Raw genomic sequence first — 56425 nt, forward strand, 5'->3', positions numbered from 1 at the left:
CGACGATCAGGCGCAGCCGTCCGTCCCGGAGCCACCGGGCCAGGTCGGCGAGCCGGGCGCGATCGGGTTCGACGACGAAGAAGATCGCCCGGCCGTTCCGGGGCAGGACCGTCGGCGGCGCGGCGATGGTGACGAGTGTGCCGCCGGAGCGCACCAGCGCGGCCGAACGGTCCAGGATGTCGCCGCCGATCACATCGAGCACCAGATCGACCTGACCGACGTCCTCCAGGCGATCGGCCTCCAGATCAAGGAAGACATCCGCGCCCAGACCGAGTGCCGTGTCCCTGGCGGCGGCCCTGCCGGTGCCGATCACCCGGGCTCCCGCCTCTCGCGCGAGCTGCACCGCGACGGAGCCGACGCCGCCCGCCGCACCGTGGATCAGTACGGTCTGGCCGGCGGCGAGACGGCCGTGGTCGAACAGGGCCTGCCATGCGGTCAGCCCCGAGATCGGCAGGGCGGCGGCCATGGTGTGGCTGATGCCGGCCGGCAGGGGCGCGAGGTTGCGCGCCTCCACCGCCACGTACTCGGCCAGCGAGCCGTTGCGGGTCCAGTCGGTCAGCCCGAACACCCGCTGCCCCACGCTCAGACCGGTGGTTCCGTAGCCCAGCTCCACCACGATCCCGGACACCTCGTGCCCGGGCACACTCGGCGTCCGGTCGTGGCCCGCGCGATCCGACCACGTTCCCGGCCAGTCGAGCTCTCCCCGGGTGAACCCCGCGGCATGCACCCGTACGACGACGTCGTTCTCGGCGGCGTGCGGGTACGGCTCCTCGGTCAGGGAGAGGCCGGCCAGACCGGCGGCGCGGTCTCGGACGGTGATGGCTTGCATGACAGGTCCCCCGCCAACGATGTGAGATGTCGAGCAGGACGAACGTACCCTGCTGAGCGGGGATTCGATCGCCCTGCGCGCACGGCTCGGCGATGCCCTCCTCCCGGACATCCCGGGAGATGTCAGCGACCGGGAGCGCGCTGCTTGACCGCCTGGAGCACCCAGCCGTTGCCGTCCGGGTCGCTGAAGGTGGCGTAGGAGCCGTAGTCGGCACGCGCGGGGTGCGGCCCGGCCACCCGCCCCTGGCCGCCGGCCTGGTGGGTGACCTCTCCGGCATCGTGACCGTGGTAGAAGAGCCCTCCGGCATCGTGGAAGACCTCGCTCACCTCGATGCCGCGGCCGACGAGCTCGGCGCGGGCCGCCTCGACGTCGGAGACGATGAGGTAGAGGCCCTGGACGGAGCCGGGCGCGGCGGAGGTGATCCCCGTGCCGAAAATGATCGAGCACTCGGAGCCGGGCGGCGTGAGGTGCACCGCGCGCCAGTCCTCGTTGACGGCTTTGTCGACGTCCAGCCGGAATCCGGCCGCCTCGTAGAAGGCCTTGGCCCGGTCGACGTCGGATACGGGCAGCACGATGAGTTCGAGTTTCAGATCCATCTTGGTTCATCTTTCCTGACGTCGGTGAAGCACACGTCGTGCGACACCGGTTCGCTCTTGGTCCGCAGCGGGCAACGGTCCCGCCCGGGTCGATCAGAAAAATCTGGATATGTTTTATCCAGGTTCACCTCCGAAAAAATCGCGCGGCCATGCCGCGCGAGAAGGAGAATCAGCGCCCGAGCGCCTGGCGAACCTGTGCCGCCACGGTGGGAGCGTGCGCGTCGGCCGCGGCCTGCACGTCAGCCAGGCTCTGCTCGGCCAGCGCCTGCCGCCAGGCCGCTTCGGCTCGCCCCATGGCGGTCTTGACCGCACACGGCTGAGCGAAGGCGGCGTCGGGGCAGCGCTCCCCGATGGTGCCGCACCGACGGATCTCGGCGCAGCGGAACAGGGGCGCGTCTCCCTCGATGGCCAGGACCACGTCCAGCAGCGACACGGTCGCCGGCGGGCGGGCCAGCCGGAAGCCGCCGCGCGCACCCGGGACGGACTCGAGCAGGCCGGCCCTGACCAGTTGCTGCAGCAGCTTGTTCAGGTAGGACACCGAGAGGTTGTGACCGGCGGCCAGCTGCGCGGTGGCCACCGGCTCGCCGTCCCCCGACCACGCCAGATTGAGCAGCGTGTGCACCGCCCACTCGACGCCCTTGCCCGTTCGCACAACCTGGATATTAGATATCCAGATTCGGTCTGTCAAAAAATGCCAGCTCATCGGCCACCGAACGCCGCCCGGGCGGCGTGGATGGCCTCCAGATGCCGGCCGGCCCAGTTGGCGACCTGGCTGATGATGCCGAGCAGCTCCCGCCCGGCATCGGTGAGATCGTACGTGACCTGGGGCGGGACGGTGGGATGCACGGTTCGCGTGATCAGCCCGTCGCGTTCCAGCCCGCGCAATGTGGCCGTCAGCATGCGCTGGGTGATGGGCGATAGCGACCGCCGCAACTCGTTGAAGCGCCGCGGCCCGGAGCCGAGCTCCCCCATCACCAGAGGTGCCCATTTCTCGCCCACACGCGAAAGAATGCTCTGGAGCTCGTCGCAGGAAGCCGCCGATTCCGCGGCCTGTTCGGCGATTTCCGCCATGTCAGTTCCCTCCCTGGTACTACGGCACACACAACTGCCTTCTTGTGGGTGTCTCAGAGGACCGGCAGCCTGTTCCCGAAAACTTACCTTGCGAATTACAGGAGCTTGGCGTGAGCCTTTCCTTCCAGCCGGCCGACGATCCCCGATACACCACTCGCGGCGCTCTCTACGTACCTTCCGGGCAGGGCCCGACCGTGTGGGCCGCCGGCGACGTTTACACGGTCAAGGCGACGGGAGCACAGACGAACGGCGGTTTCGGCCTCATCGAGGCCACCGTCCCGGCAGGCGGCGGGCCGGTACCGCACATCCATCCCGAACAGGAGGAGACCTTCTACATCCTTGACGGCGAACTGGAGTTCCTGGACGGCGACCACCGGTTCACCGCCGTCGCGGGCGACTTCGTCCACGTTCCCCGGGGCATCCGCCACTGTTTCCAGAACAAGCGCATGCACGCCGCGCGAATGCTCTTCATGTTCACCCCGCCCGGGATCGAGCAGATCATCGCCGACCACGCGACGCCCGCCAGGAGCGGCGAGACGCCGCCGCCCCTGGACGACGAGCAGATCGCCCGGCTCGAGACGATGGGCAGGCTGGCCGGGTCGATCATCCTTCCCGACCCCGCCTGACGCGAGCCGGGCGCCCGCAGCCGTGTTCACCCAGGTCGTGAGGCCAGAACGGGGTATGACCGCTACCGGGGGGAGATGAGCGATGGTTGCCAGCGACCTTGTCCTCGTCGCCGGCGCCGGTGGCGTGGGCCGCGCGGTCCTCGACCGGCTGCGGGCGCAGGACGTGCCGGTGCGCGCGATGGTCCGCCGCGACGATGATCGTGCCGCCGAGCTGCGTGCGCGCGGCGCGGAGGTGGTCCTCGGCGACCTGACCCGGCCCGAGAGCGTCGCGGCCGCGCTGGAGGGGGCCGGAGCGATGTACTTCGCGATGCCCGTGTCGCCCGACCATCTGCTGGCGGCGACCGTGGTGGCCACCGTGGCGAAGGAGCACGGGGAGCTGGCCGGCCTGGTGGACATGTCGCAGATGACGGTGTCGCAGATGACCGCCACCAGCACCGCGGAGTCTCGTCAGCAGCGGCTGCACTGGCTGGCGGAGCAGGTGTTCGACTGGTCGGGCCTGCCGGTGGTGCACATCCGGCCGACGTCGTTCCTGGACAATCCGCTGTTCACCACGCTGGCGGCGCGCTCGATCCGGGCAAGTGGCACGATCGCGCTGCCGTTCGGCACCGGGCGGACGTCGCCGATCGCCGCCGACGACGTCGCCCGGGTGGTCGCCACCGTGCTGCGCGACCCCGCCCCGCACGTCGGGCACGTCTACGAGCTGACCGGGCCGCGCACGGTCGACATGACGGAGCTGGCCGAGGAGTTCTCCCGGGCGCTGGGGCGTCCGGTGTCCTATCTGGACGTACCGCTGGACTGGTGGCGGGCCGAGGTGCTCGCGAAGGCGGGCCTGCCGCCGCACACCGAGGAGCACATCGCCACCATGGCCCGCTTGCACCGCGAGAACCGCTACGACCGCGCGTCCGACGACGTCGAACGGGTGACGGGCGCGCCTGCCCGGACGATCGAGGCGTTCGTGGCCGCTCGCAGGGATTTCTACCTGGGCTGAGCCCCTCACCCGCAGAACCGCCGGAGTGCCCCGCACCGGCCGGGATGCCGTCTTCCGCCTGAGCCGGCCGTCGGCCTGGGCCGTCGCGGCTGCATTCACTCACTTGATCGAGTCAATTCCACCCCACTATGTCCAATCTTGACCTAGTCTTTTGCAACCTATGAACTATGTTGCTAACAGCAGACGCGCGGCGCTGGCGGCCGCGGGCGTGGCGCTCACGGTGGCCACGGCCTCCCAGGTGTTCGTCCTCACCGACGCGGCCACGGCGGCGACGACCCCCCTCAGCCAGGCCCAGCAGGTCGTCCCCGCGCAGGCCGCGGCAGGCGTCCAGAGCCGGGTGGCCGCCGCGAACAAGGCGCTGGCCACCGCGAACCGCATCTACAAGACCGGCCGCCTCGCGAACGTGGCCTGCTCGCCCGGCACGCTGCCGTCCGGGAGCACCAACGCCTACCGTCGCTTTCTGACGCGCGTGACCGACTGCCTGAACAGGGCGTGGGGCGCGCAGTTCCGCAAGGCGAAGATGCCGTTCGCCAAGCCGCGGCTGCGCATCATCACCAGCAAGGTGAACACGCCCTGCGGCAAGTGGAACGTCGGCGCCCAGGGCGTCTACTGCTCCTCCAACCGCACGATGTACATGCTGATCAGCAAGGAGCAGCTCCGCCAGCCGTTCCCGCTGGCGATCACGCGGCTCGTGGCCCACGAGTACGGCCACCACGTGCAGCAGATCTCGAAGATCTGGACCTACTACTGGCAGGCCCGGTCCACCGCCGGCAGGTCCCAGAGCCTGCAGCTCTCCCGCAACTCCGAACTCCAGGCCGAATGCTTCTCCGCCGTCTTCATGTCGACGCTGCGCGGCGGGTCGCTGTTCACCGAGGAGGAGTGGGACTACACGGTCGACTGGTTCCGGAAGAACGGCGCCAAGGCCTGGCCGCAGAACGACCACGGCAAGGGCCCCACGCAGGCGGCCTGGATGACGCGCGGCTACAACAGCGGCGCTCCGGGATCGTGCAACACCTGGGCCGCGTCCCCTCGGACCACCACGTGACCCGCCGCGTGCCCCGGTAGTCCCGCCACACGGAACGAGGGCCGGGCCCTCGTTCCGTGTCGGCCCGCTCGCCACCCCGGCGCCGGGTACGAGTGCTGTCACGATGCACGTCCGGGAACTCACCGACCTGCCGGCCGGGGTCATGGTCCTGACCGCCGCCACCCGTGTCCGTCGTCGACACCGCGTCCACGAGCGGCCCAATTACTGCCCCGAGCCCGCCTGTGGCCGGGCCGCCGGAGCTGGACGTGCCGGAACGCGGGACGTCACTAGGGATATCCCTGGGGCGGCCCCTGATCCCCGGATGCCGGCGTGCACCTAGGCTCTGGTGAGATCGCGCGGTCAGGCCCGAATTTCTCGTGCCGTCAATTCCGCCGGTCATGGAGGGTCCGATGGCAATCGACGCCGCGCTCTATTCGCGTTCCAAGACCTACTTCTTCGACGGGACCCACTACATTCGGGTGACCCGCGGGAACACCGGCGCGGGAAAGGTCGATCCCGGTTACCCGGCACCCATCTCCAACTGGGGCTGGCCCGCCGGATTCGGCGCCAACGGCATCGACGCGGCACTCTACTCCGGAACCAAGTGCTACTTCTTCAAGGGCAACCGGTACGTACGCGTCACCCGCGGCGACACCGGCGCCGGAACCGTCGACCCCGGCTACCCCGCACCCATCTCCAACTGGGGATGGCCCGCCGGCTTCGGCGCCAACGGCATCGACGCGGCACTCTACTCCGGAACCAAGTGCTACTTCTTCAAGGATGACCGGTACGTACGCGTCACCCGCGGCGACACCGGCGCCGGAACCGTCGACCCCGGCTACCCCGCACCCATCTCCAACTGGGGATGGCCCGCCGGCTTCGGCGCGAGCGGCATCGACGCGGCACTCTACTCCGCGACCAAGTGCTACTTCTTCGACGGGAACCTGTACGTCCGGGTGACCCGTGGCGACGCCGGTGCCGGAACGGTCGATCCCGGCTACCCCGCGTCCATCTCCAACTGGGGATGGCCCTCCGGGTTCGGCATCAACTGAGTCCTTCCCGTCGGCCGGTCGCACCCGCGACCGGCCGACCGCCGGGGCGGGCCCGGCGATCAGTCCGTGACGGCCACCATGGCGATCGACACGAGAATTCCCGGCCGGTCGACGCCCAGCTTGCTCACGCAGCGCGGCGGCCGCACGTCCGGGAAGAACTCGTCGAAGACCTCGTTGACGCCGTCGGCGTCCTCCGGCCGCAGGAGCAGGGTGTGGACCATGACGGCGTCGGCCAGCCGCGCACCGCCGGCGCGCAGGATCGCCTGGCAGTTGCGTAACGACTGGCGGGTCTGCTCCTGGATCGTGTTCCCGGCCAGCTCGCCGGTCGCCACGTCGACGCCGATCGTCCCGGCGACGTAGATCGTGTTGCCCGCCTTCACCGCCTGGCTGTATGTGGGGTATTCGGGCGCCTCTGGCGTGGAGATGACTTCTCGGGGCATCGAATGCGCTCCTGTCTGCAAGATGTCGGCTCGACTGTGCTGAAGCGCTCCCCTGGTCCGGCCCGAAGCGCGCGCTCGTGGCCGGTCAGTCGACGTCTCGGAGGTCCAGCCGGGCCGTGACCGCGTCGCCGTCCCGGGTGAGGTCGGCCCCCAGCGTGGTGAGCAGCCGCTGGGCAGCCGTGTTGCCGGCGGTGGTGCTCGCCACCAGGCGCTGGGCGCCGCCGGCTCGGGCGAGGTCGAGGAGTTGCCTGAGAACGGCGCCACCGACTCCGCTGCCACGATGGGTGCGTCCGATCCAGACCCCGGCCTCGACCGCTCGTCCGGCGTCCGCGAGGGGTAACAGCCGGGCGGCCCCGACCACTTCCTCCTTGACGAGGATGGCGTAGGTGGTCCCCACGGGCTCGGCCGCCAGCGATCTCGACCGGTGGAACCGTACGAATGTCTCCCGCCGCTCGGCCGTCCACCCCGCGGGTCCCTCTACCGGGGGCATCACCTCGAGCGGGTCCGCGTCGGCGACCGCGGCGTCAAGCAGCCCACGCAGCAGGCTCTCGTCGAGTGGCCGCAACGTGACGTCGGAACGCATACGAGCCCTCCCCTCTTTCGGGACTCTCGATTGAGACGGGCGAGCGCCCGCCGGATCACCGGCGGGGCGCCGCATGTCGGAACACTTGCTGGGATGATTTACCCCGGAGTGGTTAGAACACGTCCTTGTAGCTGCCGCATCCGCTGTTCCGGGTGTTCCCCTCGCACACGCGAATCTTGAGATCACGCTTGAAGCGGATCTCCCCGAAGTGACGACGGCGGTCGTCGGACCGGTAAACGTCCCTGTGGAAGCCACTGCTGTCGTAGTACTTGAACCAGACGTAGCTGTAGTCGCCGTCGCCGTTGTGCCGGTCGCCCAGGTCCCCGGAGAAGTAGTAGTTGCCGCCGCGCTTCTGCAGGTACCCCCTGAAGTACGACTCCTTGGGAAGGCTCTCGGTGCCGTTGGAGTAAATGGGGCCGAAATTGTGCTTCGGACCGGCCTGAACGGCCTTCGCCTGGGTGGTGGTCGCGGTGTCGGCCTGGGCCGCGGGCGCCGCCCCGGCACCTGCGAGCAGCGCCCCGGCCACTGCGGTGCCGGCGAGAAGGTTGCGAATACGAATGGTGTCCTCGTTCCCCTTACCAGACTGAGGGCTGCTCGGATGAGGCCCCTTTGTCGTCCGGTATCGCTGACATTAGGGAAATTTCCCCCAGCCTTCTGCGCACTAATTCACAAAGCAGACAATTATCCAAAATCATCCCCCAGTGCACGGTCCCGGGCGGGCCGCCGCGTACGACAGGAGGCCGGCTTCCGTCGTAGGCTGCATCTCGCACGTCATGGACAGGAGGCTGAGGTGGCCGAGACCACGTTGACCGAGACGACGGTGGCCGAGGTGATGGCCGAGCTGGCCGGACTCGAGGACCCGAAGATGCGCGAGGTGAACGAGAGACACGGTGACGATCACGGTGTGAACCTCGGCAAGCTGCGCGCGCTCGCCAAGCGGCTGAAGACGCAGCAGGAGCTCGCGTACCGGCTCTGGGAGACCGATGACACCGCGGCGAGACTGCTGGCGCTCCTGATCTGCCGCCCGAAGGCGTTCGCGCGTGACGAGCTGGACGCCATGGTGCGCGCGGCGCGCGCGCCCAAGGTGCACGACTGGCTCGTGAACTACGTGGTGAAGAAGAGCCCGCACGCCGAAGAGCTGCGCCTGGCCTGGTTCGCCGATCCGGATCCGGTGGTCGCGAGTGCCGGCTGGGCGCTGACCACCGAACGCGTGGCGAAGAAGCCCGAGGGTCTCGACCTCGAAGGGCTGCTCGACGTCATCGAGGCGGAGATGAAGGGCGCCCCGGATCGCCTGCAGTGGGCGATGAACCACTGCCTGGCCCAGATCGGGATCGAGCACGCCGAGCACCGCGCCCGCGCCCTCGCCATCGGCGAGCGCCTGGAGGTGCTCAAGGACTACCCGACGTCCCCGGGCTGCACCTCCCCGTTCGCGCCCATCTGGATCAACGAGATGGTGGGCCGGAAACAGGCTTAGAGGTCTTATCGGGGTGTGCCGGGTGAAATGGCGGGCGCCCCGAGATCCCCGCCTCCCCGGTCCCCGGGGCGGGAGGAGCCGCAGCAGGGCGGTTCCGATCAGCAACGTCCCCGTGCGATCAGCGCGGTGACGCGTACGGCGAGGGCGATGGCGGCCTGTCGGCGCTGCCGCTCGTCGACGACCTCCGCGGTGAGCGCCTGGAACGCGGGACGGCACGGGCCCCGTCCGTCGCCGCCGACGGCATGGCGCGGAGGAAGCGGGCGGCCCTGGCGGTCAGGCCGCGAACCCTTCCGGGCAACCGGCGGCGCCCGGACCGACCGCCGGCAGGGCCGGCACCCGGTCACAAAGCCCTCCATCGCGCATGCGGGCGATTCGCGCAGATGTCATGAGATAACCGGCTAGTCTGCTGCCGGCGGCGGACGGGGAGGGCGATGACACAGCCGAGCACCACGGACCGGCCGGGTCCTGGGGACCGCGTTGCGCCGGATCGCGCGGGCAGCCACCCGTTCCGGCTGCCGTGGGCGTTCATGGTGCTGGTGGCGCTGCTGGTGGCGGGGCGGTTCCTGCTGGCTCCGCATCTGACGGGCCCGGGGCTGCGGACCTGGGCGACCGTGTTCGTGGCGGTGTGCGTTCAGGCGCTGCCGTTCCTGGTGTTCGGGGTCGCGCTGTCGGCGGCCATCACCGCCTTCGTGCCCGCGTCGTTCTGGACGCGGGCACTGCCCAGGCGCACCTGGGCGGCGGTGCCGGTGGCCGGGATGGCCGGGGCGATCTTGCCCGGCTGCGAGTGCGCGTCCGTGCCGGTGGCCTCCGGGCTGATGGCGCGCGGCGTGGCGGCGCCGGCGGCGCTGGCGTTCCTGCTGGCCTCTCCGGCGATCAACCCCGTGGTGCTGGTCGCCACCGCCGTGGCCTTCCCGGACGACCCGGAGATGGTGGTCGCCAGGTTCGCCGCCTCGCTGGCGGTGGCCGTGCTGGCCGGCTGGATCTGGGCGCGGTTCGGGCGCGCCGCGTGGCTGCCGGCGCCGCGCCGTCCGGCCGAGGCGGGCCAGGGCAGGGTAGCCGCCTTCCTGGACACGATGCGCCATGACCTGCTGCACGCCGGCGGGTTCCTGGTCGTCGGCGCGCTGGCCGCGGCGACCCTCAACGTGCTGATCCCCCGCGACTGGCTGACCGCGGTGGCCGGGGTGCCGGTGGTGTCCGTGCTGGTCCTGGCCCTGCTGGCGGTGCTGCTGTCGATCTGCTCGGAGGCCGACGCGTTCGTGGCGGCCTCGCTCACGGCGTTCTCCCCGACGGCCAAGCTGGCGTTCCTGGTGGTCGGCCCGATGGTGGACCTGAAGCTCATCGCCCTGCAGGCCGGCACCTTCGGCCGGGCCTTCACGTGGCGTTTCGCACCGCTCACGCTGGCTCTCGCGATCGGGGTCAGCTTCGTCGCGGGCTGGATGTTCCTGTGAGCCGCCAGGCGCAAGGGGCCGTCCTGCTGATCCTCGGCGCGGCGCTGCTGAGCATCTCCGCGTTCTCCACGACGTACGTCAATTACGTCAAACCCGGTTTCCGGCCGCTGCTCATCGGAGCCGGTGCGGTGCTGGCGGTTCTCGGCCTGCTCTCCGTCGTCGCGGACGTGCTGGGCCGGCCCGCTGCCCATGACCATGACCATGACCACGGCCACGGCCACGGCCACGGCCACGGCCACGGCCCGAGGGTGGCGTGGTTGCTGGCCGCGCCCGTGTTCGCCCTCGTGCTCGTCGCCCCGCCCGCGCTCGGCGCCTTCGCGGCCCGGCGCACCGACGGCCCGCCGGCACCGCCCCGGACCGCGGCCTATCACGCGCTGGCCGGGAGCGAGGTGACGGAGCTGACGCTGGGCGAGTTCATCGGGCGCGCCTACGCGCCGTCGGGCCCGTCGCTCGCGGGCAGGCAGGTCAGGCTGATCGGCTTCGCCGTCCCGGCCGAGGACGGCAGGGGCTGGTATCTGGCCCGGATGCAGCTCCGCTGCTGCGCCGCCGACGCGCTCGCGCTGGAGGTCGCCGTCCACGGGGCGCCCGCACCGGCCGAGGACTCGTGGGTGGCGGTCACGGGCACGTGGATCCCGTGGCAGCACGGGGTGCCCGATGACTATGCGGTCCCGGCCGTGACCGCCACCAGCGTGACCGGCATCGAGCAACCAGCAGAGCCGTACGAGTAACGACGGGCGGCCACCGCGAGAGCGGCCGCGGCGTGAATACGGTTATCGTTTGCTTGCCAGGTCACCACCTCTGCGGGAGATCACAGTGCGAAGACGAGCCACGATCATGTTGATGGCGCTCCTGGGAATGACCCTCGCCGGGTGCGGCGGTCAGGCGCCCGGCGCCGGCGAGGACGGGACGCAGCTCACCTTGGCGGCCCCGCGCGACCTCGTCGCCGGTCCCGCGGATCCCTACTACACCCACCAGACGTTACGGGTGTGGGAGCCGCTGGTGACGGTGGACGACCGGCTGCGGCCCGTCCCGGCGCTGGCGGCCTCGTGGGCGGTCGCGGACGGCGGGCGGCGCTGGACGTTCACGCTGCGCGAGGGCGTGCGGTTCAGCGACGGCACACCGCTGACCGCCGAGGCGGCGGTGGCCAACGTCGAGCGGTTCCTGCGGATCGCGCCCCGCCAGTCGGCCTTCTTCAGCCTCGACGCCGGGATGGAGGCGGCGTACGGCAAGGTGGCGGACGTCCGCGCCGAGGGCGGCAAGGTGGTGTTCGACCTGAAGGAGGCCGTGGCCGACCTGCCGGGCAGGCTGGCGGGCTTCTACAGCATGATCCAGTCGCCGAAGGCGTTCGCCGCCTCGGGCGACTTCGCCGGCAAGCCCGTGGGCACGGGGCCGTACACGCTGGTGGAGTGGGCCAAGGGGCAGCGGGCCGTGCTCGCCGCCAACCCGCACTACTACGGCGCCGCCCCCGCCTACGACAAGATCGTGGTCAGGGTGATCCCCGACGCCAACGCCCGGGTCGCCGCGTTACGGGCCGGAGAGGTCGACGGGCTGATCGACAAGGGCGCGCTGCTGCCGGGCCAGGTCGCCGCGGTCGCCGGTGACGGCGGCTTCCGAGTCGTCCGCAGCCCCTCGGTGCTGACGCACTACCTGACGTTCAACGCCTCGCGGAAGCCGTTCTCCGACGCCCGCCTGCGCGAGGCGGCCGACCTGGCCGTCGACCGGCGGGCCATCGCCGCCAAGCTGCTGGCGGGCACCGCCGAGGCGGGTGCCGGGTTCCTGTCGCCGGCCTTCGGCGACCTCGCCGACCCCGGCATCACGGCGGCTCATGATCCCGGCAGGGCGCGCGAGCTGGTGGCCGCGGCGGGGCCGCCGGCCGGGCCCGTGACCATCCTGATCTCGTCGGCCGAGACCGGCCAGTTCCCCTACACCGACATCGCCGAGGTGCTGCGCGTCTCCCTGGAGCAGGTGGGCCTGCCCGCGAAGGTGACCGTGGCGGAGGCCACCAAGTCCGTGATGGAGGCCGGGGACTACGACCTCTTCCTCAGCGCGTACAGCGTGCCCAACGGCGACGCCGACTACCTGTTCCGCCGGTTCCTGCGCTCGGACGCGTCCTGGAACGTCGAACGCCGGCTCGGCTACCGCAACGCCCGGTTCGACGAGCTGGTCGACCAGGCCGCGGCACTGACGGACCCGGCCGCGCGTCGCGAGCTGTACCACCGGATCCAGCGGCTGCTGGCCACCGACCGCCCGATGATCGCGCTGGCCTACCAGGACAATCCCATCGTGACGACCACCGAGGTCAGCGGGGTGACGCAGAACGTCGCCTACATCGTCGACCTGGGCAAACTGGCGCCCCGGAAGTGACGGCCATCCTCCTGCGGCGCGGCGCGGAGCTGCTGCTCGTGCTCCTGGCGCTGTCGGTGCTGGTCTTCCTGCTGACCTCGCTCGCGCCGGGCGACCCGGCCGAGGAGATCCTGCGCCGCGGCGGTATCCAGCCGACGGCGGCCGGCGTCGCGGCGCTGCGCGCCGAACTCGGCCTCGACCAGCCGCTGTTCAGCCAGTACCTGCGGTGGTTGCGCGACGTGCTGCGCGGCGACCTCGGCCGCTCCTACGCCGACCGGTCGCCGGTGGCGGCCGAGATCCTCTCGCGGATCCCGGCGACACTCCGGCTGGCGGCCGCCGCGGCGGCGGTCGCGGTCGGGCTCGCGGTGCTCGCCGCGCTCAGGGGCGCGTTCCGGCCGCGGGCGCTCGACGGCCGCGCCCTCGCGCTCGTGACTGTGGCGATCGCCGGCATCCCTCCCTACATCGTGGGGATCCTGCTGATCAGCGTGGTGGCGGTGGGTTTGCGCGCCCTTCCCACGGGCGGCGACGGAGGTCCCGGCGCGGTGGTGCTGCCCGCGCTCACCCTCGGCCTGGCCGGGGCCGCGACCCTGCTGCGACTGCTCCGGGCCGACCTGGCGCGGGCCCTGCGGCTGCCGTTCGTCAAGCTCGCCGCCGTCAAGGGGCTGCCGCGCCGGCGTACGGTCGCCGTCCATGCCCTGCGCGTGGCCGCGCCGAACGCGATCACGGCCGGGAGCCTGGTGCTGGCGGAGCTGCTGGCCGGGGCGGTGGTGGTGGAGACGCTGTTCGCCTGGCCCGGCGTGGGGCAGCTCGCCGTGACGGCGATCCGGCAGCGGGACCTGCCCGTCGTGCAGGCGTACGTGCTGGTCATCGGGGTGGCGACGGTCCTGCTCCTGGCGCTGACCGAGCTGTGCCTGGCGGCCCTCGACCCGCGGCTGCGCCGCCGATGAGGGGCCGCGCCGGGGCTGCCCTGTTCGTGCTGGTCGTGCTGTTCTGCCTGCTCACGCCGATGCTGACCGGGTACGACCCGAGCCGGCCCGATCTGGGGCGGGCCCTGCTGCCGCCCGGTCCCGGGCACTGGCTCGGCACCGACCAGCTCGGCCGGGACCTCCTCACCAGAACGGCCACGGCCGGCCGCACCTCCCTGCTGGTGGCGTTCGCCATCACCGCGGTCACCACGGCGCTGGGCACGATCGCCGGCACCGCGGCCGGGCTGGCCGGCGGGCTGTCCGACCGGCTGCTGCGCTTCGCCGCGACCGTCGCGCTCGCCCTGCCCGGGCTCACGCTCGCGCTCGCGCTGGCGGGCGTCCTGCGGCCCGGGTACCTGACCGTCCTGATCGCCCTCGTGCCGCTCGGCTGGGTGAGCTGCGGCCTGGTCGCCCATACGGCGACCCGGCAAGTGGCCTCCGCCGACCACGTCGTGGCCGTACGAGCCATCGGCGCGTCCCCGTTCTACCTGCTGCGGCGCACCATCGGACCGTACGTCGCCGGCCCCGTGCTGACTGTCGCCACCGCGGACCTCGCGCGCACGCTGATCGCCGTCACCTCGCTCAGCTTCCTCGGCATCGGGCTGCCCCCTCCCGACACCGACTGGGGCGGCATGGTGAGCGAGGCCACCCCGCTGCTGGTCGCCGCGCCGCGTCTCGCGGTCGTGCCCGCCGTCGCCCTCGCCGTCACGGGACTGGCCGTCGCCCTCGTGGCGGACGCCCGCCGCGAATTGTCGGCGTTGTAATGGGTTACGCAATCCGTTGATAATGATTATCATTTGCCGGGCCTGACGAAATCTGGAAGCTTCGCTGCGAAGGGTGACGCATGTCCGCTCCTACGGTCCCATCGGCGCGCGAGGCGCCTTCGGTGCTGGCTCCGGCCCGCGCCACCCTGATCGGCTGTGGTGTCCTGACCGGGATCAGCGCGCTCGCCGGGATGGCGCCGCTGATCGCCGTCGTCGAGATCAGCCGGCGGCTGCTGCACGGGGACACGGACGTGTGGCCGATCATCGTCGTGGCGCTCGTGGCCCTGGCCGTCAAGCAGTTCGGCACCTTCGGCGCGGGGGTGCTGACGCATCTGGCCGACATCCGGGTGTCGTTCAGGATCCGCCGGGAGCTCCTCGGCAAGCTGCGCCGGCTGCCCCTCGGCTGGTTCACCGACCGCAACTCGGGGATCGTGAAGAAGACGGTCGAGGACGACGTCGCCGCGCTGCACCAGCTCATCGCCCACTCCGTGGTGGAGGTCACGGCCGCCGCCGTCCCCGTGGCGGTCTCGATCGTCTATCTGCTCGCCGTGGACTGGCGGATGGCGCTGGTCAGCCTGCTTCCGCTGGTCGTCGGGCTGATCGTGTACCAGCGGGCGATGGCCGGCGCGGGCACGAAATATCCGGAGTTCATGGCGTGGCTGACCCGGCTGAGCGGTGCCGCCGTCGAGTTCGTCAACGGCATCGGGGTGGTCAAGGCGTTCGGCACGCCGGGGGTGGCCGGCCGCCGGTTCCAGGAGGTGTCCCGGAGTTTCGCCCGCTTCTTCCTGGACTGGGCGAGATCGACCACCAGGGCCTCGGTCCTCGCCGAGATCCTGCTGTCGCCGCCGAGCGTGCTCGTCGTCATGGCCGCGGTGGGAGGCGTGCTCACCGCGTCGGGGCAGCTGCCACTGACCAGCCTGATCGCGTTCCTGGTGTTCGGGACGGTCACCACCGCGGGGCTGATGACGGTCATGATGTCGATCCATCCGCTGGTCACGGCGCTCAGCGTGGCGCGCGGCATCCGCGAGGTGCTCGCCACCCCGGAGTTGCCGGTCCCGGCGAACCCGGTCGTGCCCGACCCCCGCACTCCCGGTCCGGTGGTCCGCCTGCGCGGGGTGCGGTTCGCCTATGGCGACACGGTCGCGCTCGACGGCGTCGATCTCGAGCTGGCGCGGGGCACGGTCACCGCGCTGGTCGGCCCGTCCGGGTCCGGCAAGTCCACGCTGGCCAAGCTGCTGCCCCGCTTCGACGACCCGCAGCAGGGCTCCGTGCGGCTGTACGGCGTCGACCTGCGTAACATCGACCCCGCCGAGCTGTACCGGCACGTGGCCTTCGTCTTCCAGGATCCGGCCCTGCTGCGCATGAGCATCCGCGACAACATCCGCCTGGCCCGCCCCGACGCCGATGACGAGGCCGTGCGCGCCGCGGCGGCCAAGGCGCAGATCCTGGACCGCCTCGACGAGTTGCCGCGCGGGCTGGACTCGGTGGCGGGCGAGGACGCGGAGCTGTCCGGAGGTGAGCGGCAGCGGGTGTGCGTCGCGCGCGGGCGATCCTGGCCGACCGGCCGGTGCTGGTGCTCGACGAGGCGACCGCGAGCGCCGATCCGGAGAACGAGGCCCGCATCCAGGACGCGCTCAGCGAGGTCGCGCGCGGCCGTACCGTGCTGGTCATCGCGCACCGGCTGAGCACCGTCCGCGGCGCGGACCGGATCGTCGTCCTCGACGCGGGCCGCCTGGTCGAGCAGGGCCGCCACGAGGAGCTGCTCGCCCGCCAAGGCCTGTACGCGCGGCTGTGGCAGCACGACCAGCGCGCCCGCGAGGACACCACGCAGAGGCTGGAGGCCCGCTGATGATCGCGATGATCCGCTACCTGTCCGAGCTGCTCGACGAGCGCCGTCGCCGGCACCTGCGCGTCATGCTCGCGGCCCAGGCGGCGCAGGGCGTCCTGCAGGGGCTGGGCTACCTGTTCGTGGCCCCGCTCGTGGCGGCCCTCACCAGCCCGCCGGTCGACTGGGGCCGCTTCTGGACGTGGGCGGGGGCCATCGCCGTCGCGGTCGCCGCCCACCACGCGCTGCTCGCGTGGAGCACGTCCCTGGGGTACGTCGTCGGCACCGACGTGCTGACCGGCTTCCAAGAGCGCATCGGCAACCACCTCGCCGCGCTGCCGATCGGCTGGTTCCGCGGCGACCGTACCGGGCCGATCGGGCGCATGCTCGGCAAGGGCACGATGGACGTCGCCAACATCCCCGCCCACCTGCTGCGCCACGTCGTCGTCGGCGTCACCGCACCCGCAACCATGATCGCCGGCAGCTTCCTGCTCGACTGGCGGATCGGCCTGGCCTTCGCCGCCGGCGCGGCGCTGTGCGCGCTCGCCCTGCGGCTGCTCATGGTGATCGTGCGGCGCAACGACGACGACTACGAGCACGACATCGGCGTCAGCGCCTCGCGCATCGTCGAGTACGCCCGCCGGCAGCCGACCCTGCGCGCCTACGGCGTGCTGGACCGGCCGGAGCTCGGCACGCTGGAGGAGGCCCTGGTCCGCCAGCAGGGCTCGCAGTCGCGGCTGACGATCCGCGGGGCGTGGGGGCTCATCGCGTTCTTCGGCACCCTGCAACTGGTGGTCACGGCCGTCATCGCGCTCACGGTCGTCCTCACCCTCCAGGGCACCATGACCGTCGCGGTCATGATCGGCCTGATGATCCTGACGCTGCGCATGCTCGACCCGATCTCGCAACTCGGCGAGCTCGCCGGCACCGTGCAGGTCAACGCCGACGCCATCGGCAGGGTACGGGCGCTGCTGGCGGTGCCGCCGCTGCCCGAACCGGCCGAGCCCGCCGAACCCGCCGGCATCGACATCGAGCTGTCCGGGGTGCGCTTCGGCTACGACGACGGCCCCGCCGTCCTCCACGGGATCGACGTCACGATCCCCGCCGGCAGCTTCACGGCCGTCGTGGGCCCGTCCGGCTCCGGCAAGAGCACGCTGCTCAAACTCATCGGCCGCTTCTTCGACGTCGGCGAGGGCTCGATCCGCATCGGCGGCCGCGACGTGCGCGAGCTCGGCAGCGCCGGCGTCTCCCGGCTGACCGCCCAGGTCTTCCAGGACGTCTACCTGTTCGAGGGCACCATCGCCGACAACCTGCGCATGGCCGCCCCCGACGCGAGCGACGCCGACCTGGACCGGGTGGCCCGCGTCGCCCGCCTCGACGAGGTCGTCGAACGCCTCCCGGACGGCTGGCACACCCGCGTCGGCGAGGCCGGCTCCACCCTGTCCGGCGGGGAGAAACAGCGCGTCTCGATCGCCCGCGCCCTGCTCAAGGACGCCCCCATCGTGCTGCTCGACGAGGCCACCGCCGCGCTCGACCCGGCCAACGAGGCCGCCGTCGCCGACGCCATCGCCGAGCTGGCCCGCGACCGCACCGTCATCGTCGTCGCCCACCGCCTGTCCACCGTGGTCGCCGCCGACCGCATCCTCGTCCTCGACCGGGGCCGGATCACCGAACACGGCGACCACGACGCCCTGCTCGCCGCCGCCGGCACGTACGCACGCTTCTGGACCGAGCGCGTCCGCGCCAGCGGCTGGCAACTCCGCCGAAAGGGAACCCCATGACCACCGCCGCCCCCGCCGAGCGCCGCCTCGACCTGCGCATGAGCCCGAAAGACCTCATCAACATCGGCGTCTTCGGCGCCCTCTACCTCGTCATCGTGTACGCGCTCAGCATGCTCGGCTTCATCAACCCGCCCGTCATGCTCGTGGCCCTGGCCGCGAGCATCGTGGCCGGCGGCATCCCCTTCACCCTGTTCCTCACCCGTGTTCCCACAGCTCTGTGGTGACCCGCTCCTCGTCCGGGCAGGTCACCGGGCCCTGGAGGCAGGAGGGGCAGGCGGTGTGGTCCGCGGACGGCGGGCACGGCATGGTCGCGCGGCTCGGCGACGGGACGCTCGCGTCGGACTGACCTCCGATTACGCGCGTTAGCGAACAGGTCCTACCATGGGTCTGAGTTCGGCACCCGTGCGATCGATGAGAGGACCGCATGCCCGTCAAGCGGATCACCAGTTCCGACGTCGCCCGGGCCGCCGGCGTCTCCCGCGCGACCGTGAGCTTCGTGCTCAACGACAAGCCCGGGATGCGCATCACCGAGGAGACCCGGCGCCGTGTCCTGGAGGCCGCCCGCGACCTGGACTACCGCCCGCACGCCTCCGCCCGCTCCCTGGCCGCCGGGCGCAGCGACGTCGTCCTCCTGGCCATCCCCGACCTGCCCATCGGCGCGGGCATCAGCCGCTTCGTCGAAGAGCTCGCCACCGCGCTGGCTGCGTACGGCCTGACGCTCGTCACCCACCTCGCCGCAGCGCACGGCCGGCCGCTGCCCGACGTGTGCGCGGCCGTCGACGCCTCCGTGGTCGTCGGCTTCTCGTCCTTCGACCAGGACACCGTCCAGGTCCTGCGCCGCGCCGGCGCCGATCTCGTGCTGCCCACCGACACCGAGGGTGCCGCCCCGATGTGGCACGTCGGCCGCCTGCAGGCCGAACACCTCATCAGCCGCGGCCACCGGCGCCTGGGCTACGCCCTGCCCGGCCATCCCGCCTTCCGGCACATGGCCGGCGAACGCCTGCAAGGCGCCACCGACGCTTGCGCGAAGGCCGGGCTCGAGCCTCCCGTGACGCTGACCGTGCATCTGGAGGTCGCCAGCGCCGCGCAGGCCATCACCGCCTGGCGTGAACAGGCGGTGACCGGCGTGTGCGCCTTCAACGACGAGACCGCGCTGGCCGTGCTCGCGGGCCTGCACGAACACGGGCTCACCATCCCCGGCGACATGGCCGTCGTGGGAGCCGACGACATCCCCACCGCTCGCCTGGCGGCTCCGCCGCTCACCACCGTCTGCTGGGACCTGCACGACGTGGCCCGGCACCGGGCCGAGACGATCGTCACCAGCCTGGCCGGCGGCGGCCAGGCCGCCCAGCACCCCGGCGTCTCGGCTGACGCCTCGACCAATCCCCACGTCCTCCAGCGCTCATCCACCTGAGCACCGAGACACCCGCGACGGACACGCGCCGGAGAACCGCAGGGGCCGCCCGGTCAGGACGGCGCATCCCAGACGGGGCGGATCTCGATGCCCGCGCCCAAGGGGCAGTGACGGGCGATCTCCTCGGCCTCGTCCAGGTCCGCGCATTCCATGAGGTAGAAACCGGCCAGGTCCTGCCTCAGCGTCACGAAGGGTCCGTCGGCCGAGACCGGGCCCTGCTCGGACGGGCGCAGCGATCTGGCCTCCTTCGCCGGCTTCAGGGCCTCCCCCGAGAACGCGATGCCCTGTTTCTGCAGGTACTGAGCGAAAGCCGCGTGCTCGGCCAGCGCCGCTCCCATCTCTTCCTCCGAGACGGAGTCCCAGTAGTCCTCGGGGTCGAAGAGCAGTAGTGCGAATTTCATCGGCAACCTCCTTCTTCTCTCAACGACGAATGAGCGTGACGCAAATGGACACTCGGCGGGCACTTTCCGTGGAAGTGGTCGGTCAGCCGGCGGCCGCCGCGTGGGTGGCGGTGCGCCAGGCGAGGGCCATGATGGTCAGAACGGGGTTGGCGCCGCCGTTGGTGACGTGGAGGCTGGCGTCGGCGACGTGGACGCGGTCGGTTCCCCAGAGCTTGCCGTCGGGGTCGGTGGCGCCGTATCGGGGCGAGTCGGACATGCGTGCGGTGCCGGCCTGGTGCTGGCCGCCGGACAGCCCGCGGTGCGGCGCGCCCGTCCGCCAGGTGCGGATGGCGCCGGACGCGCGCAGCCACTCCTCGGCGCGGTCGGACAGGAAGGCGCAGGTGCGCAGGTCCTCGGCGTGCTGGAGGCCCTCGAGGCGGGCGACGGGGAGCCCGAGGTGGTCGGTGACGGTGGTGGCGAGCCGGACGCGCGCCTCGCGGGTCGGTATCTCCTGGACCGGGCCCTGGATGGTGACGGTGCGCCGGTAGCCGTCGGCCAGGGCGCGGCGCGCGTCGGGCCCGGCGCGGTCGGCGTCCGGGGGCAGGCCCAGGGCGTAGTGCATGGTGGGGATCTTGATGAAGTCGTGGCCGAGCAGGCCGCCGCCGACGATGCCGTCGTTGCCGTGGGAGAAGTGCCGGGTCGCGACGGAGGGCCCGGGACCGAGGTCGTCGTGGACGTCCTGGTCGAACAGGCCGAACACGTTGGCGTACAGGTGGCCTTGGAGGCAGTCGCCGACCCAGTCGTTGCCCAGGCCGCTGAGCCGGAGCAGCCGGGGTGTCTCGACCGCGCCGCCGGCCAGGACGATCCGTCCGGCGTGGATGGTCCGCGCGGTGCCGCCGGCGGCGATCTCGACGTCGCCGTCGTCGGAGATCCGGGTGACCTGTGCCTGACTGATCAGGTGGGTTCCCAGGTCGAGCGCGCGGGGCAGGACGGTGCTGTGGGTGCCGTTGCGGGCGTCGACGGGGCAGGCGAAGCCGACGCACTGCCCGCAGCGGATGCACGCGGCCCGGCCGTTTCGGGGCTCGGTGTTCAGCAGCAGCGGGACCGCTCCGGTGGGCCAGCCGAGTGCTTCGGCTCCGGCCTGGAGCACGGCGGCCTCGGCGGTCGGCCGGAACGGGGCCATCGGGTAGTCGCGTCGGCGGGGCCCCTCTTCGGGGTGGGGGCGGCCGGCCACGCCGAGCTCCCATTCGACCTGGTCGTAGAACGGTTCGAGGTCGTCGTAGGTGATCGGCCAGTCGGCCAGCGCCGAGCCTTCGGGGACGCCGTACAGCGAGGCCATCCGGAAGTCGTCGGGCAGGAATCGCCAGGCCTGCGCGCCGAAGAACCGGGTGCCGCCGCCCACGGTGATCGCGTTGTGGTGGTAGCGCGGGTCGTCGTACTCGACGGCGACCTCGCCGTCGTCGCCGGGCACGGCCCGTGGGTGCCCGGGAGGTGTGTCGAGGTCGCCGCCGGAGAAGAAGCGGTGGTTGCGCACGTGGTCGGCCGCCAGGTCGCGGGCGCCGAACCACGAGCCGCGCTCCACCACCAGGACCGACGCCCCGCTGCGGGCCAGCACGAACGCGGCGACGCCGCCACCGGCTCCGCTGCCCACCACGATCGCGTCGTAGCGGTCGCGCAGGTCCCGCAGCGCGCGTGCCGGGGGGCGTTGCGCCAGGGGCACGTCGGCGGGCGAGCGGCCGGCCGGGTAGGGGTCGAAGCCGATCTCTTCCCAGGCCCCGGAGCCAGGGTCGGCGTAGAAGTCCAGGGGCGAGCGGGACATCGAAGGCGCCTTTCGTCAGAGGGTCGCTGATCGTCGGAGGGCGGCGGTCGCGCCGCGGCACCCGCGTCCTGGGAGCGTGCGGTCCGGGGCGCCAGGTGGTCAAGCCGCGGAAGCCGCCCGGCCGGGCGTACGGCCCGGATCCCGCTCATCGGGACCGGCGGCGCGGTCATGGCCACACCTGGAAACCCTCGTGCCGGACGGTCCAGCTCCCGTCGCGGGGGAAACCCGGACAGTCGGTGTCCGCGCCGTCCCAGCCGGCGGTCATGAGGGAGACGGCGGTGAGGAGGGCGCCGTTGGCGGGCAGGTAGAGGGGCAGGATGCTGCCGATCTGCGGGCTGTGGCCGGTGGCGAGGCACCGGTTCTTGGTGGTGCCGGTGAGGAGGGCGTCCACGGCGAGGTCGGGGCGGCCCAGGCGGGTGGCGGTCATGGCCATGACGGGGAAGTCCCAGCCCCATGCCGAGTTCCAGTCCCACTGGTCGCGGACGTCGAGGAGGGTGGCCTCCATGACGGCGGGGTCGATGAGCGGGGTGGCCGGGACGACGCCGAGCGCGCACAGCATCGAGGGGTGGTCGTCGCGGCGCAGGTACGGCTCCGTGGCGATGGCGGAGTAGCGGCCGTCGCGCTGGTGCGGCCGGGCCAGGTTGTCCTGGATGCGCCGCCAGTCCTCGTTCCGCTCGCGGCCGAGCCGGTCCCGCCAGCGCTGCGCGATCTCCAGGCCCCACCACCAGTACGCGAGCTCGAACGTGGGGTCCTCGGTGCTGCGGGCGTCGTAGAACTCCTGGGCGGGCACGAGCGGGGCGGGCAGGTGGAAGGTCCCGTGGCGTTCCTCGGCGAAGGAGGCCATGAACGCCGCCGTCTCCTCGACCAGTTCGGCGAACCGCGCCACCAGCGAGGTCCTGCCGCAGCGATGCAGCAGTTCGAGGAGGTAGAGGAGGTGGGGCTGCTGCCAGATGAGCAGGGAGCCGATGTCGGACGGGCTCTCGCGGCCGTCCGGGCCGACGTGCTTGGGCCAGCGGGCACCCTCGTAGCGCTGGCGGCGCGCGGTCCCGCGGGCGACGTCGAGGATGGACAGGTACCAGCCGAGGCTGCGTTCCAGCAGCTCGGGGCGGCCCCAGGCGGCGAAGTGGGCGGCGTGCCAGAAGTGCATCTCCAGGTGGAACTTGCCCTGCCACGAGTTGGTGATCAACCCGGTCTCCTGGGGCGGCATGCTGCCGGAGCAGTTGACCGCGGTCAGGTACTGCGACAGCACGACGCGGCGCTCCAGCTCGGCCGCGCGCGGATCGGTGCTCCCGGCGAAGTCGACGGCGGCGCCGGAGGTCCAGAACTCGCGCCACCAGGAGATCGCGGCGCCCTCGATCGTGGTGAACTCCCCGCGCCCGAGCACGCCGCCCGGAGCGAAGGTGGCCACGAGCTCCAGCACGCCGGCCGAGGTGGTCAGCTCGAACGTGTGCGGCTCGGCGGTGGCGTTGACCTCCCCCTCCGACCAGTCCAGGCGCGTGGCGTAGGTGGTGTCGTCGAGGATGCGGCCGAAGCGGCAGGCGTGCTCGTCCAGCGGGTGCAGCGTGGTGGTGTGCCGGTCCGGCGCGCTCCAGTCGGAGGTGTCGAAGAAGCCGTCGCTCGCGTACGGGAAGCGCACGGCGACGGCGGCCCGGCCGGTGGCCAGCAGGTCCGACTCGACGCGGAACGCGACCCGCGCGTGCCGGGGGTCGGCCACGGTGGTGACCCGGACCTCGTGCCCCGCGTAGGTGAAGACGCTGGTGAGGGTGCCCGTCCACAGGTCGAGACGCTGGCGCGGGTCGACGAGCGCGGCAGGGTCGCTCTCCGCCGGCGCTCCCGGCTCGGGCCGGAGGACGAGCCCGATGCGGCCCAGGTCGACCCGGTGCGGGTTGACGTGCAGCCAGGTCCCGGCGCGCAGTTCGCGGGCGATCTCGCCGCCGCCCATCGTCGCGGCCATGTCGAACCTGTCCGGGTACGGGACCGGCCCGCGGGAGGTCTCATACGTCGACATGGCGTCGGCGAGCACGAACCCCTCGGGGTTGGGCATGGAGTGCCAGCCCCAGGTCGACATGGTCGCGGTGTTGACCGCGAGCCGCCCTTGGGCGCGGGCCGCGGCCTGGTCGTGGAAGGCGGCGAAGGTCTGCATGCCGGTGATGTCGGCGGTGTAGGCGAAGTCGCCGTTGCCGACGGTGAGCACCGTCGCCGGGTCGGGCCGGGTGATCTCCACGGTGTGGCGGCGGACCAGGGTTTCGCGGTCGATCATGCGTGCTGTTCCCGGACATCGATGACGATCTCGGCCGGGGCGCAGTCCGGGGCGGTGGCGAGCAGCCGGATCTTGCCGGGGCCGGTGGGACGGATGACGGCCAGGGCCCGGCCGTCATAGGTGCGGCGTTCGGTCGCGTCGAAACGTTCCTCGGTGGCCGGATCGGCGCTGCCGAAGCCGAGCAGCACGCCGGCGCCCGAGACCTCCACCCGTACCGGCCGGTCGGCCGAGGTGTAGGGCGTTCCGCCGGAGTCGGTGAGGGTGAGGCCGATGTAGGCGAGGTCGCCGCCGGTCGCGGTGATGACGGACCGGTCGGCCTCGGCGCGCAGCGACGCCGGCCCGGTCGCGGAGCGGAGCAGGTCGCGGCCGGTCTCCGCGCCGTCGCGGTAGGCGACGGCGAGCAGTTCGCCCGGCTCGTACGTCGTCTCGAAGGCGACGCGGAAGCGGTCCACCGGCTGCCGGCCGAGGGAGCGGCCGTCGAGGAGGAGCTCGATCTCGTCGGCGTCGGCGTAGACCTCGACGGTGACGGGTGCGCCCTCGTGGCCGGGCCAGGTCCAGCTCGCGATCGTGTCGCTCCACGCCCACGGGCTGCCGACGAAGGTCTCGCCGTGGCGCTCGGGCCGCTGGACGGCCAGACAGGGCCGGGTGCGCAGGCCGAAGACGATCTCCCGGTAGTAGGAGGCGGGGCGGCGATGACCGGTGATGTCGATGTCGCCGCACCCGGCCAGCAGGTACGGGTACGGCGCCACGTGCGCGGGGGTGGAGCCGTACTGGGGGCGGCCGATGCCGGCCTCGCCCAGGTAGTCCCACCCCGTCCAGGTGAAGTCGCCGATCACCGTGCTGTGCTGCCGGACCAGGGCCCAGAGGCGGTCGATGCGGGTGGGGAAGGTCTCGGTGCCCAGGATGATCCGGTCCGGCAACTTCTCGCGGTCGAGCGCGTAGCGGCTGTCGGAGTAGTTCATCCCGGCCACGTCCAGCACGCCGTAGGACTCGGCGGTGCGCTCGGTCACCGCGTCGGAGACGGCGACGGCGTTCATCATGTCGCCGGCGTCGGCCATCAACGTGTTGATCCCCGCGCCCTCGGCGGCCTGCCGCCGGAAACGGGCCAGCTCGTCCATGACGGCCAGCATGTTGTTGATCGCGTTGGTGACGTACCGGGTGCCGTCCAGCGCGCGCACCTTCTCGGCCAGCCTGCGGCCCCACGCGGCGCCCGACGGCGTGCCCGTCTCGGGGATCTCGTTGCCGATCGAATACATGATCACGCTGGGATGGTTGAAGTCCTTGGCGACCAGCGCCTCGATGTCGCGTTCCCACCATTCGGGGAAGCTCAGGCTGTAGTCGAACGGGCTCTTGGCCGAGGTCCACATGTCGAACGTCTCGTCCACCACCAGCATGCCGAGGCGGTCACAGGCGTCCAGCATGGCCCGGCTCATCGGGTGATGCGACATGCGGATCGCGTTGAACCCCGCCTCCTTGAGGATCCGCACCCGGCGTTCCTCGGCACGGGCGTGGGTGGCCGCGCCGAGCACGCCGTTGTCGTGGTGGACGCACGCGCCGCGCAGCTTGACGCTCTCGCCGTTGAGGCGCAGGCCGTGGTCGGGGTCGAGCCGCAGCGAGCGGACGCCGAACACCACCCGCTCGGAGTCGAGGCCGGCCAGGGTCACCTCGCAGGTGTACAGGGCGGGCGAGTCGGGGCTCCACAGGGCGGGCTCACGCACGTACAGCCGCCGGCGGGCGGTCGCGGACTCGCCCGGCAGCACCGTCACCTTGGAGGTGCCGGTCGCCACCACGGTCCCGGCGGCGTCGCGGATCTCGGTGACGAGGTCGGCGGTGCGGATCTCCGTCGAGTCGTTCACCACGGTCGTGGCGACCTCGGCCACCGCCCGGTCCGCGTCGATGTCCGGCGTGGTGACGCGGACGCCGTCGGGTGCGATCCGGACCGGGCCGCCGACGAGCAGCCAGGTGTCGCGGTAGATCCCGGCTCCGGTGTACCAGCGGGAGTCCTGGTGGGCGCGGGCCTCGACGCGGATCTCGTTGTCCTGCCCGAACCGCAGGAACCGGTCGGCGTCGACGCGGAAGAGCGAGTAACCGTAGGGGCGCTGACCGGCGTAGTCGCCGTTGACGAACACGGCCGCGTCGCGGTAGACGCCCTCGAACTCGACGGCGATCCGCCTCCCCCGGTGCTCCTCGGGGACGAAGAACGTCTTGCGGTACTCGTACACCCCGCCCGGGAAGTACGCGCCGGCGCCCTCCTCGGAGGGCACGCGCGTCTGCTCGATCATGGCGTCGTGCGGCAGCGTCACCTCCCGGTAGGGCACCGAGTGACCGGAGAGTTCGGCGAAGGGGTTGGCCTTCGGCCGTACCTGCCAGTTGTCGTTGAAGGACGTGCGGATCACGCGTGCTCCTCGATGGGTGGAACGTCAGCGGACGGTCTTGATGCGCAGCAGGACGATCAGGCCACCGGCCACGGTGAACGCGGCGTGTTGGCGAAGCCGTAGATGCCGGTGTAGCGGCCGGCCTCGGTCTCCCGGGCGGGCAGCACGTCCAGCATCAGCGCCTGGTCGACGGCGGAGAACACCCCGATGCCCAGGTTGCCGAGGACGGCGCCGACGATGATCAGCGGGATGCTCGGGGACAGCGCCATGACGACGGCGCCCGTGGCGAAGACGCAGGCGCCGGCGAGCACGAACACGCGCCGGCGGCGCAGCTTGTCGGACAGGAATCCGCCGCCGACGGCACCCGCCATCGCGGCCAGGATGCTGCCGCCCGCGATGCCGGCGACCAGCCCCGACACCTCGTCCACGGTCACGCCCATGCGGGCGGCCAGGTAGAACGCGGTGAAGGTGGAGCTGAAGGTCAGGCCCGACATGAACAGGAACTTCCCGAGCCAGTTCCAGGCGAAGTCGGGGCTCTGGCGCGGGTCGAAGACGTACGTGCGGGCCAGCGCCGAGACGGTCACCGGGCCGGCGGCGGGCAGCCGACGGCTGTCGGGTTCGTGGACCAGGCAGACGAACAGCGCGGCGCCCACGATGCCGACCGCGCCCGGCACCAGGAACAGCAGGAAGTTGTCGCCGGCCAGGCCCCCGGCCAGGAGCGCCCCGGCCACGGGCGCGAGCTGGGAGACGACCCCGCCGAGAGCCGAGACCCCGCCGCGCTGGGACTCGGGCAGGCGGTCGGCCAGCGAGGCGGTCAGCAGCGTCATCATCGACCCCCAGCCGATCTGCGCCAGCATCCAGCCGAGGGCGAGCACGAGGATGCTCGTGGCCTCGGCCAGCACCAGCAGGGCGATGACGCCGACGACCGTCAGGCCGATCAGGTACGGGCGGCGGCGCCCGAGCCGGCTGCGGGTGCGGTCGCTGAGCATCCCGAACAGCGGAGCCGCCAGCAGGGCGGCGATACCGCCCGCGCCGGTGACGTAGCCGAGATACTCCTCGTTGCCGGGGGCCAGCTGCTCGACCCGGATCGCGAGCGAGATGGCGATGGGGGTGACCAGGGCCATGAACACGCCGAAGTTGGCGAAGGTCACCAGCCAGATGTAGGAGGCAGCGGCCTTCGGCGGTTCATCCGCTCCGGTTGCGATCGTCGCGGCTGTTTCGCCGCCGGTCACGGGCACGGGCGGCTGGTCGGCCGGGGTGAACGTCATGAGAGCCTCGCAAGGGGGGTGGGCATGCGGTCAGTCGAAGTCCTCGATGCGCCATTCGTCGCACCAGTCCAGGTACGGCATGTCGCCGTCGAACCGGACCGGCAGCCAGACGTAGTCCGCCACCGAGGTGTCGGGATCCATGAGGCCGGCTCGCAGCCTCGCCTCCGCCTCGGTCGGGGTCCCGGCCGCGGGGGGGCGGCGCCGCGAGGTGCTCCAAGGCCTTGGCGGAGACCTCGGCGGGTACGCCGGGCAGCCACCTGTCGGCCAGGGCGATGTAGAGGTCCTTCTTGTGCGGGTGCTTGAAGACCGAGGAGATCTGCGACCGGTACGAGGTGCCGGTCGCATCGCCCGGATGCGGGTTCCCGAGGACCGTCCAGGGGCCGTGGTAACTGTCGGCGACGGCGACCTCGCTCGGGTTCGGGAGGTAACCCGAGGTGCCCGAGGTGAACAGGTAGTGCTTGGCGCCGCGCCGGAAGTAGGCGGGCGCCTCCCGCACGAACGGCGGATGCGGCCGCGGGAAGTGGGTGGAGTAGTAGCCGCTCACGTCGGTGTAGTCGCCGGTCAGGTCGGCGCAGACGAGCTCGCTGTGGACGCGCTCGAAGTAGTGGTAACCCTTGCCGTCGTGCGGATCCACGACCAGGTCGAAGTCCCCCGCGCTCATCCCCAGCGGCCGCAGGCCGGTGCGCACGATCCGGTACGGCCCCTCGATGGCGTCGGCGACCAGGACCGTGGACTCCTGGAACTCCGGCCCCATGATCTTGAGCCAGCAGACGAACCGCTCGCGGCGCCGGTCGTGGATGATGTGCGGCCGGTCGACCTGCTTGGCCGGGTGCAGCGGGCTGTCGGGATCGTCCGGCCGGGGCGGGATGATGAGGCCGCGGTCCTCCCAGGTGTACAGGTCGCGGGAGGCGTACAGGCGGATGCCCCAGTGCCAGATGCCGCTGCCCGGGAGGGTCTTCTCCTTGTTCTCCCCGTACCAGTAGAACGTACCGTCGGCGTACAGGATGGATCCGCCGTGAGCCTGGATGCGCTCGCCTTTGGTGTCGAGCCAGGGGCGGCCCGGGCGGATGTACGGGTGGGGGTCGGGGACGTGCCGGTCCTTCCAGCAGATGATCCCGTCGGACTGTGGATCCCCACTTGCGGTGAGGCACGCGGACGGGTGCGGCATAAGCGTTTACACGCGTAACCAACGCGCGTAACCACGTTAACAGCAGGCATCGCGGAGACGGCAAGACGTGGATCCGTAACGAGTCCGCAACAAAGGCCCGCCCGGCTTCGGAATTCACGTGCGAGGGTTCGAGCCGGGCTCCCGGGGCGCTCGCGCGAGAACGTAGACGAACAGGACCGCCATGACGACGGCGCCCGCCCACATGGCCTGCTGCCAGCCGACGACGAACGACTCCTGGGCGGCCCGGGCCAGCTCCCGCGCCTGGGGGCCGAGCCCGTCGGCGGCCGCGAGGGCGTTGACGATGCCCTCGCGGGCGGTGCCGGCGGCGGCGACGGGGACGCCGTCGAGCCGGGCGTCGACGGCGGCGCGGTAGCCGGCGGTCAGCACCGCTCCGAGCAGCGCGACGCCGAGCGAGGTGCCGAACTCCCGGGTGACGTCGTTGAGCGCGGACGCGACACCTTGACGCGCACGCGGCAGGGCGGTGGTGATGGCCTCGGTGGAGGGCGTCATCGTCAGGCCCATGCCGACTCCCATGGCGAGCATGCCGGGGAGGATCGAGAGGTAGCCGCCGTCGACCGAGACGAAGGTCGCCATGAGGACCAGCCCCGCGCCGCCCAGGAAGATCCCCGAGGCCATCGTCGAGCGGCTGCCGATGCGCGCGGCCACCCGCGGGGCGAGGCCGGAGGCGAACATCATCAGCAGCGCCATCGGCATGAGCGCGAGGGTGGAGCGGAGGCCGGACCAGCCCAGCACCGCCTGGAAGTACGGGAAGAGGACCACGAAGATCCCTGCCTGCACGCCGAAGACCGTCAGGAGCGACACCGAACCGCTCGCCAGACCCCGCTCCCGGAACAGGCGCACGTCCAGGAGCGGAGCCGGCCGGCGCAGCTCCCACGCCACGAATCCGGCAGCGGCGACGACGCCGACGAGGAGGCTCAGGAGCGTCGCGGGCGCGGTCCAGCCTCGGTCGGGACCCTCGTGCAGGAAGAGGACGAGCCCGACCACCGCGACCACGGACGACAGCGAGCCGACGGCGTCGAACCCGTGCCCCGCCACCTCGCGCGAGTTCGGGACGGATCGCAGCGCCATGACGGCGGCGACGGCGACGAGCACGACCGGCAGGACGAAGAGCCACCGCCAGCTCGCCAGGTCGACCAGGACGGCCGACAGGTACATCCCCAGGATGCCTCCGCCGCCGGCGACGCCGGTCCACACGCCGATCGCCTTGGAACGTTCCCCGTCCGGGAAGGTCGAGGTGATGACCGCGAGGGTGACCGGCATGATCATCGCCGCTCCCACGCCGGCCAGGAAGCGTGCGGCGAGCATGATCTCGGACGACGTGGCAAGGCCGGCCGCCGCATTCGCCGTGCCGAAGACGACCAGGCCGGCGAGCAGCACCGGCCTGCGGCCCCACCGGTCGCCCAGCGCGCCGAGCGGCAGCAGCAACGCGGCCAGCGTGATGGTGTAGCTGTTGATGAACCACAGGACCTCGGTCTGCGAGGCGTCGAAGGCGGCGGTGAGCTCGGGTTGGGCGACGTTCAGCCCGGACACCGAAGCGATGACCGCCATGAGCGCGACGCAGACCGCGACCAGGATCGTCCGTCGTCGTCGTGGGTCCTGGACGGTCGGGTCGGGGGCTGCCGCGTCTGCGGACCGGCTCGTGCTCATGGGATTCCTTTCGAGAGGGCAGGGGGAACCGGCGCCGGAGCCGTGGCCCCGGCGCTGCCGGACGGTGTGACTACGGGCGGCGGGTGGCGCGCACGACGACGTCGTGGAGGGGAGCCGCTCGGCCCCCGTGGCCGGTGAGCGTGCGCACGTGCTCTTCGGCGGTGACGATCTCCCACTCCGTGCCGTCGAGACGCGCGGTGATGGACGCGGCGGTGGCCGACGCCTCGGCGGGAGGGTGGTGCCCGTGGCCGGTGGAGCCGTGGGCGTGCAGGTGCCCCACGACGAGCAGCGTGCCGCCGGGAACCACCCATCCGGCGATGCGGTCGTAGAACTCCAGCTGGGGCATCGCCGAGTGGGCGTAGTGGGTCATGACCAGGTCGAACCGGGCGTCTGGGGTCCAGACGCTCAGATCCGCCTCGACCCACCGCAAGCGCTCGCCGGCTCCGCTCGCCGCCGCGCGCTCGGCGGCGCGGGCAAGGGCCTCGGACGAGATGTCGGCCGCGGTGACCTGCCAACCGCGGGAGGCGAGCCAGATCGCCTCCGCGCCGCCGCCGCAGCCCGCGTCCAGTGCCGTGCCCGGTGCCAGGCCGCCGGTCTCACGAGCGAGGTACGGGTTCGGCGGGTTGCCGCCCATGGACCCGGTGTCCCCGGCTCGTCCCTGTTGCCAGTGCCGTTCCCAGAAGTCCTTGTCGAATCCGTACGTCATGGGTTGTCCGTCCTCCTCGTTCGCGCGTTTCGTTCGCCATGGTGCTGATGGAGAAGGCGGAGGTGCAAACCTTGTTGCCGAATGGCAAGATGGCGGGATGGACGAAGCCACGGACCGCACCCTTGACGCCGTCGGGCCGAGATTGAAACGCCTTCGGCTGCACCGGGACGTCACGCTCGCCGACCTCGCGGCGGAGACCGGCATCTCCACCAGCACCCTGTCCCGGCTGGAGGCGGGCCTGCGGCGTCCCACGCTCGAGCAGTTGCTCCCGCTCGCCCGCGTATACGGGGTCACGCTCGACGAGCTCGTCGATGCGCCGCCGACCGGCGATCCCCGCGTCAACCTGCGGCCCATCCCGTGCGGCGACGGGTCGGTCATCCTGCCGCTGACCCGGAGGCCCGGCGGGATCCAGGCCTACAAGTTCGTCCTCCCGGCCGGAACCGACGACGCCGAACCCGACCTGCGCACCCACGAGGGTTACGACTGGGTCTACGTCCTCAACGGAACGCTCCGCCTCGTCCTCGGCGAGCACGACCTCATCCTCAGGCCCGGGGAGGCGGCGGAGTTCGACACGCGCACTCCCCACTGGTTCGGGGCCACCGGCGCCGGTCCCGTCGAGTTCCTGAGCCTCATCGGCAAGCAAGGCGAACGGACGCACGTCCGGGCGGCGCCGAGGCAGGGCCCGCCCGAGTAGCACCCACCGTCGGGGCCGGGCGAGGCGCGATCGCCTCATCCGGCTCGCGGCGCGTCACTCCGGCCGCAGCCCACCACGGTCCTCCTCGACGGTCTGCGAGGCCCCGGCCGGCTGCTACCTGATCCGCGGGTTCAGAGGTGCACCACCGCGGTGTGGGCGTGCCCGCGGCTGCCCCCGACCTCCACCTTGACCGCTTCCTTGGCCTTGCGCACGCTGCGGTCGCTCTCCTTGACCGATTTCACCGGCCAGGGCAGCGTGATCTTCACCTCGTCGGCGGTCCTGGACGGGTCGGAGACCGCGAGCCGTACCTGCCGGCAGTCGCGGCGGACCAGCAGCGTGCACGGGCCGTCGGCGGCGAGCGGGCCGTCCGCGGTCTCGACCGTCGCCGCGCGCCAGAAGACGGCGGCGAGCACGCTGTCGCGCGAGATGGCCTGCACCGCCCCGGAGTTGGCGAGGATCTCCACCCGCCCGCGGTAGGCCGCGGTCTGGGTGACGGAGGCGTCGGGCAGCACGGCATAGGCGTAGCGCGCCTTGCGCGGATCGACGCCGTGGTCGACCAGGATCGTCGTGTAGTGCCTGGTGACGGGGGTCCCGTCGCCTCCGGTGGTGGCACCCTTGTCGATGTCCCGCCAGCGGCCGGTGCGCTTCTTGCGGATCACCTTCGCGTCCGCGCCGTCGAGCAGCGCGTATCCGGCCACCCCGGACAGGTGGACCCAGCCGTCGCCCTGGGTCAGCGGCGGATGCCGGTCGTGGGTGTTGCGGTTCTCCACGATGGTCTCGACGCGGCGGCCGTCGGAGGCGGCGATGCCGGTGCCGAGGGCGATCACCGCGTCGTCGAGCAGGAACCACGCCTTCTTGGCCCGCAGCGAGGAGCCGTCGGCGATCAGCTTCATGGCGGCCACGCCGTACTCGCCGTCGAGGGCCACGCCGCCCGCCCACGGCGTGGGGGGCAGGCGGCGCTTGCCGTGCTTGAGCTCGGCGCGCCTGCGGGTGTCGACCGTCGTGCCCGGCAGCCGGTACGGGTCGATCGTGGGCCACAGGTCGTCGTTCCAGTGGGTGAGGTCGCCGGTGTAGAGGTAGGTCATGCCGTCGCCGGTGTACCAGCCGTGCAGGTTCTCCCGGTTCATGGCCTCGGCCGCGCCGATGCGCTCCGAGCTCATCGCGATCGCGTACGCCCAGGTGGGACGGCGGTGCACGACGCGGTCCATGTCGGCGAAGACGTACGTGCCCGTCGTGCGCGGGCCGACCGGCACCGACGGGTCCGCCAGCAGGGCCCTGGCCCCCGCGATGCTCCCCAGCGGTGCGAGCGTGTCGTACGGGATCACCTGGTTCCGGGTGAGCCAGCCCTTCACCAGCGGCCGCCAGCGCCGGGCATAGGGCTCGGGCGCCGCCTGCAGCAGGGTGAGGATGGCCTCGACGGCCTTCTGCCCCGAGTGGTAGTCGCGGTGGCCCTGCACCGAGATCTGCCGGCCGCGTACGCAGTCCATCATCAGCCCGTCGAAGATGAACGGCGTGAACGAGCGATCCACGAGGTCGTAGACGTTCCCGATCCCCGTGATCTCCCACGGCGACCCCGCGAGCATGGCGATCAGCTCGGCCACGCTCTCCAGGTAGTCCACGCCGTAGCTGCCGTTGTAGGGGTATACGTCGTGCTGGATGAACGACCCGTCGCGGTAGAAGCCGTCGCCCGGGCCCCTGGTCGGCCGCAGCAGGTCGGAGACCGCGTTCTTGGCCCGCTTGATGAGGCGGGCGTCGTGGGTGAGCAGTCCGCGCATCGCCACCGCCATGGCCTTGCTCGCCCGGTTGGCGCCCGTCTCGACGACGCCGGGGTGGCTGACGCGGCGCTCCGGGTTGGGGCACCAGCGGCGCAACGGGCGCAGCCAGCGATCGAGGCGGTCCTTGGGCAGGCCGTCGTAGAGCAGGGCGCAGGTGTCGGTCAGCGCGCGGGGGACGCCGATCTCCCACCAGTACCAGTTGCTGCCCCGCCGGTCGAGCCCCTCGTGGTAGGCGTGCTCGTACAGGAAGTCCAGCGCCCTGACCGCGGTCTCGGCGACCCGCCCGTCGCGGTGCATGGCGGTGCCCGGCGTGGCCCAGCCCAGCGCCAGGGTGCGCATGCGGTTGTAGGCGCGGTTGAAGTTGCCCGTCCGGGGGTCCTCGAGCGGCAGGTCGGGCCACAGGCTCGGGCGGCCGGCGGTGGGCTTCAGCTTGCGCAGCACCGCGTTGGCCGAGCCCTCGACCGCCTCCGTCTTGGCGGCGTACGCTGCGTCGTACGACCCACCGGCCAGCAGGCTCACCCATCGCTCACGCGCGGCGTCGAACGCGGCGGCGCCGGCCGCCTCGGCCGGCTTGTCCCACAGGGCGAGACCGGCCACGGTCGCGGCACCCAGCAGGGCGGACCGCCGACTGAGCTGGTGGGTCATGGAGGCCTTTCCGACAGTCGGGCAAATATCAATCGAAAAGATCATATGTCGGTAGGTGAGTGGACTATTTCGCCTCCACGACGGTAGGCCGGTCCCCGGGAGCCTCGCGGCACCCGACTCCCTCGGCGACAGCCCGGCCTGATCAGCCGGCGGCGGTGCGCGGGGCAGGGCGGCGGGCCCACGTGGCCCAGCGCCAGAGCCACTCGAAGGGGCCTTGGCGGTAGCGGCGCAGCCAGAGGGTGGAGAACAGCCACTGGGCTGCGAGGATGGCTCCCGCGGTCAGGTACGCCGCCGTCAGGGACCGGCCGATCGGCAGGCCGAGGAGGTGACCGGCGGCCAGGACGAGGACGGTGGCGGTCAGGTAGCCGGTCAGCGCCATCCGGCCCAGCGGCGCGAAGACCACCCGCAGCACCGGTCGCAGCGGCGTTCTGAGCAGCACCAGCAGGGCGCACACGTACGCGCCGGTGAGCAGCAGGTCGGCCAGGCCGGAGGTGAAGGACGGCTGCGCCGCGTCCGCCCCGGCCTGCGCGCCGGCCTGGACCCACCGGGCACAGGCCGTCCCCGCCGCGAAGGCCAGGCCCAGCAGGAGCGGCCCTCGGGTGGACCGCTCGATCCGCTCCACCACCCCGTAGCGGACCAGTGCCGAGCCCAGCAGGAACAGCCCGGCGATGAGCAGCGGCCCGCCCCCGCCGAAGAGCAGCGCCGCCGGGACGAGCACGGCGGCGAGACCGGCCACGGCCCACCGCGGCAGCCAGGTCGAGGGCAGCAGCACCAGCATGCCGACGACGGCGTACTTGGTCAGGATCTCGCCCGGCCACAGCAGCATGTGCACGAGGCCGATCGCGAGCAGCGCCGCGAGCCGGCGCAGCAGGACCAACCGCGGGCGCGGGACGCGGCTCGCGGCGGAGTCCAGCAGCAGCGAGAACCCGATGCCGAACAGCAGGGAGAAGGTCGGGAGCCCGAGCCAGGGGTCCCAGTCCCCCATGGGCTGCGTCGCGACGGCGGTGCCGCCGTTGGCGATCAGCTGGATGTTGGCGAGCAGGATCTCGCACAGCGTGAACCCGCGCAGGACGTCGAGCGCGGCGATCCGCGGCCGGCCGGGGCCTGCCGGGCCGTCGCCGCGGCGCGGGGCGGAGGGGGTACGGGGATCGCCGGCGTCCAGTCCCGGGGCGTGATCTTCGTAGGGCATGGGCCTCATCCTGTGGCCGCGGCCCGGTGCCGTTATCGGCCACAAGTCGTGTCCCGCGCTAGGCGACCGTACTTTCGGCCGGTTCGGCGCGGACGCGGTGAGGCCGGGATCGGCAACACGGCGCTGCTCGACCACACGGCCACCATCGCCGACGGCATGCGCGTGGTCAGGGTCAGGTCCGAGATCCCCTTCGCCGCCCTGCGGTCCGACACCGACGAGATCGAAGCCCTCGCCGCCGCATACTAGGCCCCCGTACCGAACCCCGTAGGGCTCGGCGCCGCAGGTCGAGTGGGGGCGTCAGGCCTCGGAGTGCTTCTGACGCAGGCGGATGACCGGCAGTTGCCTGTCGGTCTTCTCCTGGTACTGCGCGAACCTGGGCGACGCCTTGGTGATCCGCTGCCAGGCCTCCGTGCGCTCCGCCCCGTGGAGCTGCTCGGCGACCACCTCCACCGTGCGGCCGTCGACCTCGATGCGGACCTGGTCGGGGTGGGCGGCGAGGTTGTAGTACCAGGACGGGTTGCCTGCCGCCCCGGCCGCCGAGGCCACGATCAGCCAGCTGCCGCCGTCACCGGGGAACCAGCCCACAGGCGTGATGCGCTCCAGCCCGCTCTTGGCGCCGACGGTGGTGAGGACCAGGGCGTCGAGGCCCATCATCTGGCCGCCCTTGCGGCGGATCCGCCGCGCGGCCAGCTTGTTGAACCATCGGAACAGCCGTCCGGCCGGCAGCCGGGCGCCGCGGGTTCCGACGGGGGTGTCGAAGCTCATGAGGCCTCCAAGGGCGAAAAGTTAACTAAGCGTACTGTACGCATAATTAACTATATTCGCCATATACAGTATGGGGGTGAACAACACGGGGCGGGAGACCACGCTGGAGGGATGGGGCGCCGGCCTGGACGGCGCACCGATGGACGCGGCCACCGGGCTGGTCCGGCTCAGCGGCCTGGTCCAGGCGGTCTACCAGCGCGTGTCCGAGCGCCACGAGCTGACCCCCGTCCAGGCGAGGCTCCTGTGCGTGCTGCTCGACGGCCCCAGGGGCATGGCGGAGCTGGCCGGCTGCTTCGGGGTGGAGAAAGCCGCGCTCACCGGGCTGATGAACCGGGCCGAACGGCGCGGCCTGGCCCTGCGGTCGTCCGTGCCCGGGGACCGCCGGGCCGTCCAGGTGACGCTGACCGACGAGGGCCGCCGAGCGGCCGTCGCGTTCTACACCGAGATGCGGGCGGAGATGGAGCGTCTCCTCACGCCGCTGGCGGAGGAGGATCGTACGCGCTTCCGCCGCGCGATGGCCGAGATCGTCGCCGGGTGCGGCCCCGGCCACTGCTGACACCGGCGCGACCGGCGTCGCGTCGGTCAGCTCGACGCCAGCTGGCGAGCCACAGGCGCGCCACCAGGCGGGTGGCGTGCACCTGGGCCTCGGGGCTGCCGACGCCCCCGACGAGCTGCATGACGCGGTCGGCGACCTGGGAGCTCGGTTCGCCCGGTTCGCCCGGTTCGACCGGGGCACGCCCGGCCGGTGGTGTCATGGTGATGTGTTCCATGCGACGAAGAACGCCCAGGCGGCGCGCCTATGCCGCCGGGGCCGGTGTCTGGGTGGTTCCCGTGCGGGAGGCCCGCTCGATCGTGTCGATGAGCCGGTGTCGCCGCAGGGCATGGTCGAAGCCGGGCACGGTGTGCGTGCCCTCACGCAGGTCCCGCCCGAAGTGCGCGTACACCTGGGCTACGCCCTGCGCCGTTGCGGGCAGGTCGCGCGGGGCCGGATGGAAGCGGCTGTCGGGGAGGGCGATGTCGGTGAGCGTCTGGGCATCGCCTCGGCCGCCCTGAAGTCGCAGGTCCAGAGCCTGGAGGTTGCCGTTGATGCCGGGGGCGGTCAGGACCAGGTCGCCGTCGGTGCCGTTGATCTCCCAGTGGAAGTTGTCGCCGCGGGAGAAGCCGCCCCGGTAGAACAGGGAGAGGGCGGCACCGCTGCGGAAGGTGCCCGTGACGGATACCTGGTCGGCCACCGTCACCTGGATGGTGGAGCCCTCGTCGATCACCTGTGCCTGTGTGAGGCTGTGTACCAGGTTGGCCGAGATGCCGGTGAGCTCGCCGAGCACGACGTTGACCGCCTCCAGGGCGTGCAGGGCCGACGCCGTCAGGAGCGTCGCGCCGGCGGTGGCGTCGTAGAGGTAGGCGTGCGCGCGGTCGGTCACGGGGCTCCAGGACAGTCCCGATCCGACCAGCGTCGTGCCGAGCACCTTCCCGACGTAGCCGTCCGCGACCAGGTCACGGGTGTGGCGGATCGCCGGGAGGAAGCCGCCCTGCAGCCCGATCACCGTACGGACCCCTGCGGCCTCGGCTCGGGCGGCCAGGTCGGCCGCCTCGTCGGTGCCGACGCCAAGGGGCCACTCGCTGTAGACCATCTTCCCCGCAGCCAGCGCCGCGGAGATCAGCGCGTGGTGGTGGGGCACCTTGACCGACACCACCACCAGATCCACGCCGGGGTGGGCGATCAGGTCGGCGGGGTCGTCGAAGGCCGCCGGGACGTCGAACTCCTTGGCGGCCCGTTCGGCGGACTCGCGGCGTGAGGTGCTGATGGCGCGCAACTCGTAGTCCGGGAGGGCCTTGAGCGCGGGGACATGGCTGAGGGCCGCCCAGCCGCCGATGCTCGCCCCGATGATGCCGACGCCGATCTTCATGATGCTCCTTTGGTGATGGCCGGTCGCCGGTGGCGAACGGGTGTGCCGGGAGGTGATGCGGTTGGTGGGTGGGTCAGAACTGCAGGACCAGCCGTCCCCGGACGCCTCCGGCCTCGAAGCGGCGGTGAGCCTCGGCAGCCTGCTCGGGCGGGAACGTGCCCGCCACGCGCATGGCCAGCGCACCGGTCTCCGCCAGGCGGCGCAACGCGTCGAGCTTGTCGGGTCTGCCGCCGTAGTCGGGGACGTAGACCTGGTGGTAGCCGAGCCCGCGTTCGGGCGGGCCGAAGGCGGCCGTGGCGCGGAAGGCGGCGATGCCGCCGCCGTCGCGGACCGCGGCCGCGAGCGGGGCACCGATGAGCGCGGCGTCGGCCAGAGCGTGCACTCCGGCGGGCACGACCGCGCGGAACCGCGTGGCCACGTCGCCGCCCCTGGCGACCACCGAGTCCGCGCCCAGAGACCGGACCAGGTCGCGGTCGGCAGGGGCGGCGTCCGCGACGACCCGCAGCCCGTCGGCCTTCGCCAGCTGGATCAGCATGCCGCCGACCGCGCCGGCCCCGCCGGTGATCGCGAGCGTCTGGCCGGGTGACAGGGCGAGCAGGTCGAGCGCCAGGCGCGCGGTGAGACCGTTCAACGGCAGGGTCGCGGCCTCGGCGTGGCCGGCGGCGGCCGGCGCCCTGGCCACCCAGGAAGCGGGCAGGACCACGTGCTCGGCGTACGCGCCGCCGCCGGGGCCGTTCGGCATGACCATGGCCATCACGCGGTCGCCCACCCGCAGACCGGTGGCGGTGCCGGGGCCTATCTCGTCCACGACGCCCGCGGCGTCCTGCCCGGGGATGTACGGCGGCGGCACGCCAGGCAGGCGAACCTGTCCGGCACGCATGAGCGTGTCCGCCGGATTGACCGCGGCGGCGTGCACGCGGATGCGTACACATCCGGGCCCGGCATGCGGCTCAGGCACCTGCACCACCTGCAGGACCTCGGGTCCGCCGAAGCCGAACGCGCCGACGGCCCTCACCGCCGGCTCCTGAACGCGCCCGGCCGATCAGCCACTCGCGCAGCGGGAGCCCTGAGCTCCCACGGAGTGTCCCCGGCCTGAATGTCGGAGCGGCGCTGCAGCGTGTCGCTGTGGTCCATGGCATGGCCTTCCTGGCTATCGACGGCAAATATCTTGAATGTTCGTTACAGATTCAGCGCGTGAAGCATCAGTCAAGGCAGCTCAGGGCTGCCTCCACGATGCTCATCAGGTGCCGTCGATCGGGGTTGATCGCCCCCGTGACACGCAACCCATGAATGAGCGTCATGATGAGCCTCGCCGAGTCCCGGGGGTCGCGGATGCCGACCGGCTCGCCGCGGGCCTGGGCCGCCGCGATCACCTCGGTCAGCTCGTCCTCCAGCAGTGAGGTCGTCGCCCCCACCCGCGTGGCCACCTCGGGGTCGTGGCACAGCCGCTCGGTCGCGGCGCTGACGATCAGACAGGCCTGCTCGCGCCCGTCGCGCAGGATGGTCTCCACCAGATCGACCAGGATGTCGCGGATCAGCTCCCGTGCCGGGGTGCCGCTGCGCAGCAGGTCGACCAGAGGGAGCGCGTACCGCTCCCGGTAACGGTCAAGCACCGCCCGATACAGGCCCTCCTTGCTGCCGAACGCCGCATAGAGGGAGCCGCGGCCCACCCCGGTGGCGTCGACCAGGTCCTGCACCGAGGTGCCCTCGTAGCCCTTGTGGCGGAAGACCGACATCGCCGCTTCCAGCGCGGCCTCCGTGTCGAACTCCCTCACCCGTGCCATGCAGCGCAGACTAGTCTTATCTGGAACGAACAGTCAAGTTTCCGCTCGGCGCTCGCTCCGGCATCGGCAGCGCACAGGCTCGAACCGGGCGGGGAAGGCCGGGGGCCGACCTGCTGGTCGAGCCGGGGGCCGCCTGCTTCGACGCGCCCCACCCAGGGGCGGCCAGGCCGTCCGATCCCCGTGTCACGGCCTGGGGCGGGCCGCTGGAGGGTGTTCGAAGTGCTGGACTCGCCGTGAGAGTGACTTTCCGAGACACGGGGGGATATGGCGAGGGCGGGTCCACGCTCCCGTGGAATTCTTGGTCCCATGCGGGTGGACGATCGGCATGCGGCGTCCGGCTCTGGCGACACCAGTGGTGGCTGGCCCGGCCATTTCCCCTGACCGATCGGTAGCGGGCCGGCGCGGCCGAAAGGCTAACAGGAGGAGTACGTCATGACGGCGACCATGCGGGCGATCGTCCAGCACGCCTACGGCGGGCCGGAGGTGCTGCAGCTCACTGAGGTACCCCGGCCCGAACCAGAGGTCACCGAGGTGCTGGTACGGGTGCATGCCGCCGGGGTCAACCCGATCGACGGCAAGACCCGCGCCGGCGGCGGCTTCGCCCCCCAAGTGGGCTCCCCGCCGTTCATCCCCGGCTGGGACCTGTCGGGCGTGGTGGAGGAGATCGGCTACGGCGTCACCCGCTTCCAGCCAGGCGATGAGGTGTACGGCATGCCGAACTTCCCGCACCGTGCCGGCACCTACGCCGAGTTCGTCGCAGTACGCTCCCGCCAGATCGCCCGCAAACCCGCGAGCCTGTCCCACGTTCAGGCCGCTGCCCTGCCACTGGCAGGGCTGACCGCCTGGCAGTCCCTCATCGACACCGCCCACGTAGGGCCCGGCATGCGCGTACTGATCCACGCGGCGGCCGGCGGCGTCGGCCATCTGGCGGTACAGATCGCCCACGCGCGAGGCGCGTACGTGATCGGCACCGCCCGCGCCGCCAAGCACGACTTCGTGCGCTCACTGGGAGCCGACGAGATGATCGACTACACAGCCGTCGCGTTCGAGGACACCATCGAGCCCGTGGACGTGGTGCTCGACCTCGTCGGCGGCGACACCCGCCGCCGCTCACTGGAAGTGCTCGCCGAAGGCGGACTGCTCATCCCGCTGCCCCGCGGGCTGGACGTCTCGCAGGAGGCGGCCGAGCGCGGCCTGCGAGTGGCGCCCGTCATCGTCGAGCCCGACTACCGCGGCCTGGAACACCTGGCCGACCTGGCCGACTCCGGAAAACTGAAGATCAGCGTGTCCCGGCAACCGCCGCTGGCACAGGCCGCCCAGGCGCACCGCCACGTCGACGCCGGTGGCGCCACCGGCAAGACCGTCCTCACCGTGATCCCCCCGAACTGACCGCGGCGCTCGGAAACATCGGCCCCCTGCCGGAATCTCATGTACGCAGCGACCGCACGCCTGGCCGCCGCAGCTTGCTGGTGCCCGTCACTTCGAGCGCAACTCAGCGACGAGCTCAGCCGCGGCCTCATCAACGAGTACCGGTCGCCAGCTGAAACCACTGAGAATCGGGCCGGTCAGGCACCGAATCCGCTGATGTGCCGGTTCTTGGCCAGCGAGATCTCATCCCCTCGATGTGCCCGGCCGCCTCGGCCGGCGGCACGTCCGCCGTCCGCTACGCGCTCGTCAACGGCGCCGCCGCCAGGCTTCGGCGAGGCGGACGGGGCGGGAGGGGGGCGGCGATGCCTCCTCACCCAGTGGTGACCGGAGCGCCACAACCCGATCCATGGCCTTGTTGCACGCCAAGTCATCCACCAAATGGTCAAAAACCGCTAACCCGCAAAAGCCCGCGCGCGTGCGATGATCACGAGTCATGGCGCAGCGGTTGATCGGACGTCAAGCCGAAGCCGCCAGGATGGCCAAACTCCTGGCGCCCGAGAGGAAGCCATCGTTCGTAGCGGTCAGCGGGGAGCCGGGAATCGGCAAGTCGCGGCTGCTCGCGGCGTTCGCCGAGGTGGCGCACGACAGCGGAGTTCCGACGATCAAAGGTCGGGCGACGGAGTTCGAGCGCAGCGTGCCGTTCGGGCTGTGGCTCGACGCGCTCGCCCACACCGAGCGGCACGCGGGCGCGTCCGCGCCGCTCGCCCGGGCGCGCGAGGCGCTGCTCGGCGGAGCGCATCCGTCCGGTACCGGCATCGAGCGCCACCGCGGCCACCGCCGGGTGCGCGCGCTGCTGGAGCAGGCCGCCGAACCGGCCGGGCTGCTGGTGCTCCTCGATGACGTGCAGTGGGCGGACGGCGGGTCCGTGGAGCTCCTCGACCATCTCGTACGCCATCCTCCCGACGCCCACGTCGTGATCTGCATCGTGCACCGCACCGGTTCCCTGTCCGGCACCCTGATCCGCTCCCTGGGCGCGATGAACCCGCCGCCCGAGCGCTGGACGCTGGGCCCGATGTCCGGCTCCGACCTGGCCGACTGGCTGTCCGCCGAGCCCTCCCGCCCGCGCAGGGAGAAGCTGGCGGCGGCCAGCGGCGGCAACCCGCTCTTCCTGGAGATCCTCTCCGAGATGGAAGGCGACATCGACATGCGGGACATCCCCGCCATCGTGGACCGGGCCGACGTGACGACCGGGCTGCAGCGGCTGATCGCCGCCGAGCTGGAGCATCTCGATGCCGTGCCGCGGCTGGTCGCGCAGGGGCTCGCCGTGGGCGGCGACGGCGCGGGCAGCGCGCTCGTGGCCGCGGTGTGCGAGCTCGACCCCGCCACCGTCGAGGCCGCGCTCGACCTGCTGGTCGTACACCGGGTGCTCCGCTCCGACCTCGGCTTCCGCCACCCGCTGATCCGGGCGGCGGCCTACTACATGGCCGGCCCCGCCTGGCGCATCGCGGCGCACCGCCGCGCCGCCGAGCACCTCGACGCGCACGGCGGCTCCCTCATCCAGCGCGCCGGCCACATGGAGCACGCCATCCACCCCGGCGACCTCGACGGGGCGCGGCTGCTGTGCGACGCCGCGCAGATGACGCTGGCCACCGTCCCCACGACCGCGATCCGGTGGGTACGCGCCGCGCTCAAGGCGTTGCCCGCCGAGCCGGGCTACGATCCCCTGCGCAACGAGCTGCGCCTGATCCTGGCCGAGGCCCTGCGCACGACGGGCCGGCTGGACAAGAGCCGGGCGCTGCTGCGGGATCTGCTCCGCGCCGACCACGACCAGCACGACCATGTCGTGGAGCTGCTCGCCTCCACCGAGCGGGCGCTCGGCCTGCTGCCGGAGGCACGCGCCGTCCTGCTGTCCGAGCTGTCCAGGGCGGAGGCCGAAGCCGGGCCCTCGGTACGGGCGGAGCTCATGGTGGAGCTGGCCGCCACGGAGCTGCTGGACGGCCGCTGGGACGCCGGCGGCGAACGCGCGGCGCAGGCACTGCGGCTGATGGACGCGGGCACCCGGCGGGGCGTCTCCGCGGTGGCGTACACGCTGCTCGCGGTGAGCAAGCTCTACCGGTGCGAGTTCCGCGAGGGGTGCAGGCTGCTGGATCGCGCGGCGGCGGTCACCGACGCGCTGAGCGAGCCGGAGTTGCACTCCGACCTGTCCATCATCGCGCCGCTGGCCTGGGCCGAGTTCCTCGTCGACCGCCACGACGACGCGTTGCGGCACGTGGACAGGGGCATGCGGGTGGCCCGCCGATCCGGCAGGCAGGACGTCATCCCGCTGATGTCCGTCGTGCGGGTGGCCAGCCGCGCCCGGCTCGGGCAGGTGGCCGAGGCCATGAACGACGGCTACGAGGCCGAGGACATCATGCAGTACGCGGGCGGGCCCGATCTGGTGACGTTCGTGCGCGCCGCGCTGTCCAGGCCACTCCTGTGGCGGGCGGGACCTGAGCGGGCCACCGCGCTCGTCGAGGAGCTGCTCACCGGGCACGCCGTTCGCTCGGCCTGGTGGCGCGGCATCGTGGACAGCACACTCGCCGAGGTGCTGATGTCGCTGGACCGGGTCGAGGCGTGCAGGCGGCTGCTGGCCGCACGGGTGCCGACCGACCCCGTCGGGTTCGGGCCGCACGCGCCGTCCACGTTCGCCATGCGGGCCCAGGCCGAGGCGACCGCCGGCGACCTCGGCGCGGCGGCCGAGTGGCACGGCAGGGCCGTCGCGGTGGCGGCGTCCGGCGCTCCCCCGGCGCAGCAGGGCTCCGTCCTGCGGGCCGAGGCCGTCATCGCGCTGGCGCGGGAAGACCATCAGCACGCGGCGAGCACCGCCGGCGCCGCGGTGGACATCTTCGCCGCGACGGGGCTGATGATGGGAGAGGGCCAGACGCGGATGCTGCTCGGCGAGATCAAGACGCGCCTCGGCGACCTCCGCGGCGGGCGACAGGAGATCGGGCACGCCAGGGAGCTGTTCGCCACGTGCGGCGCGTCCTGGCTGGCCGATCAGGCGGACAGGCAGCAGCGGCGGATGAGCGCGCGGCAGCCCCGGCGATCGGGAGGGGGCGCCGCCGAGCTGTCGCGCCGGGAGCGGCAGATCGCCGAGCTGGTGGCGCGGGGTCTGACGAACCGCCAGATCGCCGAGCAGCTCTACCTGAGCCCGCGCACCGTCGAGTCGCACGTGGCACAGGCGTTCCAGAAGCTCGGGGTCACCACCCGGGCCGCTCTGGCCCACCTGATGTCCGGCGACCAGCGCCGGTAGCGGCGCACGCACCGCCACCGGCCTGGCGCGGGAGCAGCCCCGCTAGCAGCCGAACCAAAGCGACGGGTTACAGCCGGTGGGGAGCGTGCAGATGAGGAACGTGCAGCCGAGGGTCGGCACGGCCGGCGCCTCCTTGCCGCCGTACTCCGGTAGCACGATCTCGCCCGCGGGAGAGCCCGGGCCACCCTCGCCCGACTTCCACTGCTCGACCAGCGTGAAATTATCCATCAAGCACCTCCTGTATCCCTGGTGTGAGCTGGGTGGGACGCCATCGGCGCCACCCGTCCGGGCACCGGCCGCCGGGCCGGTCCCGGGACGTCGTCGCTGTCGCCTCCTCCTCTCCTCCGTCCCGGCGGGTTCTCCGGTGTGCGACGCATCACGTCAGTCGCCCCCCGCGGGCCATCCGCCCACCGGCGTCGCGGCCGGCGCGTCACCGAACAGCTCCCGGTACGGTCCGGGCGCCGCCGCCAGCTCCTCGTGCGTGCCGCGGGCCACGATCCGGCCCGCGTCGAGCATGACGATCTCGTCAGCGTTGCGGATCGCGCTGGGCCGGTGGGAGATGACGATCCTGGTCACCCTCAGCGCCGAGAGCGCCGCGTCGACCCGCCGCTCGGTCTCGGGGTCCAGGTGGCTGGTGGCCTCGTCGAGGATGAGCAGCCGGGGCTTGTGGACCAGGGCACGGGCGAGAGCCACCCGCTGCCGCTGCCCGGCCGACAGCGCCGCGCCGCCCTCGCCGACCGCCGTCTCGTACCCCATCGGCAGCCGCGTGACGTCGGCGTGCAGCCCCGCCATGGTGGCCGCGGCCACGACGTCGGCGTCGGCCGTGTCAGGGTCGCCGAGCGTGATGTTGTCCCTGATCGAGCCGTTGAACAGCGACAGCTCCTGCAGCACCGCGCCGCAGCCGCGGCGCAGCTCGCCCAGGTCCAGCTCTCCGACGGGCACGCCGTCGTGGCGCACCTCGCCGCTGTCCGGCCGCAGCAGCCCGAGCACCAGCAGGGCCAGGGTGCTCTTGCCCGACCCCGTACGTCCGACGACGCCGAGCTTGGCCCCCGCGGGGACGTCGAAGGTGACGTCGTCCAGGACCGCACGGGTTCGCGGCCCGTACCTGAACGTGAGCCGCCGCGCCGCCAAGGAGGTCGGCCGTCCGGCGGGCAGCACCAGCGGCCCGCTCGCCTCGGGAGCCGAGTCCAGCACGTCGTAGATGCGCTCGACCTGCCCACGCAGCATCGACAGGAGCTGAACCACGCCCACGAACCCCTGCAGAGGCGCCAGCACGGACAGCCCGAGCGCGTTGGCGGCCAGCATGGTGCCCAGGGAGAGCTGTCCGGAGAGCACCAGCCAGACACCGCCGCACAGCAGCGCCAGCGGGGCGAGCAGGGTCAGCGCGGCATGCGCGCCCTCGAACCAGGCGGTCGCCACGCCCCTGCGGATCATCGCCGCCTGGTAGGCCGCGAACAGCTCACCCCAGCGCAGGCGGGCCCGCGCCTCCACGCCGTTGGCCTTGACCGGCAGCATCGCCTGGAGCGCCTCGGCCAGGTAGCCGTACTCCTCGGTGCGGGCGGCCAGCTCGTCGCGGGAGAGCGCCCCGACGCGGCGGTAGGAGCCGAGCGTCACGCAGGCCTGCGCGGCACCCAGCAGGCCGATGGCCAGCGCGTACCAGGGTGACAGGAACGCGAGCGCGGTGACGTACCCGGTGAGGAGCACCGCGTCGAGGCCCAGCGCGAGCACCTGCTGGGTGACGGCGTCCCGGCCGGCCGACACGCTGCTCAGCCGCATGAGCAGGTCACCGCGGCTGCGTTGCAGGAAGAAGTCCAGCGGCAGGGACAGCAGGTGGGCCACGAACCGTCCGGTCAGCCGCCGGTCCGCGCGGGCGCGCAGAGCCAGCAGCAGTCGCGAGCGCACCAGGGTGAGCAGCCCGTACGTCAGCGCGGTGCCCAGGACCGCGGTGGCGAGCACGGTGAGCAGGTCGTCACGCCCGGCGGGGATCACCTGGTCGACGACCACCTTCGTCGCCAGCGGCAGCGCGAGCCCGAGCGTCTGCAGGGCGGCGCTCAGCAGCAGGACGACGGCGAGCAGCCGTCGCCCGCCCGGCACGCCGACGAACTCGCGCAGGTACCGCACCATGACGGGCCGGGCACGCGCGGCCCGCCGCTCGAAGCGGGGGCCGGGCGTGAGACTGATCATCACGCCGCCGTACTCCTGCGCGAACGCGGCGCGGGTGAGGCGGCGGTGACCGGCACGCGGGTCGGCGATCTCCACGTGGCCGTCCGTCACGCCGGTCACGACGACGAAGTGGTGCCCGCTCAGGTAGGCGATGGCCGGTTCCGGCAGCGGCCCGGCGAACGGCTCCGGGCCTCGTTCGACGCTCGCCCGCAGGCCGTGGTGCTCGGCGCCCGCCACCAGCGCGGTGACGGGTACGCCGTCCCTGCCGGGCCGCAGCAGCTCCCTGCACTCGGCGACGTGGGTGTCCCTGCCGTGGTAGGAGAGCACCATCGCCAGGCAGGCCGCGCCGCACTCGTTCATGGTCAACTGGCGGCGGAGCGGGACACGACGGCGCACCGGGCGACTCCTTTCGTGGTCGGGACTGCTCTCGTGGTCGGGCCTGCTCGTGGTCAGGACCGCTCTCGTGGTCGGGCCTGGAGGAGCAGGACCGACGGCACCCGCGTGGGGAAGGCGTGGCGCAGGAGGCCGTGGCCGATCCCGGCCAGGCCGGTCATCAGGCCGGGGATCGGCACGGCGACGGGCGTGCCGCAGCGGGGGCCGGCGGCGAGCTGGTCCAGGACGATGGCCAGCCTGCGATCGCGCTCCGAGGTCAGCTCGGTCCGGCCGGCGGCGATGGCGGTGGTCAGGAGGTCGAGGTTGCCCAGCTCGCCATGGCACAGGCTGTGGCCGGTCGAGCCGGGAGCAGTGGCGAGGTAGGAGGCCAGGGCCCGATCGAGATCCCCCGCGAGCGACGCGGTGTCCGCACCGGGCCACCCGGGGTCGTCGGAGGGTCGCGTGGCGTGGCGGAAGAGCAGGTCGGCGCGGGACAAGCCGATGCCGGGGGCGCCGTGGCACCACGCCTGGACATGTCCGGGGTCGCCGCCGAGCGTGTCGGGCTTGTCGCGGTGGTCCGGCCAGTTGCCCAGGCGCGGATCGAACTGCGCGCGCTCGTACTGGAAGGCGGCGTCCGCGGTGCGCGCGTAACGCCGCTCGCCGGTGGCGATCGCGTAGCGGGCGAGGGCCCAGCTGATGCCCGCGGCCCCGTGGGAGAAGCCCGTCAGGGGGTGTACGGCTGGGACGCCGCCACGCCAGGCCACGCCGCGGTCCTGCCGCTCGGCGGTCTCCACCAGCCGGTCGGCGCTCGCTCTCGCCAGCCGTGCCGCGATCGGCAGGCCGGTCGCGTCGAGGATCGCGAGCGACGCGGCCAGTGCGCCCGCGGCCCCGCCGACGACGTCAAGCGCCTCGTCGCGGGCGATCGCCGGAACCACGGCGGCCAGCAGCGGTTCGACCGGCCCGACGAGATCTCCTTCACCCAGCACCGGCCCCAGGCGGGCCAGCGTGTACGCCAGCCCCAGATACCCGTCGAACGGCCCGCACGACAGGCCGTCGGGCGGGCCGGCCGGGTACGAGGTCACCTGGTCGGCGGCGGTCACCGCTCCGGACAACGCCCGCCTGGCCAGGTCCGCGTAACGCTGCTCGCCTGAGAGCGCGGCGAGCTCCCCGAGGAAGAGCGCCACCCCTGTCGTGCCGCTGTAGAGGTCGAGCCCCAACGGCCTGATCGCCCACCGGTTCTCCGCCACGGGTTCGATGCCGAGCCAGCTCACGCGCTCGCCGGCGGCGTGAGCGAGCTGCGCCAGGGAGTCTGCGATCCCGCACGCGGCCTCAAGCGCCCGGCCGGGATCGGCCTCCGTGAGAGACCGATCCGTGAGAGACCGATCCGTGAGAGACCGATCCGTGGGAGACCGCGTCGTGGGCGGGTCGGGGATCGGTTCCGGGGCCGGACGGTCCGAGCGGGTCGCCATCGACGCCTGCACGACCCAGTCCTGCACCGCCAGATCGTGCTCCCCCATTCCGGCGATCTTCGTCCGGGTGTGCGCCAGGCTCTCCTGCCCCAGCATCTCGGCGAACCGGACGCCGCGGCCGTCCCACACGCTCCTGGACCCCGGCCGGGTCGTGAAGAGAGGGATGTCGCCCGCCCAGAGGTCCGCGATCTCCGTCTCGACGAGCCGCAGCAGGGCCGGGTCGTCCGTCGATGCCGCCCACAGGTGGTCGAGCACCCTGTCCCGGTCCAGCGCGTCGCGCATGACGTTCGGATGTGTCGACTCCAGCAGCAGCGTCCCGTAGAGCTGCGTCGCCCGCATCACCACCCGGACCGTGTCGCCGGCGAACGCGTCCAACAGCCCGTCCAGCTCGTCCCGTCCGGCGGCGATGGCGCGGTAGGCGGTGCGGAAGCCTTCGCGCAATTCCTGTGCGAACTGCCCGGGGCCGACCGCCCGCCCCGCCAGCACCGGCCGGTTCCTGCTGCCGGGAAGCACCTCGTGCTCGCGGGTCAGCCGCATTTCGTCCGTCCCGGCTTCCGCCCACCGCACGGTCTTGTACGGGAGCACAGCCCCGGCGTCCCCGCCGACGCCGCCGAGGTCGGCCGCGCCGCCGTCCTCGCTCCAGACGACGCTGGGCAGCAGGCCCACCCGCGCGACCGACTCGTCCAGCGCCGTCAGGGCCGGGTCGGGGCGCGCCCGCTCGTGGACGGCCGGATGCAGGATCGCCTCCAGGTCCACCAGGAGGGGCTGGTCGCCGCAGGCGATGAGGTTCTCGAAGTGGAAGTCGGCGCCGTCCAGGGCGTGCAGCAACGCCAGCAGCGCGCCCTGCCTGCGGTGGAACCGCGCGACGCCGTCGCGGTCTTCGCACGGCGCGTGCCGCGCGAACTCCAGCCAGCCGTACGCGCCCCGGTCGAGGACGGCCAGCGTCCGCAGCCCGTACCCGGGCAGGCGGCCGTCGAGCCAGCGGATGGCGTCGTTGGCGTGGCGATGTGCCGCGAGCGGACGCGGCTTGTACACCAGCCGGGCGCCGCTCTCGAAGGCCAGCAGCCCGACGGAGCGCCCGCCCTGATGCGCGTCCCCCAGGCCGCCCAGCTCCACGGAGCGGAGCCGCCCCAGGTCGGCGCCGCCGAAGACGCGGGCGACGATGCGGGCTCGGTCGGACTCCAGACGTTCCAGCAGCTCAAGGACGGTCTCGACGGCCTGGTCGGTGGCCTGGGCGAGGAGCCGGGCGAGCACCACGTACTCCGACAGCAGCCCGGCCAGCCCCGCCCTGGTGGAGAGCTGCTCGACGAAGGAGGCGAACCGGGCGGCGGGGGTGTCGCCGCCGAGGCGCCCGGTGACGCGCATGACGTTCAGCTCCAGGACCAGCGTGCGCGAGGCCAGGACGATGAGCTCCCGTTCGAGGTGCTGTGCCATGGCGGGCCGCGCGGCCTCGTCGTCGAGCCCGCGCGACCGAGCGGACGAGGCGAGCCGCTCGACGGCGTGGCGCACGAACGGCGCCACGATCGTGCCGAAGCCCGCGTCCCAGGAGGGCTCGCTCTCGCAGGGAGCGGGCATCTCGCCGGAGGCGTCCAGCACCTCCCGCACGGTGCGGGCCCAGCGGGGCTCGCCGGCCGCGACGCGCCGTCCCAGATGTGCGGCGTCCTCGCCGAGCAGATCTCGCAGGCCGGCCTCGGTGAGCCCGCGAGCCGCCAGCATGCCGGCGAAGCCTCCGCGGGCCGCCGCGAGCCACTCCCGCCAGCGCAGCAGCCTGCGCCCGACCGCTGTCCCAGCCGCCGGCCCGTCCGCTGTCCCGTTCGCCGTCCCGTCCGCTGTCCCCGCCGCCGTCCCGTTCGCCGCCGGTCGTGCGGAGGGCGGGCGGCCCGGCAGGGCCAGGCGCTCCGCCAAGGTGAGACCCGGCGACCACCAGTACGGTGGGAGCTCGCGCACCGGCGCGGGCGGCCGGCTCCCGGCGGAACCAGGCAGGGGCCCAGGTAAGAGCATCGCGCCGTCCCTTCGGTACGGAAGACACGAACAGGATCCGGCGGCGGGGCTCCGGCGACATCCGGGAAACTACGGAGAGATCAGGGGCTCCGGAGGCTCCGTAGTTTCCCGGATGTTGCGGGCGGACGATCACTTGATCCTGTTGTGGACTTCCGCGTCGAAGGGAAGGCACGATGCCGCAGATCGAGTTCCGGATCCTGGGCCCCCTCCAGCTCGGCCACGGCCACCACATGATCATCAAGAGCCCCAGGCAGCAGGTCGTGCTCGCCGCGCTGCTGCTCAACCCGAACCGTCCCGTGCCGGTGGAGTCCCTGACCAACGCCGTGTGGGAGGGCACACCGCCGGAGGGAGCGCGCCACCAGTTGCAGAACTGCGCCTGGATGCTCCGCCGGCGCATCAGGGACCTCGGCATGTCCGGGGCCGAGATCACCGCGTCCCCCGCGGGATACGCCATCCACGTCGACGAGTGCCGGCTCGACGTCACGCTGTTCGAGCGGCAGCTCGCCGAGTCCAGGCGGCTGGCCGCGTCGGGACGGCTCGCGCAGGCGTCCCAGCAGATCAAGGCGGCCCTGTCTCTTTGGCAGGGGCCGCCGCTGTCCGGCGTGCCCGGCCGGGTCATGCGCAGGGAGGCGGCCGGGCTGGCCGAGCGGCGGCTGTCGGCGCAGGAGGACTGGATCGATCTGGAGATGGCGCTCGGCAGGGGCTCGCAGGTGACCGCCGACCTCTACCGGCTGGTCGCCGAGCAGCCGTTCCGTGAGCGGCTGCGCGCCCAGTTGATGATCGCGCTGCACGCGTCGGGCCGGACGGCCGAGGCGCTGGCGACGTACCGGCAGGCCCGCAGGCTGTTCGTGGACGAGCTCGGGCTGGAGCCCGGCCCCGTGCTCAAGGGCGTGGAGCGCGGGATACTCCAGGGCGGCGCCGCGCTCCGGCCCGCCGGCCTGCCGTACGCGTTCGGCACCTAGCGTTCGGCACCTATAGCGTTCGGCACCTAGGCGCGCCGCCGCCGGCGCAGCACCGCCCAGCGCAGCAGGGCGCCGACGACGACCGCTTCCGCGCCGAGGAGGAGCACGGCCGCCGTGGCCCCCCACAGCCCCGCGAGCGTCTCGAACCACAGCCGGACGACGAGGAACGCCACCGGCGCGAGGACTGCCACCGACACCAGCGTGTACGAGGCGTGCAGCCACCTCGCCCGGCGCGGGTAGGCCCGCACCCCCGCGGGCCCGTGTCTCAGGAACGCCGCCGCGAACCGGAACGACTCCCCCTGCAGGTCGGCGGTGGACGTCGCGTGTTCGAGCATGTGATAGCCGTCGAGCCGGAGCACCGGCAGCAGGTTGACCAGGACGATGGTGACGCCGGAGAGCAGCAGCGCGGCGAGCGGGGGCCGCGACCAGCCGGGCCCCCACAGCCACAACGCGCCGAGCGGCACCAGGAGGGCCAGGTTGACGTAGATCCCGGCGAACGCCGTCGCCACGCGCTGTCGTGCGCTGGGGAACGTCACGACGTCGTCGACCTTGCAGTAGGGCGCGATCAGCGGGAAGCGCCACATGACGCCGATCTGGGTGGGTAGGCCGCCGTAGCGGTGGCAGGCCACGCCGTGGCCCAGCTCGTGCAGGGCGTACATGAGCCACGCCAGGAGCGCGGCGAGCGGGGCCCACTCCGGCCGCACCGACGAGTAGAGCGAGGGCCAGTTCAGCGTGACGAGCACGCAGATCGCGAACCCGGCCACGGCCAGCGGCGCGGCCACCGCCGGGTGCAGCAGCCAGCCCGCGCGCCGCCCGATCGCCGGCACAAGGTCGGCCGCGCCCGGGATCGGCATGCGCCGGTGCAGCGCGGAGCGCCCCTCGGACCTGCGTGCCAGCTCCGCCTTCTCCCTGATGAGGGCCAGCTCGTCCGGTCCGGCGGGGTCGAGGAGCTGCCGGTCGGCCAGCAGGCCGAGCAGCCGCTGCCAGTGCGCGGCGTCCAGCCTGCGGCCGAAGCGGCGGGCGTACTCGGCGCCGATGTCGGCGAGGCTGCGGGCGCCGTCGAGCCGCCCCATCAGGAACGCCTCGCGCGGCCCCACCTGGAAGTAGGCGCGCGTCTGTGCGTCGGCGACATAGTGGATGGTGGCCGGGCCCCTGGCCAGGGCGGGCCCCACCCGCACGGCGCTCCTCAGCCGGGGGCGGGCGTCCTCCAGCCAGGCGGCGTCGCTCGTGTCGCTACCGGTGACCGTCATACCGGGCTCACCGGCTGCGGAGCCAGGATGCGCTTGGCGACGTACGACAGGTAGACCTCGTCCAGGATGGAGGCGCCGAGCCGGTTGTTCGTCATGTGGATGTAGGAGCTGAGCAGCACCGTCGCCAGGTCATCCGGGCCGGGCGTCCCGCCGGGGAACTCCAGCTCGCCCCGGTCCGCGGCGGCGAGCACGCGGGCGCGCAGGTCCCGGCAGTGCGACAGCCAGGTCCGTTCCATGCCGGACGGCTCGGCGGCGCCCGCCGCGAGTGCCCGGATCCTGGCCAGCCGGGGTGCGAAAGTGTCCCGCGTCAGCTCCAGGCTCCTGTCGAACGCCCCGTGCTGGTCGCTGGACGGCTCCTGGTACGCCTCCTCCCAGAAGGTCCTGTACCGCTGGAAGAACAGGCGCACCGCGGCGTCCTCCTTGAGGAACGTGTAGGCGGCGATCAGGGTGAGCTGCGCGGCCGAGCCCAGCAGAACAGGTCGGACATGCAGGTTCGACGTGGCGAGAAGCTGTGCCACCAGGTCGCTCGACTGCTCGAAGTGCCATTCGGCGATCCGCATGCCGGTCGTGCCGCCGTACCTGCCGAGCTCGGGCTCGTACGGCAGCAGGGCGATGCTGTTGTTCGGGCGGAACGGCATCATGCCGTCGGCGCCGTACTCCTCGTTCCAGCTCTCCTCGCCGTACTCGGCCAGGTACATCTTCTTGAACAGGTCGGCGAGCCCTTCGGTGTCGGTCTCGTACAGGGCGGGGCGGCGCCTGAGGAACTCCTCGATCGCGCCGACGGCCCGGCGGGTGACCTCCTCCCGCGCCGCCGGCGACGCCGGCTTGAACCGCAGGCGCAGGTGCGGCCCCTCCTGCCAGTACTTGATGAAGAACCAGCCGCCGATCAGGCCGTCGTCCCTGAGCCGCCGCACGAGGGGGCGGACGGCCTCGACGACGATGGGATTGGTGTCGCCGGCGTAGAAGACGTGCAGCGCCACCCACTCGTCACCCATGCTGCTCCCTTGCCGTGTCGTAGAGCTCGATCAGGTATTCGCTGACGTGCGGGCGCCCGTGCTCGTCGCGGAGCCAGAGCTCGTCGAGCCCGGGGCTGCACTCGGTCAGCACGATGCGCGACGAGGCGCCGCGGGCGAGCTGGTCGAGCAGCCGCAGCGACAGCCAGCTGCCGAAGTCGACGGGCAGCGGCTTGCGCGACGGCCCCCGCCCGTTCTCCCGGCGGCCGTTCACCTGGGCGAAGACCTGCTCGGGAAGCCCGTGCTCGCGCCGCCACCTGAGCACCCTCAGCAGGTGCTCGGTGTCGGTGTGGCCGGGATCGCGCAGCGGAAACGCCGCGGGGGCCAGCTTCCACATGCGGCGCTGCACGACCAGGTCGCCGAGCACCAGCCGCGGGTACGCGGTGACGCCGTCGGCCGGCACCGGCCGCCCGGTGCCCGCCCACAGGTCGATCGGGGCCATGCCCGCCGGGGAGAAGCACATCAGGACCTGCTGCACCTCGGGCAGCGCCATGGGCAGCAGGAAGCCCAGGTAGAGGGGCACCACCTCGCGGCCGAGCCGCTTGGACACCAGCTTCACCCGCCCCTCGTGCGGGTCGTGCTCCAGCACGAGGTCGTCCAGGGGGATCTGCTCGGACGGCGGGCGCGTGCTGACGTCACCCGAGCAGACGATCTCGTGGTCGGTGACGCTCGGATGGATGTTCAGGTTGGTCGTCTCGTAGCCGCCACGCAGCTCGGCGAGCACCGCTCCGGCGGGCGTGTGCCGGCGCAGGACCCCGGCCAGCAGGTGCCGGGCGCCGGCTCCGCCGGCGTCCAGACAGTGCGCGAACCTGGAGAACATCAGCGTCGATCCCGCGTACGCCTGGTTGAGCACCAGCCTGCCGGCGGCCTGCTGGACGAAGAACGACCACGGCTGGTCGAACCGGCCGCCGGGCGGCAGGTGGCCGCGCACCGCCTCGACGAAGTCCGGGCCGAGCCGGATCTCCTCCGCGTTCTCCGGCACGTCGCGCAGGTACAGCGACGCGGCCTCGCGGGCCCTGTCGAGAGCCTCGATCTCGGCGAGCCGGAACCAGTTCTCCTGCGGCACATAGGCGTTGTCGTCGTCGAAGGGCCGCCTGCGCAGTAGACGCCCCGCGTACGGGGCGAAGAAGTCGCGCTGGAACTCGTGGCAGAAGCGCTCCACGTCCTCGCACCGGCCGCCGGCGCCGTACCGAGCCAGGAAGAAGCCCAGGGCGGTCAGCCGCCGCGGCAGGCTCAGGTCGAAGGCGGGCAGGATGTCGGCGAGCGCGGCCAGCGACGGCAGCGCCGCGGCCTCCCACTCGGCCCGGTCGGTCTCCATCCCGTCGAAGGTGATCGTGGTGTCCTCGTAGACCAGGGTTCGGGGCAGCGCCTTCTCCGGTGCCCCGACCAGGGAGAACGCCTCGCGTACCCGCGAGCGGAGTTCGTCCAGCACGGCGGCCCGCTCTCTGGCCGGCGTGGCCGGGTAGCGGTCCACGAGCCCGCACACCCGCGTGAGCACCGCGGCGACCTCCCGCAGCGCCGGGTGCGGCTGCCGGGCCAGAACGCCGGTGTAGGCCGCCGCCGGGTCCGGCGCCCGCAGGTCGATCTGGAGGTCGGGCGCCACCAGCAGCCCGAGCCGGAGCAGGTGCCCGAGCAGCCGTTCCACCGCTTCCAGGGTGCGTCCGGCGTCCGCGGCGGCCACCTGGGCGGAGAGGTCGCGCAGCGTGAGCCTGGCGTTCCTGGTGACGGCCACGACGTCGTCCAGCGCCGGCCCGCTCGGCAGGAAGAACAGGTCCTCGTGCACGTCGTCGAGCGAGACGGCGGCTTCGGTGTCCGTGCCGGCGATCGTCCTGCGCCGGATGTACCGCGTGCTCTCGCCGTCGGCGCCGGCGCCGGGCGCCAGCGTGACGACGGTCTGCGAGCGCAGGCCGGGGTCGGCGAGGATGGCGGCCGACAGGCGCGCCAGCACGGCGACGTTGAGCCGTACGGACGAGCGCTGCCGCAACGACGCGGGCTCGGGCAGCGGCCGGCCGGCGCCGGAGGCGAAGCGCCCGAGGCCGACCGCGGTGAGCGTGCTGAACGGGCTGGTCTTCAGCGCGGCGCGGTAGAGCAGCTCCAGCAGGGTCCGCTCGATCTGCCTGCCGTTCTTGTCCAGCGCCCTCGACGGGTCGAGGTAGCGGTCCATGCTGCGCTCCAGAACCTCCGACTGCAGCAGCACCGCGCAGCGCAGCCCTTCGTCGGCCAGCACGGCGCGAGCCCTCCGCCTGGCGGCGGCGACGTCGGCGGCGAGCAGCGGCCCGCCCTCGGCCAGCAGGTCGTCCAGCGCGGCCATGGACTGCCGCCACCGCGCGAGCAGGGCCTCCACGTCCGGGTTGAGCAGCGGCGCGGAGGCGGCCAGGACGGCCGGGCGCGGACGGCGGGCGTTGAAGACGTCCCTGCGCAGGTTGATCAGCGCGGCGCGGCAGGGGTCGCCGCGGTCCAGCCCGGCGACGGCGCGTTCCAGCTCCTCGCGCAGCCGCCGGCCCGCCGCGTCCCTGGCGGCCTCGCCGTCGAGGACCCGCTCGGCCCATGCCGTCGCCGTGCCCGTGCGCAGCTCGGCGGCGGCCTGCGCGGGCAGGCCGGCCACGCGGAGCAGGAACGCCTCGCCGAGCCGCCAGCGGCGCACGTCCGCGCCCAGGAGGGGCGGGGGATGCGGGAGGACGTCGGTCATCGCGTGGTCCCTTCTCGCGTGGCGGCTGCGAAGCCGTACAGGGCGTGGTCGTAGCGGAGCCCGGGGGTGCGTTCGCGGCCGAGCAGGATGAAGATCAGGCTGTTCTCGCCGGTGCCGGCCGTGCCGAGCAGTTCGTCCACCCCGGGGTTGTCGAGGCCGAGCACGGCTCCGCAGCCGATCCCGCGTGCGGTGGCCGCCAGGTAGGCGGTCTGCGCGGCGT

General features: G+C 72.5%; 50 protein-coding genes (2 of these 50 running past the window's edge). 22 read left to right on the top strand and 28 right to left on the bottom strand.

The window, feature by feature from the left end; genetic code table 11:
* The 4 genes from ACBJ59_RS25075 to ACBJ59_RS25090 all read right to left on the bottom strand — a co-directional run.
* Nucleotides 1–829, bottom strand: partial view of an NADP-dependent oxidoreductase gene (locus ACBJ59_RS25075; RefSeq protein ID WP_375112679.1) — the 5' portion only. The gene continues 95 nt to the left of window position 1, outside the view; only the first 829 of its 924 coding nucleotides appear in the window; it begins with the start codon at nt 827–829; its stop codon lies off the left edge, out of view.
* A 122-nt stretch (nt 830–951) separates the two neighbouring features.
* Nucleotides 952–1425: a VOC family protein gene (locus ACBJ59_RS25080; RefSeq protein ID WP_375112680.1), complete on the bottom strand. Its 474-nt coding sequence runs from the start codon at nt 1423–1425 to the stop codon at nt 952–954.
* A 169-nt stretch (nt 1426–1594) separates the two neighbouring features.
* On the bottom strand, nt 1595–2077 hold the full coding sequence (locus ACBJ59_RS25085) for an RrF2 family transcriptional regulator (protein ID WP_375112681.1): 483 nt from the start codon (nt 2075–2077) through the stop codon (nt 1595–1597).
* Between the two features lie 47 nt (nt 2078–2124).
* Nucleotides 2125–2496 carry a winged helix-turn-helix transcriptional regulator gene (locus ACBJ59_RS25090; protein ID WP_375112682.1) on the bottom strand — a complete coding sequence of 124 codons (372 nt, stop codon included), beginning with the start codon at nt 2494–2496 and terminating at the stop codon, nt 2125–2127.
* A 110-nt stretch (nt 2497–2606) separates the two neighbouring features.
* Between ACBJ59_RS25090 and ACBJ59_RS25095 the strand changes: the two genes are divergently transcribed.
* The 4 genes from ACBJ59_RS25095 (at nt 2607) to ACBJ59_RS25110 (ending at nt 6186) form a co-directional block, all read left to right on the top strand.
* Nucleotides 2607–3122: a cupin domain-containing protein gene (locus ACBJ59_RS25095; protein WP_375112683.1), complete on the top strand. Its 516-nt coding sequence runs from the start codon at nt 2607–2609 to the stop codon at nt 3120–3122.
* A gap of 82 nt (nt 3123–3204) precedes the next feature.
* Nucleotides 3205–4110 carry an NAD(P)H-binding protein gene (locus ACBJ59_RS25100; protein WP_375112684.1) on the top strand — a complete coding sequence of 302 codons (906 nt, stop codon included), beginning with the start codon at nt 3205–3207 and terminating at the stop codon, nt 4108–4110.
* A gap of 160 nt (nt 4111–4270) precedes the next feature.
* The gene (locus ACBJ59_RS25105) at nt 4271–5155 is read left to right on the top strand and encodes a neutral zinc metallopeptidase (RefSeq protein WP_375112685.1); all 885 of its coding nucleotides are present in this window, start codon (nt 4271–4273) and stop codon (nt 5153–5155) included.
* Between the two features lie 389 nt (nt 5156–5544).
* Entirely contained in the window at nt 5545–6186 is a 642-nt protein-coding gene (locus ACBJ59_RS25110) for a hemopexin repeat-containing protein (protein WP_375112686.1), read from the top strand.
* A 59-nt stretch (nt 6187–6245) separates the two neighbouring features.
* Here the strand turns inward: ACBJ59_RS25110 and ACBJ59_RS25115 are convergent, their stop codons facing one another.
* From ACBJ59_RS25115 to ACBJ59_RS25125, 3 genes are all read right to left on the bottom strand, one after another.
* Nucleotides 6246–6626 (bottom strand): RidA family protein, encoded by a 381-nt coding sequence (locus ACBJ59_RS25115; protein WP_375112687.1) that lies wholly within the window; start codon nt 6624–6626, stop codon nt 6246–6248.
* Between the two features lie 85 nt (nt 6627–6711).
* Nucleotides 6712–7209 (bottom strand): GNAT family N-acetyltransferase, encoded by a 498-nt coding sequence (locus ACBJ59_RS25120; protein ID WP_375112688.1) that lies wholly within the window; start codon nt 7207–7209, stop codon nt 6712–6714.
* Between the two features lie 112 nt (nt 7210–7321).
* Nucleotides 7322–7735, bottom strand: a complete 414-nt coding sequence (locus ACBJ59_RS25125; RefSeq protein ID WP_375112689.1) for a hypothetical protein — start codon at nt 7733–7735, stop codon at nt 7322–7324.
* Nucleotides 7736–8041: 306 nt separating this feature from the next.
* On the opposite strand from ACBJ59_RS25125, the gene ACBJ59_RS25130 reads away from it, so the two are divergent.
* The 12 genes from ACBJ59_RS25130 to ACBJ59_RS25185 all read left to right on the top strand — a co-directional run bounded on the left by ACBJ59_RS25130 (nt 8042) and on the right by ACBJ59_RS25185 (nt 19223).
* Complete coding sequence (locus ACBJ59_RS25130) at nt 8042–8683, top strand: DNA alkylation repair protein (RefSeq protein ID WP_375112833.1); 642 nt, start codon at nt 8042–8044, stop codon at nt 8681–8683.
* A 431-nt stretch (nt 8684–9114) separates the two neighbouring features.
* A complete protein-coding gene (locus ACBJ59_RS25135; protein WP_375112690.1) occupies nt 9115–10131 on the top strand; it encodes a permease in 1017 nt (338 codons plus the stop codon).
* Nucleotides 10128–10859, top strand: a complete 732-nt coding sequence (locus ACBJ59_RS25140) for a TIGR03943 family protein (RefSeq protein ID WP_375112691.1) — start codon at nt 10128–10130, stop codon at nt 10857–10859. Before ACBJ59_RS25135 ends, ACBJ59_RS25140 begins: the two co-directional genes overlap by 4 nt.
* A gap of 112 nt (nt 10860–10971) precedes the next feature.
* Nucleotides 10972–12495 carry an ABC transporter substrate-binding protein gene (locus ACBJ59_RS25145; RefSeq protein ID WP_375112692.1) on the top strand — a complete coding sequence of 508 codons (1524 nt, stop codon included), beginning with the start codon at nt 10972–10974 and terminating at the stop codon, nt 12493–12495.
* Nucleotides 12492–13421 carry an ABC transporter permease gene (locus ACBJ59_RS25150; RefSeq protein WP_375112693.1) on the top strand — a complete coding sequence of 310 codons (930 nt, stop codon included), beginning with the start codon at nt 12492–12494 and terminating at the stop codon, nt 13419–13421. The genes ACBJ59_RS25145 and ACBJ59_RS25150 overlap by 4 nt, the downstream gene beginning before the upstream one ends.
* Nucleotides 13418–14203, top strand: a complete 786-nt coding sequence (locus tag ACBJ59_RS25155; protein WP_375112694.1) for an ABC transporter permease — start codon at nt 13418–13420, stop codon at nt 14201–14203. Before ACBJ59_RS25150 ends, ACBJ59_RS25155 begins: the two co-directional genes overlap by 4 nt.
* A gap of 80 nt (nt 14204–14283) precedes the next feature.
* A complete protein-coding gene (locus ACBJ59_RS25160) occupies nt 14284–15888 on the top strand; it encodes an ABC transporter ATP-binding protein (protein WP_375112695.1) in 1605 nt (534 codons plus the stop codon).
* A complete protein-coding gene (locus ACBJ59_RS25165; RefSeq protein WP_375112696.1) occupies nt 15864–16052 on the top strand; it encodes a hypothetical protein in 189 nt (62 codons plus the stop codon). The genes ACBJ59_RS25160 and ACBJ59_RS25165 overlap by 25 nt, the downstream gene beginning before the upstream one ends.
* Entirely contained in the window at nt 16052–17809 is a 1758-nt protein-coding gene (locus tag ACBJ59_RS25170) for an ABC transporter ATP-binding protein (RefSeq protein WP_375112697.1), read from the top strand. Before ACBJ59_RS25165 ends, ACBJ59_RS25170 begins: the two co-directional genes overlap by 1 nt.
* Nucleotides 17806–18033, top strand: a complete 228-nt coding sequence (locus tag ACBJ59_RS25175; RefSeq protein WP_375112698.1) for an MptD family putative ECF transporter S component — start codon at nt 17806–17808, stop codon at nt 18031–18033. The genes ACBJ59_RS25170 and ACBJ59_RS25175 overlap by 4 nt, the downstream gene beginning before the upstream one ends.
* Complete coding sequence (locus tag ACBJ59_RS25180) at nt 18030–18155, top strand: hypothetical protein (protein ID WP_375112699.1); 126 nt, start codon at nt 18030–18032, stop codon at nt 18153–18155. The genes ACBJ59_RS25175 and ACBJ59_RS25180 overlap by 4 nt, the downstream gene beginning before the upstream one ends.
* Nucleotides 18156–18233: 78 nt before the next feature.
* The gene (locus tag ACBJ59_RS25185) at nt 18234–19223 is read left to right on the top strand and encodes a LacI family DNA-binding transcriptional regulator (protein WP_375112700.1); all 990 of its coding nucleotides are present in this window, start codon (nt 18234–18236) and stop codon (nt 19221–19223) included.
* A gap of 53 nt (nt 19224–19276) precedes the next feature.
* Here the strand turns inward: ACBJ59_RS25185 and ACBJ59_RS25190 are convergent, their stop codons facing one another.
* From ACBJ59_RS25190 to ACBJ59_RS25225, 8 genes are all read right to left on the bottom strand, one after another.
* Nucleotides 19277–19624 (bottom strand): YciI family protein, encoded by a 348-nt coding sequence (locus ACBJ59_RS25190; RefSeq protein ID WP_375112701.1) that lies wholly within the window; start codon nt 19622–19624, stop codon nt 19277–19279.
* Nucleotides 19625–19706: 82 nt separating this feature from the next.
* Nucleotides 19707–21422 (bottom strand): GMC oxidoreductase, encoded by a 1716-nt coding sequence (locus tag ACBJ59_RS25195; RefSeq protein WP_375112702.1) that lies wholly within the window; start codon nt 21420–21422, stop codon nt 19707–19709.
* A 166-nt stretch (nt 21423–21588) separates the two neighbouring features.
* Nucleotides 21589–23682 (bottom strand): hypothetical protein, encoded by a 2094-nt coding sequence (locus ACBJ59_RS25200; protein ID WP_375112703.1) that lies wholly within the window; start codon nt 23680–23682, stop codon nt 21589–21591.
* The gene (locus ACBJ59_RS25205; protein ID WP_375112704.1) at nt 23679–26078 is read right to left on the bottom strand and encodes a glycoside hydrolase family 2 TIM barrel-domain containing protein; all 2400 of its coding nucleotides are present in this window, start codon (nt 26076–26078) and stop codon (nt 23679–23681) included. The genes ACBJ59_RS25200 and ACBJ59_RS25205 overlap by 4 nt, the downstream gene beginning before the upstream one ends.
* A gap of 56 nt (nt 26079–26134) precedes the next feature.
* Nucleotides 26135–27325 (bottom strand): MFS transporter, encoded by a 1191-nt coding sequence (locus tag ACBJ59_RS25210; RefSeq protein ID WP_375112705.1) that lies wholly within the window; start codon nt 27323–27325, stop codon nt 26135–26137.
* Nucleotides 27243–28493, bottom strand: coding sequence for a family 43 glycosylhydrolase (locus tag ACBJ59_RS25215; RefSeq protein WP_375112706.1), 1251 nt, complete (start codon nt 28491–28493; stop codon nt 27243–27245). The genes ACBJ59_RS25210 and ACBJ59_RS25215 overlap by 83 nt, the downstream gene beginning before the upstream one ends.
* A gap of 114 nt (nt 28494–28607) precedes the next feature.
* On the bottom strand, nt 28608–30161 hold the full coding sequence (locus tag ACBJ59_RS25220) for an MFS transporter (RefSeq protein ID WP_375112707.1): 1554 nt from the start codon (nt 30159–30161) through the stop codon (nt 28608–28610).
* Nucleotides 30162–30231: 70 nt separating this feature from the next.
* On the bottom strand, nt 30232–30867 hold the full coding sequence (locus ACBJ59_RS25225) for a class I SAM-dependent methyltransferase (RefSeq protein ID WP_375112708.1): 636 nt from the start codon (nt 30865–30867) through the stop codon (nt 30232–30234).
* Between the two features lie 97 nt (nt 30868–30964).
* Between ACBJ59_RS25225 and ACBJ59_RS25230 the strand changes: the two genes are divergently transcribed.
* Nucleotides 30965–31561, top strand: a complete 597-nt coding sequence (locus ACBJ59_RS25230; protein WP_375112709.1) for a helix-turn-helix domain-containing protein — start codon at nt 30965–30967, stop codon at nt 31559–31561.
* Between the two features lie 131 nt (nt 31562–31692).
* On the opposite strand, the gene ACBJ59_RS25235 is transcribed toward ACBJ59_RS25230, so the two are convergent.
* Both ACBJ59_RS25235 and ACBJ59_RS25240 read right to left on the bottom strand, forming a co-directional pair.
* Nucleotides 31693–33981 (bottom strand): polysaccharide lyase 8 family protein, encoded by a 2289-nt coding sequence (locus ACBJ59_RS25235; protein ID WP_375112710.1) that lies wholly within the window; start codon nt 33979–33981, stop codon nt 31693–31695.
* 142 nt (nt 33982–34123) lie between these two features.
* Nucleotides 34124–35170 (bottom strand): DUF418 domain-containing protein, encoded by a 1047-nt coding sequence (locus ACBJ59_RS25240; protein ID WP_375112711.1) that lies wholly within the window; start codon nt 35168–35170, stop codon nt 34124–34126.
* A gap of 48 nt (nt 35171–35218) precedes the next feature.
* On the opposite strand from ACBJ59_RS25240, the gene ACBJ59_RS25245 reads away from it, so the two are divergent.
* Entirely contained in the window at nt 35219–35416 is a 198-nt protein-coding gene (locus ACBJ59_RS25245) for a hypothetical protein (RefSeq protein ID WP_375112712.1), read from the top strand.
* A gap of 51 nt (nt 35417–35467) precedes the next feature.
* Here the strand turns inward: ACBJ59_RS25245 and ACBJ59_RS25250 are convergent, their stop codons facing one another.
* Nucleotides 35468–35935, bottom strand: coding sequence for a nitroreductase/quinone reductase family protein (locus ACBJ59_RS25250; protein ID WP_375112713.1), 468 nt, complete (start codon nt 35933–35935; stop codon nt 35468–35470).
* 76 nt (nt 35936–36011) lie between these two features.
* Here ACBJ59_RS25250 and ACBJ59_RS25255 point away from each other — a divergent pair, with 76 nt between their 5' ends.
* Nucleotides 36012–36491: a MarR family winged helix-turn-helix transcriptional regulator gene (locus tag ACBJ59_RS25255; protein WP_375112714.1), complete on the top strand. Its 480-nt coding sequence runs from the start codon at nt 36012–36014 to the stop codon at nt 36489–36491.
* Nucleotides 36492–36732: 241 nt separating this feature from the next.
* Here the strand turns inward: ACBJ59_RS25255 and ACBJ59_RS25260 are convergent, their stop codons facing one another.
* The 3 genes from ACBJ59_RS25260 to ACBJ59_RS25270 form a co-directional block, all read right to left on the bottom strand.
* A complete protein-coding gene (locus tag ACBJ59_RS25260) occupies nt 36733–37842 on the bottom strand; it encodes a Gfo/Idh/MocA family protein (protein ID WP_375112715.1) in 1110 nt (369 codons plus the stop codon).
* Nucleotides 37843–37915: 73 nt separating this feature from the next.
* Nucleotides 37916–38857: an NADP-dependent oxidoreductase gene (locus ACBJ59_RS25265; RefSeq protein WP_375112716.1), complete on the bottom strand. Its 942-nt coding sequence runs from the start codon at nt 38855–38857 to the stop codon at nt 37916–37918.
* A gap of 187 nt (nt 38858–39044) precedes the next feature.
* Nucleotides 39045–39626 carry a TetR/AcrR family transcriptional regulator gene (locus ACBJ59_RS25270; RefSeq protein ID WP_375112717.1) on the bottom strand — a complete coding sequence of 194 codons (582 nt, stop codon included), beginning with the start codon at nt 39624–39626 and terminating at the stop codon, nt 39045–39047.
* 432 nt (nt 39627–40058) lie between these two features.
* On the opposite strand from ACBJ59_RS25270, the gene ACBJ59_RS25275 reads away from it, so the two are divergent.
* Together ACBJ59_RS25275 and ACBJ59_RS25280 are read left to right on the top strand one after the other, a co-directional pair.
* The gene (locus ACBJ59_RS25275) at nt 40059–41015 is read left to right on the top strand and encodes an NADP-dependent oxidoreductase (RefSeq protein WP_375112718.1); all 957 of its coding nucleotides are present in this window, start codon (nt 40059–40061) and stop codon (nt 41013–41015) included.
* A 472-nt stretch (nt 41016–41487) separates the two neighbouring features.
* Nucleotides 41488–44286, top strand: a complete 2799-nt coding sequence (locus ACBJ59_RS25280; RefSeq protein ID WP_375112719.1) for an AAA family ATPase — start codon at nt 41488–41490, stop codon at nt 44284–44286.
* A 42-nt stretch (nt 44287–44328) separates the two neighbouring features.
* On the opposite strand, the gene ACBJ59_RS25285 is transcribed toward ACBJ59_RS25280, so the two are convergent.
* From ACBJ59_RS25285 to ACBJ59_RS25295, 3 genes are all read right to left on the bottom strand, one after another.
* Nucleotides 44329–44514 (bottom strand): hypothetical protein, encoded by a 186-nt coding sequence (locus ACBJ59_RS25285; RefSeq protein WP_375112720.1) that lies wholly within the window; start codon nt 44512–44514, stop codon nt 44329–44331.
* 153 nt (nt 44515–44667) lie between these two features.
* Nucleotides 44668–46845, bottom strand: coding sequence for a peptidase domain-containing ABC transporter (locus ACBJ59_RS25290; protein ID WP_375112721.1), 2178 nt, complete (start codon nt 46843–46845; stop codon nt 44668–44670).
* Between the two features lie 53 nt (nt 46846–46898).
* A complete protein-coding gene (locus ACBJ59_RS25295) occupies nt 46899–50291 on the bottom strand; it encodes a type 2 lanthipeptide synthetase LanM family protein (RefSeq protein WP_375112722.1) in 3393 nt (1130 codons plus the stop codon).
* Nucleotides 50292–50464: 173 nt separating this feature from the next.
* On the opposite strand from ACBJ59_RS25295, the gene ACBJ59_RS25300 reads away from it, so the two are divergent.
* Nucleotides 50465–51253, top strand: a complete 789-nt coding sequence (locus ACBJ59_RS25300; RefSeq protein ID WP_375112723.1) for a BTAD domain-containing putative transcriptional regulator — start codon at nt 50465–50467, stop codon at nt 51251–51253.
* A 26-nt stretch (nt 51254–51279) separates the two neighbouring features.
* On the opposite strand, the gene ACBJ59_RS25305 is transcribed toward ACBJ59_RS25300, so the two are convergent.
* The 4 genes in view from ACBJ59_RS25305 to ACBJ59_RS25320 are tightly spaced (each overlapping or abutting the next) and all read right to left on the bottom strand, a layout consistent with a single transcriptional unit that may run on beyond the window.
* On the bottom strand, nt 51280–52503 hold the full coding sequence (locus ACBJ59_RS25305; protein WP_375112724.1) for a hypothetical protein: 1224 nt from the start codon (nt 52501–52503) through the stop codon (nt 51280–51282).
* Nucleotides 52500–53498 carry a thiopeptide-type bacteriocin biosynthesis protein gene (locus tag ACBJ59_RS25310; protein WP_375112725.1) on the bottom strand — a complete coding sequence of 333 codons (999 nt, stop codon included), beginning with the start codon at nt 53496–53498 and terminating at the stop codon, nt 52500–52502. The genes ACBJ59_RS25305 and ACBJ59_RS25310 overlap by 4 nt, the downstream gene beginning before the upstream one ends.
* Nucleotides 53491–56205: a lantibiotic dehydratase gene (locus ACBJ59_RS25315; RefSeq protein ID WP_375112726.1), complete on the bottom strand. Its 2715-nt coding sequence runs from the start codon at nt 56203–56205 to the stop codon at nt 53491–53493. The genes ACBJ59_RS25310 and ACBJ59_RS25315 overlap by 8 nt, the downstream gene beginning before the upstream one ends.
* A protein-coding gene (locus ACBJ59_RS25320) for a SagB family peptide dehydrogenase (protein ID WP_375112727.1) crosses the window boundary here: on the bottom strand, nt 56202–56425 show its final stretch. Its footprint extends 1411 nt past the window's final position; only the last 224 of its 1635 coding nucleotides appear in the window; its start codon lies beyond the right edge, outside the window; its stop codon occupies nt 56202–56204. The genes ACBJ59_RS25315 and ACBJ59_RS25320 overlap by 4 nt, the downstream gene beginning before the upstream one ends.

The organism is Nonomuraea sp. MTCD27 (genome assembly GCF_041950495.1).
Classification (GTDB): domain Bacteria; phylum Actinomycetota; class Actinomycetes; order Streptosporangiales; family Streptosporangiaceae; genus Nonomuraea.

Bases quoted from the DNA above. Each gene is read 5' to 3' on its own strand.
- ACBJ59_RS25305 (WP_375112724.1), bottom strand. From the start codon at position 52,503: ATGACGGTCACCGGTAGCGACACGAGCGACGCCGCCTGGCTGGAGGAC.
- ACBJ59_RS25220 (WP_375112707.1), bottom strand. From the start codon at position 30,161: ATGAGCACGAGCCGGTCCGCAGACGCGGCAGCCCCCGACCCGACCGTC.
- ACBJ59_RS25295 (WP_375112722.1), bottom strand. From the start codon at position 50,291: ATGCTCTTACCTGGGCCCCTGCCTGGTTCCGCCGGGAGCCGGCCGCCC.
- ACBJ59_RS25225 (WP_375112708.1), bottom strand. From the start codon at position 30,867: ATGACGTACGGATTCGACAAGGACTTCTGGGAACGGCACTGGCAACAG.
- ACBJ59_RS25315 (WP_375112726.1), bottom strand. From the start codon at position 56,205: ATGACCGACGTCCTCCCGCATCCCCCGCCCCTCCTGGGCGCGGACGTG.
- ACBJ59_RS25160 (WP_375112695.1), top strand. From the start codon at position 14,284: ATGTCCGCTCCTACGGTCCCATCGGCGCGCGAGGCGCCTTCGGTGCTG.
- ACBJ59_RS25250 (WP_375112713.1), bottom strand. From the start codon at position 35,935: ATGAGCTTCGACACCCCCGTCGGAACCCGCGGCGCCCGGCTGCCGGCC.
- ACBJ59_RS25175 (WP_375112698.1), top strand. From the start codon at position 17,806: ATGACCACCGCCGCCCCCGCCGAGCGCCGCCTCGACCTGCGCATGAGC.
- ACBJ59_RS25275 (WP_375112718.1), top strand. From the start codon at position 40,059: ATGACGGCGACCATGCGGGCGATCGTCCAGCACGCCTACGGCGGGCCG.
- ACBJ59_RS25300 (WP_375112723.1), top strand. From the start codon at position 50,465: ATGCCGCAGATCGAGTTCCGGATCCTGGGCCCCCTCCAGCTCGGCCAC.
- ACBJ59_RS25280 (WP_375112719.1), top strand. From the start codon at position 41,488: ATGGCGCAGCGGTTGATCGGACGTCAAGCCGAAGCCGCCAGGATGGCC.
- ACBJ59_RS25285 (WP_375112720.1), bottom strand. From the start codon at position 44,514: ATGGATAATTTCACGCTGGTCGAGCAGTGGAAGTCGGGCGAGGGTGGC.
- ACBJ59_RS25240 (WP_375112711.1), bottom strand. From the start codon at position 35,170: ATGCCCTACGAAGATCACGCCCCGGGACTGGACGCCGGCGATCCCCGT.
- ACBJ59_RS25185 (WP_375112700.1), top strand. From the start codon at position 18,234: ATGCCCGTCAAGCGGATCACCAGTTCCGACGTCGCCCGGGCCGCCGGC.
- ACBJ59_RS25310 (WP_375112725.1), bottom strand. From the start codon at position 53,498: ATGGGTGACGAGTGGGTGGCGCTGCACGTCTTCTACGCCGGCGACACC.
- ACBJ59_RS25105 (WP_375112685.1), top strand. From the start codon at position 4,271: ATGAACTATGTTGCTAACAGCAGACGCGCGGCGCTGGCGGCCGCGGGC.
- ACBJ59_RS25155 (WP_375112694.1), top strand. From the start codon at position 13,418: ATGAGGGGCCGCGCCGGGGCTGCCCTGTTCGTGCTGGTCGTGCTGTTC.
- ACBJ59_RS25270 (WP_375112717.1), bottom strand. From the start codon at position 39,626: ATGGCACGGGTGAGGGAGTTCGACACGGAGGCCGCGCTGGAAGCGGCG.
- ACBJ59_RS25120 (WP_375112688.1), bottom strand. From the start codon at position 7,209: ATGCGTTCCGACGTCACGTTGCGGCCACTCGACGAGAGCCTGCTGCGT.
- ACBJ59_RS25230 (WP_375112709.1), top strand. From the start codon at position 30,965: ATGGACGAAGCCACGGACCGCACCCTTGACGCCGTCGGGCCGAGATTG.
- ACBJ59_RS25100 (WP_375112684.1), top strand. From the start codon at position 3,205: ATGGTTGCCAGCGACCTTGTCCTCGTCGCCGGCGCCGGTGGCGTGGGC.
- ACBJ59_RS25170 (WP_375112697.1), top strand. From the start codon at position 16,052: ATGATCGCGATGATCCGCTACCTGTCCGAGCTGCTCGACGAGCGCCGT.
- ACBJ59_RS25130 (WP_375112833.1), top strand. From the start codon at position 8,042: ATGGCCGAGCTGGCCGGACTCGAGGACCCGAAGATGCGCGAGGTGAAC.
- ACBJ59_RS25080 (WP_375112680.1), bottom strand. From the start codon at position 1,425: ATGGATCTGAAACTCGAACTCATCGTGCTGCCCGTATCCGACGTCGAC.
- ACBJ59_RS25115 (WP_375112687.1), bottom strand. From the start codon at position 6,626: ATGCCCCGAGAAGTCATCTCCACGCCAGAGGCGCCCGAATACCCCACA.
- ACBJ59_RS25145 (WP_375112692.1), top strand. From the start codon at position 10,972: ATGGCGCTCCTGGGAATGACCCTCGCCGGGTGCGGCGGTCAGGCGCCC.
- ACBJ59_RS25210 (WP_375112705.1), bottom strand. From the start codon at position 27,325: ATGACGTTCACCCCGGCCGACCAGCCGCCCGTGCCCGTGACCGGCGGC.
- ACBJ59_RS25110 (WP_375112686.1), top strand. From the start codon at position 5,545: ATGGCAATCGACGCCGCGCTCTATTCGCGTTCCAAGACCTACTTCTTC.
- ACBJ59_RS25195 (WP_375112702.1), bottom strand. From the start codon at position 21,422: ATGTCCCGCTCGCCCCTGGACTTCTACGCCGACCCTGGCTCCGGGGCC.
- ACBJ59_RS25135 (WP_375112690.1), top strand. From the start codon at position 9,115: ATGACACAGCCGAGCACCACGGACCGGCCGGGTCCTGGGGACCGCGTT.
- ACBJ59_RS25190 (WP_375112701.1), bottom strand. From the start codon at position 19,624: ATGAAATTCGCACTACTGCTCTTCGACCCCGAGGACTACTGGGACTCC.
- ACBJ59_RS25235 (WP_375112710.1), bottom strand. From the start codon at position 33,981: ATGACCCACCAGCTCAGTCGGCGGTCCGCCCTGCTGGGTGCCGCGACC.
- ACBJ59_RS25260 (WP_375112715.1), bottom strand. From the start codon at position 37,842: ATGAAGATCGGCGTCGGCATCATCGGGGCGAGCATCGGCGGCTGGGCG.
- ACBJ59_RS25215 (WP_375112706.1), bottom strand. From the start codon at position 28,493: ATGCCGCACCCGTCCGCGTGCCTCACCGCAAGTGGGGATCCACAGTCC.
- ACBJ59_RS25200 (WP_375112703.1), bottom strand. From the start codon at position 23,682: ATGATCGACCGCGAAACCCTGGTCCGCCGCCACACCGTGGAGATCACC.
- ACBJ59_RS25090 (WP_375112682.1), bottom strand. From the start codon at position 2,496: ATGGCGGAAATCGCCGAACAGGCCGCGGAATCGGCGGCTTCCTGCGAC.